Below are 57,671 nucleotides of genomic sequence, written 5' to 3' on the forward strand. Positions count from 1 at the left end.
ACCGCATGTGTTGTCGTTGTCGTTAGCGGTACAGCGCAAATGCAGAGCGGCTGGCGACTTAGTGATTGAAGGTACCGAAAGTGACGTTCATAGCACTGAAGAAAGCGATGATTTTGTTAAGCAGTTTCATGATGACTTCCTGGATAAAGAATGTGTTCTGGTAAATTAGTTTTGTGATACACATCACAAAAACAAGTCTACGCTTCATTTTTTAACCGATCAACAGAAATGAGACGTCAATCACAAAAAATTAAAATACCATTTTATTTTTGATGAGTTTGAAACGAAAGCATAAAAAAAGCCAGCCTGGAAACCAGACTGGCTTTTTAACTTTCAAGCCGGTGTTACATCGCTTTTTTGGTCAACTCGATAACGCGCAGTTTGGCGATCGCTTTGGCCAGTTCCGCGGACGCCTGAGCGTAATCCACGTCGCCGTGAGAGCTGTTAATGTGCTCTTCCGCTTTACGCTTCGATTCCAGGGCTCGCGCTTCGTCGAGATCCTGGCCACGAATAGCCGTATCAGCCAGAACGGTCACGCTACCAGGCTGCACTTCTAGAATGCCGCCGGACAGATAGATAAACTCTTCATGACCGTGCTGTTTAACGATGCGAATCATACCAGGCTTAATGGCGGTGAGCAGCGGTGCGTGACCCGGGTAAATCCCCAGTTCACCTTCACTACCCGTTACCTGGATTTTCTCGACCAGACCGGAGAACATTTGCTGCTCCGCGCTGACGACATCCAGGTGGTAAGTCATTGCCATATCACCCTCCGATTAAGGCGTTAAAGTTTTTTGGCTTTTTCCACGGCTTCGTCGATAGAACCGACCATGTAGAACGCCTGCTCTGGCAGGTGATCGTATTCGCCTTCCATGATGCCTTTAAAGCCACGGATGGTGTCTTTCAGGGAGACGTACTTGCCCGGAGAACCGGTAAATACTTCTGCCACGAAGAACGGCTGGGACAGGAAGCGCTGAATCTTACGCGCTCGAGCTACCACCAGTTTGTCTTCTTCAGACAGTTCATCCATACCGAGGATGGCGATGATGTCTTTCAGTTCCTGATAACGTTGCAGCAGGGACTGTACGCCACGCGCGGTGTCATAGTGTTCCTGACCAACAACCAGCGGATCCAGCTGACGGCTGGTGGAGTCCAGCGGGTCAACGGCCGGGTAGATACCCAGAGACGCGATCTGACGGCTCAGTACCACGGTTGCATCTAAGTGCGCAAAGGTGGTGGCTGGTGACGGGTCAGTCAAGTCATCCGCAGGGACGTATACGGCCTGTACGGAAGTGATAGAACCGGTTTTGGTGGAGGTGATACGTTCCTGCAGAACACCCATCTCTTCCGCCAGGGTCGGCTGATAACCTACCGCTGAAGGCATACGACCCAGCAGTGCGGATACTTCAGTACCGGCCAGGGTATAACGATAGATGTTATCGACGAACAGCAGAACGTCACGACCTTCGTCACGGAATTTCTCAGCCATGGTCAGGCCGGTCAGCGCAACGCGCAGACGGTTTCCCGGCGGCTCGTTCATCTGACCATAAACCAGGGATACTTTATCCAGAACGTTGGAGTCGGTCATTTCGTGGTAGAAGTCGTTACCCTCACGAGTACGTTCACCTACGCCCGCAAACACGGAGTAACCGGAGTGCTCGATCGCGATGTTACGGATAAGCTCCATCATGTTTACGGTTTTACCTACGCCCGCACCACCGAACAGACCCACTTTACCGCCCTTAGCGAACGGACACATCAGGTCGATAACTTTGATGCCGGTTTCCAGCAGTTCCTGAGAGCTGGACAGCTCTTCATAGGACGGAGCTGCACGGTGAATAGCCCAACGCTCTTCTTCGCCGATGTCGCCTTTCATATCGATCGGCTGACCCAGCACGTTCATGATACGGCCCAGCGTTGCTTTACCAACCGGGACTTCGATCGGGTGCTCAAGGTCTTTAACTTCCAGACCACGACGCAGACCGTCAGAAGAACCCATGGCGATAGCACGTACGATACCACCGCCGAGCTGCTGCTGAACTTCCAGCACCAGGCTCTCATTACCATTCTGTACCTCAAGAGCATCGTACACGCGCGGTACGGCATCCTGAGGGAATTCGACGTCAACCACGGCGCCGATTACCTGGACAATTTTTCCAGTAGCCATCTTGAATCCTCTACGAATTAACCTGGTTATACCGCGGATGCACCACCGACGATCTCGGTGAGTTCCTGAGTAATGCTGGCCTGACGAGCTTTGTTGTATACCAACTGCAGCTCTTTAATCAGGCTGCCGCCATTATCGGTTGCGGCTTTCATCGCCACCATACGTGCGGCCTGCTCGCTGGCCAGGTTTTCTACCACGCCCTGATAAACCTGGGACTCGACATAACGGCGCAGGAGGGTATCCAGCAGCGCTTTCGGGTCTGGCTCATACAGATAATCCCAGGATTTACGCTTCAGCTCAGCATCTTCTGATGCCGGTAACGGCAGCAGCTGAGTGATGGTCGGAGTCTGGGACATGGTATTAATAAATTTGTTGCTGACAACGTACAGCTTGTCCAGACGGCCTTCATCATAGGCCTGCAACATCACTTTTACCGGGCCGATCAGTTCGGACAGCGATGGGTTATCCCCCATGCCAGTCACCTGGGCGACAATATTGCCGCCGACGGAACTAAAGAAAGATACGCCTTTAGAGCCGATCATTGCGATGTCGCACTGAACGCCTTTATCGGACCATACTTTCATATCTGCCAGCACTTTCTTGAACAGGTTAATGTTCAAGCCGCCGCACAGACCACGGTCGGTCGACACCACCAGGTAGCCCACGCGTTTAACGTCGCGTTCTTCCAGGTACGGGTGCTTATATTCCAGATTACCGTTTGCAAGGTGACCAATCACTTTGCGCATGGTATCTGCATAAGGACGGCTGGCCGCCATGCGCTCCTGCGATTTACGCATTTTGGAAGCGGCGACCATTTCCATCGCTTTAGTGATCTTTTGCGTGTTCTGGACGCTTGCGATCTTACTACGTATCTCTTTTGCGCCGGCCATGAACTTCTCCTCAATGCCTTGCGGCCTGCCCTAAGGCAAGCCGCCAGACTTTACCAGGACTGGGTTGCTTTAAAGGAGTCGAGGATGCTTTTCAGCTTGCCTTCGATCTCGTCGTTATAGCCACCGGTCTGGTTAATCTCTTGCATCAGCGGAGCGTGGTCACGGTCAACGTAAGCGAGCAGAGCGGCTTCGAAGCTACCGATTTTCGCCAGTTCCACATCTTCGAGGTAACCGCGTTCAGCAGCAAACAGGACCAGACCCTGCTGTGCTACAGACATCGGCGCATACTGTTTCTGTTTCAGCAGCTCGGTTACTTTCTGACCATGGCTCAGCTGTTTACGGGTTGCTTCATCCAGATCGGATGCGAACTGAGAGAACGCAGCCAGTTCACGATACTGCGCCAGCGCGGTACGGATACCACCGGACAGTTTCTTGATGATCTTGGTCTGAGCAGCACCACCCACACGGGATACGGAGATACCCGGGTTAACCGCAGGACGAATACCAGAGTTAAACAGGTTGGTTTCCAGGAAGATCTGACCATCGGTAATGGAAATTACGTTGGTCGGAACGAACGCAGAAACGTCACCCGCCTGGGTTTCGATAATCGGCAGCGCGGTCAGGGAGCCGGTTTTACCTTTGACTTCACCGTTGGTGAACTTCTCTACGTATTCCGCGTTAACGCGGGATGCGCGCTCCAGCAGACGGGAGTGGAGGTAGAACACGTCGCCCGGGAATGCTTCACGTCCTGGCGGACGACGGAGCAGCAGGGAAACCTGACGGTAAGCAACAGCCTGTTTAGACAGGTCATCGTAAACGATCAGCGCATCTTCACCGCGGTCGCGGAAGTATTCGCCCATTGCGCAACCGGCATACGGTGCCAGGTATTGCAGTGCAGCAGATTCAGAAGCGGTCGCCACGACAACGATAGTGTTGGACAGCGCGCCGTGTTCTTCCAGTTTACGCACCACGTTAGAAATGGTGGACGCTTTCTGGCCGATAGCCACGTAGACGCACTTGATACCGGAATCACGTTGGTTGATGATCGCATCGATTGCCATCGCGGTTTTACCGGTCTGACGGTCACCGATGATCAGCTCACGCTGGCCACGGCCGATTGGAATCATGGCATCGACGGATTTGTAACCGGTCTGTACCGGCTGATCGACGGACTGACGTTCGATAACGCCCGGAGCGATAACTTCGATTGGCGAGAAGCCATCGTGCTCAACCGGACCTTTACCGTCGATAGGCGCACCCAGGGTGTTCACCACGCGGCCCAGCAGGCCGCGGCCAACCGGAACTTCAAGGATACGGCCAGTACATTTAACCTTCATGCCTTCGGCGAGGTCGGCGTACGGACCCATCACCACCGCACCTACGGAGTCGCGCTCCAGGTTCAGTGCGATAGCGTAACGGTTACCCGGCAGGGAAATCATCTCACCCTGCATACAATCGGCCAGGCCGTGGATGCGGATAACACCGTCACTGACGGAAACAATAGTACCTTCGTTGTGAGCTTCGCTCACCACATTGAACTGAGCAATGCGCTGCTTGATCAGTTCGCTGATTTCGGTGGAATTCAGTTGCATGCTCCAGTCCCCTTAAGACTGCAAGACGTCTGCAAGGCGATCAAGACGGCCGCGTACGCTACCATCAATGACCATATCACCCGCACGGATGATAACACCTGCCATAACAGACTTATCGATTTTGCAATTCAGCTTAACTTTGCGTGACAGACGTTTTTCCATCGCGCCGACGATCTTCTCAAGCTGTGCTTCACTCAACCGGGAGGCAGAAATAACATCTACCTCTGCGGTTGCCTCACTGGCAGCGCGCAGGTGAATGAACTGCTCAAGAACATCCGGGAGCACTTGCAGACGACCATTTTCAGCCATAACCCGAATCAGGTTCTGGCCATTTTCGTCCAGTTGCTCACCGCATACCGCAATGAACGCGTCAGAGAGCGTTTCCGGCGCCAGAGCACCGGACAGAAGCTCTGCCATTTGTTCGTTTTTCGTCACTTCAGCAGCAAACGCCAGCATATCCTGCCAGCGTTCGACACTTTTGTGTTCGACGGCAAAGTCAAAAGCTGCTTTGGCGTAGGGGCGAGCTACCGTTACAAATTCAGACATCAGCCCCTCCCTCCTTACAGTTCAGCGACAAGTTTGTCCACGATGTCGCTGTTAGCAGCTTCATCCACGGAACGTTCGATGATCTTCTCGGCGCCAGCAACAGCCAGGATTGCGACCTGCTTACGCAGCTCCTCGCGAGCACGTTTACGTTCGGCATCAATTTCAGCCTGCGCCTGTGCGACGATTTTGGTGCGTTCCTGTTCTGCTTCAGCTTTAGCTTCGTCCAGCATCTGAGCGCGACGCTTGTTCGCCTGCTCGATGATGACCTGGGCTTCCGCTTTCGCTTTTTTCAGCTGGTCGGTCGCGTTGGCCTGTGCAAGGTCCAAATCTTTCTTAGCGCGTTCTGCAGAAGCCAAACCGTCGGAAATCTCTTTCTGACGCTTTTCGATGGCAGCCATTAAAGGCGGCCATACGTACTTCATGCAGAACCATACGAAAAGAACAAACGCGATGGCCTGGCCGAGGATTGTTGCGTTCATGTTCACAGCACAATACCTCTTAAATTAACTCTGTGGCTTAGGTTTCTTTCGAACAACTTACTACGCGACAGCAAACATCACGTACAGACCCAGACCTACAGCGATCATCGGGATAGCATCCACCAGACCCATAACGATAAAGAACTGAGTACGCAGCAGAGGAATCAGATCCGGTTGACGCGCTGCGCCTTCCAGGAATTTGCCCCCGAGGATGCCGATACCGATCGCAGCACCGATCGCCGCCAGACCCATCATCACAGCGGCAGCCATGTACAGCAGATCCATATTCAGGTTTTCCATGACAGTCTCCAGTTTGTTTCAGTAAAAACGTAGTATGTTGGTAAAAATCAATGCTCTTCAGATGCCATCGACAGATAGACGATCGTCAGAACCATGAAGATGAAGGCTTGCAGCGTAATAATCAGGATGTGGAAAATGGCCCATGGCACATTCAGAACCCACTGTGACCACCACGGCAGCAGACCAGCAATCAGAATGAAAATCAGCTCACCGGCATACATGTTGCCGAACAGTCGCAGACCCAGTGAAACCGGTTTGGACAGCAGGCTTACCCCTTCAAGGATTAAGTTGACAGGAATGAACGCCCAGTGATTGAACGGCTGCAGCGTCAGTTCTTTAACGAACCCACCCACGCCTTTCATTTTGATGCTGTAGAAAAGAATCAGGATAAACACGCCAAGCGCCATCGACAGGGTGATGTTCACGTCAGCAGACGGAACCACGCGCAGTGCAGGCAGGCCGAAAATGTGTTCACCGATATAAGGAATCAGGTCGATTGGCAGCAGGTCCATCAGGTTCATCAGGAATACCCAGACAAACACGGTGAGGGCCAGCGGAGCAATCAGCTTGCTCTTGCCATGATACATGTCTTTGACGCTGCCATGGACGAAGCCGATGGTCATCTCGATAGCCGTCTGGAGTTTACCAGGAACACCGCTGGTCGCTTTTTTGGCAACGCTACGGAAAATGGTAAGGAACAACAGACCGAGCACCACTGAGAAGAACATGGAGTCAATGTTGAGCGTCCAGAAGGTGGCCGGGGGGTTGTGCGGATCCACCAGCGAGAATGTACGCAGATCAATCTGAAGGTTCTTCAGATGGTGACCTATGTAATCCTGCGGCGTCATATTTTCTGCAGCCATGATGCCTTTTACCCTTTGTTGTTAATTACAGCTGGTGCCAGAATTTGTACCACCAGCACCAAAACCCACGTCACTATCAGCGGCATGAATACCACTTTGAATACGGCCAGCGCCACCGCGAGGAGGGCAAAGGTCAGCAACACCTTAAAAGCTTCGCCGAAGGCGAAGGTCCAGGCCACACGGCCTTTAGATGGTGTATGCGCCTGATGACGCCAGGCAAAAATCATAAACAACATGTTTGGCAAAACAACCGCCAAACCTCCGCATACTGCGGAGATGCCCCAGAAGGGGTCTTTTAGGCTGCACAGCAGTCCACTTGCTATTACTGCCAGTAACTGAATAAACAGAAGCTTACGAGCAACGTTTCGACTCAAGAGCGACACAGACATCACGTTTTTACTCCTGCTCCCTTCGAGGTATGTCGCGTGTCGTATAAAACGTCCTTTAAGACGAAGAGTCAAGCATCAAAAAGCGGACAAATTATACGGTGACGCCCCGTGATTTCAAACAATAAGTAGCAAAATAGTGAATAAATGTTTAATTATTTTCCAGCAGGCAACTTTTCCTGCATTTTGCCAATCTGTGAGCCGTCATACGAAACTGCAAATACTGAGAAAACACAGAGATTAAAGCGTGCACCAGATCACACATTAAACATTTTAGAGTAAAGCGAATTAATTCCACTCATAAATTGTCTGTTTTCATCTTTTTGATATTAAAGATAAAAAATGAGCAGTTTTTATAAAACAACCGCGCATACAATGAAAACCTTTTATTGACATTTATAATAAATATTTAACATCCGTATGCCTTGCCAGTCGTTCGATTTTTAGCGTCCTGATATTTTCAATGTTGACTATTTTACCAGTAAACCAACCGTCAAAGTTAACCCTGGGATAACCCATGGTAAAAACATGGTTAAAAGGCGCCGCGAATCGCGCGCAGTGACATTTATTTTTGTAACATGCGGCGGTCTGATTTTTTTCACATTTTTTGATAAAAACTAAATCATTTTTGGCTTAATAACCACCAGGTGACGCTCCCCTTCCAGCGCAGGAACATGCAACCTGATAATCTCGCTGACGGTGTATCCTTCGGGAAGATTTGCCATTTCATCTTCCTGAGCCACTCCTTTCAACGCATAGAAACAGCCGGTTTCTGACGGCAGATGATGGCACCAGCTGACCATGTCGTTCAGCGAGGCAAATGCGCGGCTGATGACGCCATCGAACGGCGGTTCTGCGGGGAAATCTTCCACGCGGCTCTGTACCGGGGCGATATTCTCCAGTTTTAACTCATGCTGGACCTGGCGAAGAAAACGCACGCGCTTGCCGAGGCTGTCCAGCAGCGTGAAATGTGCTTGCGGGAGCACTATCGCCAGCGGGATTCCCGGCAGCCCTGGTCCTGTTCCAACGTCGATAAAACGCGTTCCCTGCAGGTACGGCGCAACAACAATGCTATCGAGGATATGGCGAATCAGCATCTCATTCGGATCGCGAACGGAAGTCAGATTGTAGGCTTTGTTCCACTTATCCAGCATGCCAACATAGGCCACCAGCTGGTTTTTCTGGTGATCGGTGAGCGAAATACCGGCCTCAGCCAGCAGACGAGAAAGTTTGTTGAGCACGTTCAGTACCTGTCCAGAAATAATGAGCCCGGAGGCGATGACGCTTACCGGGCCGGTGAATCAAAAAGGGCGGAGAAGCAGCCTGCTATCCGCCAAATTCCGCCTGTCGGGGCAATCAGGCGCTGCGGCGCAGCATCCCCTGCTTTTTCAACCAGACCAGCAAAATAGAAATCGCCGCTGGCGTGATGCCGGAAATACGCGAAGCCTGGCCGATTGAAGACGGTTTGTGATCGTTAAGCTTGGCAATCACTTCATTCGACAACCCGATCACCTGACGATAATCAAGCGTTGCCGGCAGGATCGTATTCTCATTACGCTGCTGTCTTTCGATCTCTTCCTGCTGACGAGCGATATATCCTTCGTACTTCACCTGGATCTCAACCTGCTCAGCAGCCTGCGCATCTTCCAGGCCCGGCGAGAACGGCGACAGCTGAACCAGCTGCTCATAGGTCATTTCCGGACGACGGAGCAAATCTTCCCCGCTCGCTTCGCGAGACAGTGGCGCAGACAGATGCGCATTGACTTGTTCCACGCTGTCTGCCGCCGGGTAAACCCAGGTGGATTTCAGACGTTGACGCTCAAGCTCAATGCTTTCCAGCTTCTCGTTGAATCGCGCCCAGCGTTCATCATCGACCAGACCCAGTTCGCGCCCCTGTTCCGTCAGACGCAGATCGGCATTATCTTCGCGCAGCATCAGACGATATTCGGCGCGTGAAGTAAACATCCGGTACGGTTCTTTGGTTCCCAGCGTACACAGATCGTCGACCAGCACACCGAGGTAGGCTTCTGAACGCGCCGGCGCCCAGCCCTCTTTTTCCGCTGAGAAACGACCGGCGTTCAGGCCGGCAAGCAGTCCCTGAGCAGCGGCTTCTTCGTAACCGGTGGTACCGTTAATCTGTCCGGCAAAGAACAGACCGTGGATATATTTGCTTTCCAGCGTCGGCTTCAGGTCACGCGGGTCGAAGAAATCGTACTCAATAGCGTAGCCTGGACGAACGATTCTGGCGTTCTCCATACCCTGCATTGAGCGAACAATCTGCATTTGTACGTCAAACGGCAGGCTGGTGGAGATACCGTTCGGATAAATTTCGTTAGAGGTCAGCCCTTCCGGCTCGAGGAAGATCTGGTGCTGGTTGCGATCGGCAAAGCGCATCACTTTATCTTCGATCGACGGGCAGTAGCGCGGACCGATCCCTTCAATCACCCCGGCATACATCGGGCTGCGATCGAGATTATTGCGGATCACATCGTGGGTTTTCTCGTTGGTATGGGTGATATAGCACGGTACCTGCTGCGGATGCTGAGCCGCATTGCCCATGAACGAGAAGACCGGCATGGGGTTATCACCATGCTGCTGCGCCAGAACGCTGAAATCGATGGTACGGGCGTCAATACGCGGCGGCGTCCCGGTTTTCAGGCGACTGACCCGCAGCGGCAGCTCACGTAAACGGCGAGAAAGCGGGATCGATGGCGGATCGCCTGCGCGGCCACCGCTGTAGTTATCCAGCCCGATATGGATCTTGCCGTCAAGGAAGGTGCCGACGGTCAGGACCACCGCTTTAGCGCGGAATTTCAGTCCCATCTGGGTAACGGCGCCGACAACCCGATCGTTTTCGACAATCAGATCCTCCACCGCCTGCTGGAAGATCATCAGATTTGGCTGGTTTTCCAGCGCCGTGCGCACCGCCTGACGATAGAGCACGCGGTCTGCCTGAGCTCGTGTCGCCCGTACCGCCGGGCCTTTGCTGGCGTTTAGTATCCTAAACTGAATGCCTGCCTGGTCGATCGCTTTCGCCATCAGTCCGCCAAGCGCATCCACTTCTTTTACCAGGTGTCCTTTCCCAATGCCGCCAATCGCCGGGTTGCAGCTCATCTGCCCCAGGGTGTCGATATTGTGTGTCAAAAGCAGGGTCTGCTGACCCATCCGCGCTGCGGCCATCGCGGCCTCAGTGCCTGCATGACCCCCGCCAATGATGATGACGTCAAAAGGATCCTGATAAAACATGGTGGTATGCCTCGCATAAAGCGGTTTGAAAATAGATTGAAGCCCGGGGCGTGGATTCTACTCAACTTTAGCCTTTCGAGAAAGCTCCGGGATCTTGAGTATTAAAAAGAAGATCTTTTATTTAGAGATCTGTTTTACTGTGATCTCTTATTAGGATCGAACCTTTCTGTGGATAAGCCCGATCTGCGGTTTAAGATCAAATATTTAAGAAGGATCACTATCTGTGAATGATCGGTGATCCTGTTCCGTATAAGCTGGGATCAAAATGAAGGGTTATACACAGGTCAAAAAGCAGCCACGGCTTATACTTTGGATAACTACCGGTTGATCAGAGCTTTTAAGTGTAGTTATCCACAGAATATCGAACGATCTTTACAAAACTTAGAGCAAATCTTTCCAGGATCCGACCCAAATCTCAGCCGGATCTTCTGGAATTTCATGTTCCAGGACATTTATCTTCAGCGTTTCGCCGAGCTGTTGTGCACCACATGCCTTCAATGCGCTGTCGATTTTGTCGATGGCGCCGCAGAAGGTGTCGTATTCGCGGCTGCCGATGCCGATGGCGCCAAAACGAACGGTGGACAGGTCTGCCTGCTTTTCCTGAAGCGCTTCATAGAACGGCAGCAGATTATCAGGGATATCCCCCGCGCCATGCGTAGAGGAGATAACTAACCAGATCCCCTCGGCCTGCAGATCCTCGATCAACGGACCGTGCTGGATTTCGGTGCTGTAGCCCGCCTCTTCCAGCTTTTCAGCCAGATGCTCCGCTACATATTCCGCACTGCCCAGGGTACTGCCGCTGATAAGCGTAATGTCTGCCATGATCGCCTGCTCAATTATTCAGAGTGGCACATTGTACGCTGTGTGAGAGCTGGGATCTACCTGTGGAAAATGTGGGATTAAAAAAGCCCGATCACGGGCGGATAGTCCGCATGATCGGGTTCTGCAGGGAGATCAGGGTCTCGGTGGACTGAATTTCATCGATTGTTTGGATCTTGTTGATAAGTACCTGCTGGAGAGCATCGATCGAGCGGCACATCACCTTAATAAAGATGCTGTAGTGCCCGGTGGTGTAATACGCCTCGGTCACCTCATCCAGCGCGTTCAACTTTTCCAGGGCGGAAGGGTAGTCTTTGGCGCTTTTAAGGATAATGCCGATAAAGCAGCAGACGTCGTAGCCGAGTTGTTTAGGGTTTACGTCAATGCGCGCGCCGGTGATGATACCCGCCTGTTTCATCTTCTCCACGCGAACATGAATCGTCCCCGGGCTGACGCCAAACTGTTTGGCCAGTTCAGCATAGGCGGTACGGGCATTGGTCATTAACGCTTCCAGAATGCCGCGGTCCAGATTGTCGATCTGATAATTTTCCATAGGTTTTTCTTATGATGTTTGAGGATTCTTTCTATATTAGCCATGTATTTTAATGAATTAAAAGTGAACATGGCTTTTTGTTGTTTGATTATTGAATTGGTAGCCATTTTTGTTGCTTAATCAATATCAACAGGACGCAGGAGCCATAAAAAATGAAAACCGCATACATCGCAAAACAACGCCAGATTAGTTTCGTTAAGTCTCACTTTTCCCGCCAGCTGGAAGAGAAACTTGGTCTGATTGAAGTCCAGGCGCCTATCTTAAGCCGCGTAGGAGACGGGACTCAGGACAACCTGTCTGGTTGCGAGAAAGCGGTTCAGGTGAAAGTGAAAACACTGCCAGACGCCCGGTTCGAAGTGGTTCATTCACTGGCGAAGTGGAAACGTCAAACCCTGGGACAACACGACTTCAGCGCGGGCGAAGGGCTGTACACGCACATGAAGGCCCTTCGCCCCGATGAAGACCGCCTGACCGCTATTCACTCTGTCTACGTTGACCAGTGGGACTGGGAGCGCGTGATGGGGGATGGCGAGCGCCATCTCGGTACGCTGAAATCCACCGTTGAGGCTATCTACGCCGGGATCAAAGCGACCGAAGCCGCAGTGAGCAAAGAGTTTGGTCTGGCACCGTTCCTGCCGGAATCGATCCACTTTGTCCACAGCCAGGAATTGCTGAGCCGTTTCCCGGATCTGGATGCCAAAGGCCGTGAGCGGGCGATCGCCAAACAGCTGGGTGCGGTATTTCTGATTGGGATTGGCGGCAAGTTATCCGACGGTAAGCGCCATGACGTTCGTGCCCCGGATTATGATGACTGGAGCAGCACGGGGGAGGGTGAATTTGCCGGTCTGAACGGCGATATCCTGGTGTGGAACCCGGTGCTGGAAGATGCGTTTGAGCTCTCTTCTATGGGGATCCGCGTGGATGCCGACGCACTCAAGCGTCAGCTGGCGGTCACCGGTGATGAAGATCGTCTCAAGCTGGAGTGGCACCAGGCGTTGCTGCGCGGTGAAATGCCGCAGACTATTGGCGGCGGCATTGGTCAATCCCGGCTTACCATGCTGCTGTTGCAGCTGGATCATATCGGCCAGGTACAGTGCGGCGTATGGCCGACGCAGGTACGTGAAAGCGTTGCCGCTCTGCTGTAACCATTAACGCCTCCAGCGTCGCAGCAGGCGGCTACGTAACCCGGTATCAAAGCGCCAGATATGATCGAAGATGCGCATTATGCCGGGTTTGCCATGTACAGACATCGCCACCGCATGAAAGCGATGATGATGCTTGCGCTGTAGCTCCCCCACCTTATTGATTACCTCGTCCGGCAGCCGCTGGGCAATAAAATCGGAAATCACCACCGCATCGGCATCGACCCACTGCGGATTTTGCATTCGCTCAATGATCGAACGGAAACAGCTGGCTAAATCCGTACCGCCGCGAAAACGCTGGCTCAGGAAGCGGATCGCCTGCTCCAGACCCTGCGGGCCCGTCAGCTCGTAATGCACGACTTCACTGGAGAAAAGCATAATAAAGCAGCGGCGATTGTCCGCCAGCGCCACCCGCATTAATGCCAGGCAAAATGCCTTGGCGCACTGTTCGTTGAAACCGCCCATCGAGCCGGAAGTATCGACGCAGACGATAAACGGTCCGCGCGGCTGCTCGTCAACATCTTGTCGGGTCACCGGCCTCTCGGTGATTTTTTCCCGCGAGGCGTCGCCATGTAAGCGATAGGTCAGCAGCTGCTTTTCTACCAGCTTACGATAGAACTCGAATTCCAGTTCAGTTATCCCCAGCGTCGCCAGCTCCGGCGGGAGCAGGCGCAGGATATCATCGCTCTGTTGCAGGCCATCAACCTGTTCCGGTACCGTTGCCGGCTCACGAACCAGGCTGCGAAAAGCTTCCATCGGCGCATCTTTTTTCGGCACCGATTTGGCTTCCCGCGAGCGGCCTAACTGTTCAGCCAGCTGCATCAGTTCCGGCTGCTGGCTGAGAAAGTCGCCGTAGCGAATGATCAGCTGATAGTCGCCGCGCTTCAGCTCGCCGGCGCTCATATCCCACAGCCGACCCGCGGCGTTATCGTTCTCCACCAGCACCGGCTCCAGCTGCCCGCTGAGGGTCATCCTCTCCTGGACTTCGCTCAGCAGCTGATCGCGTTCTTCATCCAGTAGCTGCTGGTTGAGTGTGGTTGCCTGCACCACCAGGCTCAGACGCCAGCGCTGTAAAAACAGGGTATGGAGCGCGGGCGTGAAGGTGGCATTGTTATCCACCAGCTGCTGCGCCTGGGCGGCAAACGGCGAGTGCAGTTGATGCAGCTGGCCAAGGATCTGTGGAAGCTGCACGATAAACTGCGAGGTGGAGAGCAGTTGCGAGCGCTGATAGTGCTGTACTTCAATATCCAGCTCAGGCGGGATTGACGTCTCTTTGAGTCGGGCTCTGACGGCCTCTCGCCAGCGCGGAATATCGGCGGCGATAATATTCTTCAGGCGCGGAAATTTTTCGAAGAACACGGCAAGCTGAGGAGAGGCCAGCAGCGCCAGCAGCATCTCTTCGATCATCCCCTCTTCGCTGACTGCCAGCATGACATTCAGCATATCCAGCGTCATGGCTGCCGCGCCTGTTTAATCTGCGCGCCGACGTCCTGCAGGCTGGCTTCAATACGTCCTAGCCAGTCGCCGGGAATAAACAGACATTTTTGCTGTTCGCTAAAGCGGTTATGTTGCTGGTGCCACTCGTCATCCAGCGCTTCCAGCTGCTGGCGGATTTCCACCGGCATGTTTTCTTGCGATTCGCTGCCGGGCAACGAAAGGCGGGAGCCTTGCAGGCTGACGTCGCGAACGACCAGATGCTGGCTGGCATCGACATCGATATTCAGCGGCTGGGCGAAACCAATGCCGTTAAGCTTGCCGCGGATTTCACCGCCTTTTTCCAGCCAGTGCGAGAGTTCTTCGCGGACGAAGGTAATATGAATCACTTCCATATCGTGCAGCTTAAGCGGCTGCTGGAGCAGCAGGGTCAGCGTGGTATCCTTGAGTTCAGACGGTAATTCATAATGCGGCTTACGGCTGAACATCCCGCCGAGGCGCGTGACCTTCAGCGCGGTTTTGTCACTGTGCTGCTGTTGGATTTGGATGCGTCTTTGGGTGATAGCGCCCAGTTTGCTCAGCATGGCCTGCTGCTGCCAGGCATGGCTGGTCATCAAGATTTCCAGCTGCTGCGCCATCAGGTTCATGCTTTCGATATCGTGCCACAGGCAATCTTTCAGCAAAATCAGGTCGATAGGGGCAATCGTATCCCGGCCGCTAAAGAAAGCGCTGGCCTGCAGCAGCCGAATGGCCTTTTTCCAGCGCCGATCCGAGACATACGGCGAACCGGGTAATGTATCCAGCTGCTGGCGGAGCTGAAAGATAAGTTCAAACACGCTATCCGTGAGCTTCACGGCGCTGATATCCTGCTGCCACTGCCGGAACTCTTCATCGCTGACCTGCAGGCTGGCGGGAACCGGGTTGCTGTTTTCATCCTGCTGGCTTACCAGCATCGAGCGGAAGTTCGTTTTGTCCTGGACCTTATCCAGCCATAAACGGATGAGCATGCGATCGTACAGCGCTTCAAGGCTGCTGTCCGTTTCCGGTAATTCGTTTGAAGCCGCCACCAGCAGGCGCATGGGGATTTTTTCTTCTTTCGCCCCGTTGCGAAAATGCCGTTCGTTGATTGCGGTCAGTAAGGTGTTGAGGATGGCCGGGCCGGCTTTCCAGATTTCGTCGAGGAAGACGATTTCGGCTTCCGGAAGATAGCCTGTCGTCAGGCGCTCGTAGCGCCCTTCATCCTTCAGCGCCTGGATGGAGAGTGGGCCAAAAACTTCTTCTGGAGTGGAAAAGCGGGTCATCAGATATTCAAAGGCGCGGGCTTGCTGAAAGGCGAATTTGAGGCGGCGGGCGATCAGGCTTTTAGCGATGCCCGGCGGACCGAGTAAAAAAACGCTTTCGCCGCTGAGGGCGGCAAGCAGGCAGAGTCGTATCGCGTGACTGCGTTCGAACAAGCCTTTTTCGAGGGAGGCGCTGAGCCGGGAAATTCTTTCTGCCAGTAAATGTGATTGAGCCATAATTGAGTTGCGTGCTTTTTCATGTGTCGTTATTGATTCGAGTATAGATGTTTGATTAGGGATGGTAATAGCCTGAAGAATCGATTTATTTTCTTTGAGTCAGGTTAATATGATGTTAGTTAGGGGTACGATTCAGCAAATAATCGTGCATACTGTGCGCTTTTTGTGGGCCAAGGGACTAGGCACACATTTGTTTTATAAACGAAAAGACTAGTCTATGAGCACTGATAATAAGCAATCGCTGCCAGCAATAACGCTGGCGGCTATCGGCGTGGTATACGGAGATATCGGTACCAGTCCGCTGTATACACTTCGGGAATGTCTGTCTGGTCAGTTTGGCTTTGGCGTTGAACGTGATGCTGTTTTTGGCTTTCTGTCGCTAATATTCTGGCTGTTGATCTTTACCGTATCACTCAAATATATCACCTTTGTCATGCGCGCAGATAACGCCGGTGAAGGGGGGATCCTGACGCTGATGTCGCTGGCGGGCCGCAATACGTCCGCGCGAATGACGTCGGTTCTGGTGATTCTTGGCCTGATCGGCGGCAGCTTCTTCTATGGCGAAGTGGTGATTACGCCGGCGATTTCGGTCATGTCGGCGATTGAAGGGCTGGAAATTATCGCCCCTGATCTGGATACCTGGATTGTCCCCATCTCCATTATCGTGTTGACGCTGCTGTTTGCTATCCAGAAGCACGGTACCGGTATGGTCGGCAAGCTGTTTGCGCCGATTATGCTGATTTGGTTCCTGCTGCTGGCGGTGCTGGGCGCGCGCAGCATTATCGCCAACCCGGAAGTGCTGCAGGCGCTAAACCCTTACTGGGCGGTTCATTTCTTCCTTGAATATAAAACCGTCTCTTTTGTTGCGCTGGGCGCGGTAGTGCTGTCCATTACCGGTGTCGAAGCGCTGTATGCGGATATGGGGCACTTTGGCAAACTACCGATTCGCCTGGCCTGGTTTTCAGTGGTACTGCCCTCGCTGGTGCTGAACTACTTTGGTCAGGGGGCGCTGCTGTTACAGCACCCGGAAGCGATCAAAAACCCCTTCTTCCTGCTGGCCCCTGAATGGGCGCTGATTCCGATGCTGATTATTGCCGCGCTGGCGACGGTTATCGCCTCGCAGGCGGTCATTTCCGGGGTCTTCTCGCTGACTCGCCAGGCGGTCCGTCTGGGATATCTGTCGCCGATGCGGATTATTCATACCTCGGAAATGGAGTCCGGACAGATTTATATTCCGTTCATCAACTGGCTGCTGTATGTCTCGGTGGTCATCGTGATTATCAACTTCGAACACTCTTCGAACCTGGCTGCGGCGTACGGGATCGCGGTAACGGGAACCATGGTGCTGACCACGATTCTCTTCACTACGGTTGCGCGTAAAAACTGGCACTGGAATAAGTTCTTTGTGGCGTTGTTCTTTATTGCCTTTATGAGCATTGATTTTCCGCTGTTCTCGGCCAACCTCGATAAGATTGTTTCCGGCGGCTGGCTGCCGTTAACGCTGGGTCTGGTGATGTTCACCGTGATGACGACCTGGAAAAGCGAACGTTTCCGTCTGCTGCGTCGGATGCATGAACACGGTAACTCTCTGGAAGCGATGATCTCTTCCCTGGAGAAATCACCGCCGGTTCGCGTACCGGGAACCGCCGTGTATATGTCCCGTGCGTTGAACGTGATTCCTTTTGCGCTGCTGCATAACCTCAAGCACAACAAGGTGCTGCACGAACGCGTGATTCTGCTGACGCTGCGTACTGAAGACGCGCCTTATGTGCATAACGTTCGTCGCGTGCAGATTGAGCAGATTTCACCGTCTTTCTGGCGCGTGGTCGCCAGCTACGGCTGGCGCGAAACGCCAAACGTGGAAGAGGTGTTCCATCGCTGCGGGCTGGAAGGTCTGAGCTGCCGGATGATGGAGACCTCGTTCTTTATGTCGCATGAGTCGTTGATTATCGGCAAACGGCCTTGGTATTTGCGTCTGCGCGGAAAACTGTACCTCCTGCTGCAGCGTAACGCCCTGAGGGCGCCGGATCAGTTTGAAATCCCGCCAAACCGGGTAATTGAACTCGGTACCCAGGTCGAAATCTGATGCTCTGAAGCCCTTCCTCGTGAAGGGCTTTTTTTGCTTTTTTACCCCGCTTCACTTTTCCTTCCCGGCGTTTGCGAAACGTTTCGATGGCGATCACATTTCTCTCTTCTGGTGATGGTTTTTCGTGCGCGTATTGACAATACTTATGACAGCGAAACGTTTCGCTAGTGGAGCAAAAGAGAAAAATGAAAAAAGGCACCGTACTTAACGCTGATATTTCTTCGGTTATCTCCCGCCTGGGTCATACCGATACGCTGGTGGTCTGCGATGCCGGTTTACCGGTTCCCCGCAGCAGCGCGCGCATCGATATGGCATTAACCCATGGCGTTCCCTCCTTTATGCAGGTTCTGGAGGTGGTAACGGCGGAAATGCAGGTTGAGGCGGCGATCCTCGCGGAAGAGATAAAGACTCACAATCCGCAGCTCCATGCGACGTTGCTCACTCACCTTGAGCTGCTGCAGCAATACCAGGGAAATACCATTGACATTCGTTACACCAGTCATGAGCAGTTTAAAAAACAAACCGCAGACAGTCAGGCGGTGATTCGCAGCGGGGAGTGTTCCCCGTATGCGAACGTTATTCTCTGTGCCGGCGTCACGTTCTGAGGTCGCCGATATGGAAGCCTTATTGCAATTAAAAGGGATCGATAAAGCGTTCCCTGGCGTGAAGGCGCTCTCCGGCGCCTCGCTCAATGTCTATGCTGGCCGCGTAATGGCGCTGGTCGGCGAAAACGGCGCCGGCAAATCCACGATGATGAAGGTGCTGACCGGGATCTATACCCGCGATGCCGGCTCACTGCTGTGGCTCGGCAAAGAGATCACCTTCAACGGACCGAAATCCTCCCAGGAAGCCGGTATCGGCATTATTCATCAGGAACTCAACCTGATCCCACAGCTGACGATCGCGGAAAACATTTTCCTCGGTCGTGAGTTCGTCAACCGGTTTGGCAAAATCGACTGGAAAACGATGTATGCCGAAGCCGACAAACTGCTGGCGAAGCTGAACTTACGCTTTAACAGCCAGAAACTGGTGGGCGATCTGTCGATTGGCGATCAGCAGATGGTTGAAATCGCCAAGGTGCTGAGCTTTGAGTCGAAGGTCATCATTATGGATGAACCCACGGACGCATTGACCGATACCGAAACGGAATCTCTGTTCCGCGTCATCCGCGAGCTGAAAGCGCAGGGGCGCGGGATTGTCTATATCTCTCACCGTATGAAAGAGATCTTCGAGATTTGTGATGATGTGACGGTTTTTCGCGACGGGCAGTTTATCGCCGAGCGCGAGGTGGCCAGTCTGAATGAAGATCTGCTGATCGAAATGATGGTTGGCCGCAAGCTGGAGGATCAGTACCCGCATCTCGATAAAGCGCCGGGGGCGGTTCGCCTGAAAGTAGACAATCTGTGCGGGCCGGGCGTTGAAAATGTGACCTTTTCCCTTCGTCAGGGTGAAATTCTCGGCGTCGCCGGGCTGATGGGGGCTGGCCGCACGGAGTTGATGAAGGTGCTGTACGGCGCATTGCCGCGCACCAGCGGTTCCGTCACGCTCGATGGCCATGAAGTGGTGACCCGTTCCCCTCAGGATGGGCTGGCAAACGGGATTGTCTATATCTCTGAAGACCGCAAGCGCGATGGCTTAGTGCTCGGTATGTCGGTGAAAGAAAACATGTCATTAACGGCGCTGCGCTATTTCAGCCATGCCGGTGGCCGCCTGAAGCACAAAGATGAGCAGCAGGCGGTAGGCGATTTTATTCGCCTGTTCAATGTGAAAACGCCGTCAATGGAACAGGCGATAGGCCTGCTCTCCGGCGGTAACCAGCAAAAAGTGGCCATCGCCCGCGGGCTGATGACGCGGCCGAAGGTGTTGATCCTTGATGAACCGACTCGCGGCGTGGACGTGGGGGCGAAGAAAGAAATCTATCAGCTGATCAACCAGTTTAAAGCCGATGGTCTGAGCATCATTCTGGTCTCTTCGGAGATGCCGGAAGTGCTGGGCATGAGCGATCGCATCATGGTGATGCATGAAGGGCATCTCGGCGGTGAGTTCACACGCGAGCAGGCCACCCAGGAAGTATTGATGGCTGCCGCTGTGGGCAAGCTTAACCGTGTGAATCAGGAGTAAAAAAGATGACAACCCAGGCTGTTACTGGTCGCCGCTATTTCACCAAAGCATGGCTGATGGAGCAAAAGTCGTTGATTGCCCTGCTGGTGCTGATAGCGATTGTTTCGACCATGAGCCCCAACTTTTTTACCGTTAATAACCTCTTCAATATCCTGCAACAAACGTCGGTCAACGCCATTATGGCCGTCGGAATGACGCTGGTCATTCTGACTTCAGGGATCGACCTGTCCGTCGGGTCCCTGTTGGCGCTGACCGGCGCGGTTGCGGCATCGATTGTGGGGCTGGAGGTGAATGCGCTGGTGGCGATTGCCGCAGCGCTTGCCTTAGGCGCGGCAATTGGCGCGGTGACCGGCGTGATTGTGGCGAAAGGGCGTGTGCAGGCCTTTATCGCCACCCTGGTAATGATGCTGCTCCTGCGCGGGGTGACGATGGTTTACACCAACGGTAGTCCGGTGAATACCGGGTTTACTGATAACGCCGACCTGTTTGGCTGGTTTGGTATCGGTCGCCCGTTAGGGGTGCCGACGCCGGTGTGGATTATGGCAATCGTCTTTCTGGCGGCCTGGTACATGCTGCACCATACGCGGCTGGGTCGTTATATCTACGCGTTGGGTGGTAACGAGGCGGCGACCCGTTTATCCGGTATCAGCGTCAATAAAGTAAAAATCATTGTCTATTCGTTATGCGGCCTGCTGGCTTCGCTGGCGGGGATTATCGAAGTGGCACGCCTCTCTTCCGCGCAGCCGACGGCGGGTACCGGCTATGAACTGGATGCTATCGCGGCGGTCGTGCTCGGCGGCACCAGTCTGGCGGGGGGGAAGGGGCGTATTGTCGGTACTTTAATTGGTGCGTTGATCCTTGGCTTCCTGAACAACGGTTTGAATCTATTAGGCGTTTCTTCCTATTACCAGATGATCGTGAAAGCGGTGGTAATTTTGCTGGCGGTGCTGGTAGACAACAAAAAGCAGTAACTAAGAACTCTACAGGACATCTTAACTATGAATATGAAAAAACTGGCGACCCTGGTCTCTGCTGTGGCTCTCAGTGCAACCGTCAGCGCCAACGCGATGGCGAAAGATACCATCGCTCTGGTTATCTCTACCCTGAATAACCCGTTCTTTGTTTCTCTGAAAGAGGGGGCGCAGAAAGAAGCTGACAAACTGGGCTACAACCTGGTGGTACTGGATTCGCAGAACAACCCGGCGAAAGAGCTGGCGAACGTGCAGGATTTAACGGTACGTGGCGCGAAGCTGCTGCTGATTAACCCTACCGACTCTGATGCGGTAGGTAACGCGGTGAAGATGGCTAACCAGGCCAAAATCCCGGTCATTACCCTCGACCGTCAGGCTTCGAAAGGCGACGTGGTCAGCCATATCGCGTCTGATAACGTGCTGGGCGGTAAGATGGCCGGCGACTATATTGCGAAGAAAGTCGGTGAAGGCGCGAAAGTGATTGAACTGCAGGGTATTGCCGGGACCTCTGCGGCTCGTGAACGTGGTGAGGGCTTTAAGCAGGCCGTTGCCGCGCACAAATTCAACGTTCTGGCCAGCCAGCCGGCGGACTTCGACCGTACCAAAGGTCTGAACGTCATGCAGAACCTGCTGACCGCTCATCCTGATGTGAAAGCGGTGTTTGCGCAGAACGATGAAATGGCGCTGGGTGCGCTGCGCGCATTACAAACGGCGGGCAAATCCGATGTGATGGTGGTTGGATTTGACGGTACTCCGGATGGCGAAAAAGCGGTAAATAGTGGCAAACTGGCAGCGACCATCGCTCAGTTGCCAGAGCAGATCGGCGTGAAAGGCGTGGAGACTGCTGATAAAGTGCTGAAGGGTGAGAAAGTGGACGCCAGCTATCCGGTTGAGCTGAAACTGGTCATTAAGCAGTAATATGCGATTCGGACCGGAAACGGTCCGAGGGACAACATAAAAAGAAAAGCAGGGCATGCGCCACCGGAGTCCGGTGGCGCGCTTTCCCGGGAACAGAAATAATGAAAACCTCAGGCAAACTTGTCGTCCTTGGCAGCATCAATGCCGATCACATTCTTAACCTTGAATCTTTCCCGACGCCGGGCGAAACCGTCACCGGCCAGCATTATCAGGTGGCTTTCGGCGGTAAAGGGGCGAACCAGGCCGTCGCCGCCGGGCGAAGCGGCGCGGATATTGCGTTTATTGCCTGTACCGGCGATGACGATATCGGCGAACGCGTTCGCCGCCAGCTGGAGCGCGATCGGATCGATGTTGCGCCGGTGCGTGCGGTAAAAGAGCAATCGACCGGCGTGGCGCTGATTTTTGTTAACGCCGAAGGTGAGAATGTCATCGGTATTCATGCCGGCGCTAACGCCGCGCTCTCTGTCGGGCAGGTTGCGGCGGAAGAAGCGCGTATAGCGGGCGCCCAGGCGCTGCTGATGCAGCTGGAGTCACCGCTGGAAAGCGTGCTGGCGGCGGCAAAAATCGCCCATCAGCATCAAACCACCGTTGTGCTCAACCCGGCGCCGGCGCGCGCCCTGTCCGATGAGCTGCTTTCGCTGATAGATATTATTACGCCTAACGAAACCGAAGCTGAAAAGCTGACCGGCATCCGCGTTGAGAACGATGACGATGCGGCTAAGGCGGCCCGTGCGCTGCATGAAAAAGGCATTGGTATCGTGATGATTACGCTTGGCAGCCGGGGCGTATGGGTCAGTCGCGAAGGTCAGGGCCGGCGGATTCCCGGTTTTAAAGTGCAGGCCATCGATACCATTGCCGCGGGTGATACCTTTAATGGCGCCTTTGTGACGGCCTTACTGGAAGGAACTGCGCTGGACGAAGCGATTCGTTTTGCCCATGCCGCGGCGGCGATTGCCGTTACCCGCAAAGGCGCACAGCCTTCCGTACCATGGCGAGAAGAAATCGACGAGTTTTTACGTCAACAGGGGTAACGTTTGGCTACCATGAAGGATGTAGCCCGCGAAGCGGGCGTTTCCACTTCAACAGTTTCTCACGTCATTAATAAAGATCGCTTCGTCAGTGAAGCGATTACGGCCAAAGTTGATGCGGCGATTAAAAACCTTAACTATGCGCCGTCTGCGCTGGCGCGCAGCCTCAAATTAAACCAGACCCGGACCATCGGCATGCTGATCACCGCCAGTTCCAATCCGTTTTATTCGGAACTGGTGCGCGGCGTGGAGCGCAGCTGTTTTGAGCGCGGCTATAGTCTGGTGCTGTGTAACACTGAAGGCGATGAGCAGCGCATGAACCGCAATCTTGAGACGCTGATGCAAAAACGCGTCGACGGTTTGCTGCTGCTGTGTACCGAAACGCATCAGCCTTCACCGGAAATTATGCAGCGCTACCCGTCAGTCCCTACGGTGATGATGGACTGGGCGCCGTTCGACGGCGATAGCGATCTGATTCAGGACAACTCGCTGCTGGGCGGCGATATGGCAACCCAATATCTGATTGATAAAGGATATACCCGCGTCGCCTGTATTGCCGGACCGCTGGATAAAACGCCGTCGCGCCTGCGTCTGGAGGGGTATCACGCGGCGATGGCGCGCGCCGGACTGCCGGTGGCGGAAGGTTATGTCATTACCAGTGATTTCGAGTTCGGCGGCGGATTTAGCGCCATGCAAAAGCTGCTCGCCTTACCCGAGCGGCCGCAGGCGGTCTTTGTCGGTAACGATGCGATGGCCGTTGGGGCCTATCAATCGTTGTATCAGGCCGGGTTACGGATTCCGCAGGATATGGCGCTGGTGGGATATGACGATATTGAACTGGCGCGCTATATGACGCCGCCGCTGACGACTATCCATCAGCCAAAAGATGAACTGGGCGAACTGGCCATCGACGTACTGATTCATCGCATGGCCGACCCGGGTCAGAAACAGCAGCGCGTTCAGCTCACCCCGGAGCTGGTTGTTCGCGGCTCCGTTTAACCCTTATGCCGCTCTTTAATCAGATTGCGGCCGTCTTTCGCTCTTAACAGTATAAATGTCAGCGCCGAAACCACGGTAATCACCCCCATCGTAATAAAGGTGTAGTGAAACTGCTCGACGGTACTGGCATTGCCGAACCCTTCATAAAAACGTAGCACTGCCGCACTAATGGCGACCCCGAGGCTAATGGATAGCTGTTGCGTCACGGCCAGCAGGCTATTGCCGCTACTGGCGTTATCATCGGTTAAATCGGCCAGCGTGATGGTATTCATCGATGTGAACTGGGTAGACATGGCCATCCCCAGTACAAACAGCGGCAGTAAAAGCATCCAGATGGGCATTTCCGGGGACTGGAATGCGAACTGGGCAATCATCAGTCCGATAAAAATGGTGACGCTGACCAGGGTTTTCCGATAGCCGAGCCAGCGTAAAATCTGCGTCACGGTCGATTTCGCGATAATCGACCCGATTGCGGTGGGGGCTATCATGCAGCCTGCGACGATCGCCGGATAGCCAAAACCGACCTGCAACATCAAGGGCATCAGAAACGGCACACAGCCGGTACCCAGACGCGTCGCCAGATTACCGGCAATACCGACCGAAAAGGTGCGCGTCTTAAATAAAGAAAGCGAGATCAGCGGCGCCGGGTGGCGACGCGCGTGGCGGATATAGGCCAGCAGTAGCATGACGCTGAGGGCAATGACCGAAAGGGCTATCCAGGTTGCGACGATTTTCTCGCCAAACAGTTCGATGCCGCTGGAAAACAGTACCAGACTCAACCCAAACAACAGAAAACCGGTGATATCGAAACGCCGGCGCGGCGTGGTGAAATTCGGCATACATTTACGCGCGTAAAGTATCCCGATAATGCCGATAGGAATATTAATGAGGAAAATCCAGTGCCAGCTGGCCCAGGTGACCAGCACTCCGCCGAGTACCGGCCCAAGAATAGGGCCAACCAGTCCGGGCATGGTGACGAAGTTCAGTACCGGGAGCAGTTCGCTGCGCGGGTAGGCTCTTAATAATGCCAGGCGCGCCACCGGCATCATCATGGCGCCGCCTGTCCCTTGAATCACGCGAAAGATAACCAGCTCCATTAATGAACTGGAGAGGGCGCAGGCCAGCGAACCGAGCGTAAACAGGCCAACGGCAATGATAAACACCTTACGGGTGCCGAAGCGGTCTGCTAACCAGCCGCTGACCGGGATAAGCATGGCGACGGTTAATGTGTAGCTGATAATGGCGGACTGCATGGCCAACGGAGAACGGTTAAGGCTATGCGCAATGGCGGGAAGGGCGGTGTTGAGAATGGTGGCGTCCAGCGCCTGCATAAAAAAAGCCATGGCGGCAATCCACGGCAGTCCGGCCATACTGCGTCCTTTCTTTTCGCTCATGCGGAACCCTTGTTACTTGCCTGAATGGTTTGGTGCGTTCAATAACGTCTGGCAGGCGCTAAGCGCGCGCGGGCCATCGCTATCCTGGATAGCGTCGACAATGGCCTGGTGGAGATCCAGCTTTACCACTTCGTTCTGAGTAATAGAGGTGAAGTAGGTGTGGTAGACCGAATGAAACAGAGAAGCGAAAGCGATCAGGAACGGATTTCCGCTCATTTCATAAATGTGCTCATGCCAGGCCATATCGACTTCTATCCAGCGTTCGCGCAGAAAGCGTTTTTTTAACTGCCCCATCTCTTCCATTAAGGTATTGAGCTGCGCCTTTTGTTCTGCGTTACCAAAGGTAGCCGCCAGAAAACAGGCCTGAGGCTCCAGGCTGCTACGCATAACCAGGAAATGGTTCACCACCTCTTCAAAGTTATCTTCCGTTAACCACCATGAAAGCAGTTCCTTATCGAGGAAGTTCCAGCTACTGCGTGGCATGACCCGGGTACCGATACGCGGGCGCGGCAACAGCATCCCTTTGGCGGTAAGTGTTTTAACCGCTTCACGTACCGCGGTGCGACTCACGCCAAACTGTTCGCCCAATTCCATTTCGCCTGGAAGAATACTTTCCGGCGGGTATTCGCCGGTCAGGATTTTTTGAGCCAGCTTCTCTGCTAATACCCAGGAGATGTTCTTTTGTGCCGCCAGTTGCTGTGCGCTTAAAGACATAGATGCCGTTCCTTTCTCTTTTTATCTGTATCAGTATGCCATCTGGTGGACTGTTTCGTTGGTTAAAACAGCAAAACGCTGGTTTTTTGCCACGTTATGCGCTGTTTTGGTGAAAAAAGAGACGGTTGAAAAGTTTTTTTTAAACAGGGCTTGTCAACGTCTCAGAACTCCCTATAATGCGCCTCCACTGACACGGAACAACGGCTTACAGGCCGCCGGGTTAGCGGGGTTCAGCGATGAGCACCGACAGAGAAAAGCAAAAATAAATGCTTGACTTTGAAAGAGGAAAGCGTAATATACGCCACCTCGCGACAGAGCGCTAAAGCGCGTCGCAACTGCTCTTTAACAATTTATCAGACAATCTGTGTGGGCACTCAAAGTGACATGGATTCTTAACGTCCTCGGACGAAAAATGAATACCAAGTCTCAGTGAGTGAACATACGTAATTCATTACGAAGTTTAATTCATGAGCATCAAACTTAAATTGAAGAGTTTGATCATGGCTCAGATTGAACGCTGGCGGCAGGCCTAACACATGCAAGTCGAACGGTAGCACAGAGAGCTTGCTCTCGGGTGACGAGTGGCGGACGGGTGAGTAATGTCTGGGAAACTGCCTGATGGAGGGGGATAACTACTGGAAACGGTAGCTAATACCGCATAACGTCGCAAGACCAAAGTGGGGGACCTTCGGGCCTCATGCCATCAGATGTGCCCAGATGGGATTAGCTAGTAGGTGGGGTAACGGCTCACCTAGGCGACGATCCCTAGCTGGTCTGAGAGGATGACCAGCCACACTGGAACTGAGACACGGTCCAGACTCCTACGGGAGGCAGCAGTGGGGAATATTGCACAATGGGCGCAAGCCTGATGCAGCCATGCCGCGTGTATGAAGAAGGCCTTCGGGTTGTAAAGTACTTTCAGCGAGGAGGAAGGCGGTGAGGTTAATAACCTCATCGATTGACGTTACTCGCAGAAGAAGCACCGGCTAACTCCGTGCCAGCAGCCGCGGTAATACGGAGGGTGCAAGCGTTAATCGGAATTACTGGGCGTAAAGCGCACGCAGGCGGTCTGTTAAGTCAGATGTGAAATCCCCGGGCTCAACCTGGGAACTGCATTTGAAACTGGCAGGCTTGAGTCTTGTAGAGGGGGGTAGAATTCCAGGTGTAGCGGTGAAATGCGTAGAGATCTGGAGGAATACCGGTGGCGAAGGCGGCCCCCTGGACAAAGACTGACGCTCAGGTGCGAAAGCGTGGGGAGCAAACAGGATTAGATACCCTGGTAGTCCACGCTGTAAACGATGTCGACTTGGAGGTTGTTCCCTTGAGGAGTGGCTTCCGGAGCTAACGCGTTAAGTCGACCGCCTGGGGAGTACGGCCGCAAGGTTAAAACTCAAATGAATTGACGGGGGCCCGCACAAGCGGTGGAGCATGTGGTTTAATTCGATGCAACGCGAAGAACCTTACCTACTCTTGACATCCAGAGAACTTAGCAGAGATGCTTTGGTGCCTTCGGGAACTCTGAGACAGGTGCTGCATGGCTGTCGTCAGCTCGTGTTGTGAAATGTTGGGTTAAGTCCCGCAACGAGCGCAACCCTTATCCTTTGTTGCCAGCGATTTGGTCGGGAACTCAAAGGAGACTGCCAGTGATAAACTGGAGGAAGGTGGGGATGACGTCAAGTCATCATGGCCCTTACGAGTAGGGCTACACACGTGCTACAATGGCATATACAAAGAGAAGCGACCTCGCGAGAGCAAGCGGACCTCATAAAGTATGTCGTAGTCCGGATTGGAGTCTGCAACTCGACTCCATGAAGTCGGAATCGCTAGTAATCGTAGATCAGAATGCTACGGTGAATACGTTCCCGGGCCTTGTACACACCGCCCGTCACACCATGGGAGTGGGTTGCAAAAGAAGTAGGTAGCTTAACCTTCGGGAGGGCGCTTACCACTTTGTGATTCATGACTGGGGTGAAGTCGTAACAAGGTAACCGTAGGGGAACCTGCGGTTGGATCACCTCCTTACCTGAAAGAACCTGCCTTTGTAGTGCTCACACAGATTGTCTGATGAAAAGTAAAAAGCAAGGCGTCTTGCGATTGAGACTTCAGTGTCCCCTTCGTCTAGAGGCCCAGGACACCGCCCTTTCACGGCGGTAACAGGGGTTCGAATCCCCTAGGGGACGCCACTTGCTGGTTTGTGTGAGTGAAAGTCGCCGACCTCAGTATCTCAAAACTCATCTTCGGGTGACGTTTGAGATATTTGCTCTTTAAAAATCTGGATCAAGCTGAAAATTGAAACGACACACATGTTATGTGTGTTCGAGTCTCTCAAATTTTCGCAACACGAGCCGTTTTACGAAACAGTTTCGGGTTGTGAGGTTAAGCGACTAAGCGTACACGGTGGATGCCCTGGCAGTCAGAGGCGATGAAGGACGTGCTAATCTGCGATAAGCGTCGGTAAGGTGATATGAACCGTTATAACCGGCGATTTCCGAATGGGGAAACCCAGTGTGTTTCGACACACTATCGTTAAGTGAATACATAGCTTAACGAAGCGAACCGGGGGAACTGAAACATCTAAGTACCCCGAGGAAAAGAAATCAACCGAGATTCCCCCAGTAGCGGCGAGCGAACGGGGAGCAGCCCAGAACCTGAATCAGTTTGTGTGTTAGTGGAAGCGTCTGGAAAGTCGCAGGGTACAGGGTGATACTCCCGTACACTAAAATGCACAGGCTGTGAGTTCGAAGAGTAGGGCGGGACACGTGGTATCCTGTCTGAATATGGGGGGACCATCCTCCAAGGCTAAATACTCCTGACTGACCGATAGTGAACCAGTACCGTGAGGGAAAGGCGAAAAGAACCCCGGCGAGGGGAGTGAAAAAGAACCTGAAACCGTGTACGTACAAGCAGTGGGAGCCTACTTGTTAGGTGACTGCGTACCTTTTGTATAATGGGTCAGCGACTTATATTCTGTAGCAAGGTTAACCGAATAGGGGAGCCGCAGGGAAACCGAGTCTTAACTGGGCGTTAAGTTGCAGGGTATAGACCCGAAACCCGGTGATCTAGCCATGGGCAGGTTGAAGGTTGGGTAACACTAACTGGAGGACCGAACCGACTAATGTTGAAAAATTAGCGGATGACTTGTGGCTGGGGGTGAAAGGCCAATCAAACCGGGAGATAGCTGGTTCTCCCCGAAAGCTATTTAGGTAGCGCCTCGTGAACTCATCTTCGGGGGTAGAGCACTGTTTCGGCTAGGGGGTCATCCCGACTTACCAACCCGATGCAAACTACGAATACCGAAGAATGTTATCACGGGAGACACACGGCGGGTGCTAACGTCCGTCGTGAAGAGGGAAACAACCCAGACCGCCAGCTAAGGTCCCAAAGTCATGGTTAAGTGGGAAACGATGTGGGAAGGCACAGACAGCCAGGATGTTGGCTTAGAAGCAGCCATCATTTAAAGAAAGCGTAATAGCTCACTGGTCGAGTCGGCCTGCGCGGAAGATGTAACGGGGCTAAACCATGCACCGAAGCTGCGGCAGCGACACGATGTGTTGTTGGGTAGGGGAGCGTTCTGTAAGCCGTTGAAGGTGGCCTGTGAGGGTTGCTGGAGGTATCAGAAGTGCGAATGCTGACATAAGTAACGATAAAGCGGGTGAAAAGCCCGCTCGCCGGAAGACCAAGGGTTCCTGTCCAACGTTAATCGGGGCAGGGTGAGTCGACCCCTAAGGCGAGGCCGAAAGGCGTAGTCGATGGGAAACAGGTTAATATTCCTGTACTCGGTGTTACTGCGAAGGGGGGACGGAGAAGGCTATGTTGGCCGGGCGACGGTTGTCCCGGTTTAAGCATGTAGGCGGAGGTTCCAGGTAAATCCGGTACCTTATTAACGCTGAGGTGTGATGACGAGGCACTACGGTGCTGAAGTGACAAATGCCCTGCTTCCAGGAAAAGCCTCTAAGCATCAGGTAACATCAAATCGTACCCCAAACCGACACAGGTGGTCAGGTAGAGAATACCAAGGCGCTTGAGAGAACTCGGGTGAAGGAACTAGGCAAAATGGTGCCGTAACTTCGGGAGAAGGCACGCTGATGGTAGGTGAAGCGACTTGCTCGTGGAGCTGAACTCAGTCGAAGATACCAGCTGGCTGCAACTGTTTATTAAAAACACAGCACTGTGCAAACACGAAAGTGGACGTATACGGTGTGACGCCTGCCCGGTGCCGGAAGGTTAATTGATGGGGTTATCCGTAAGGAGAAGCTCTTGATCGAAGCCCCGGTAAACGGCGGCCGTAACTATAACGGTCCTAAGGTAGCGAAATTCCTTGTCGGGTAAGTTCCGACCTGCACGAATGGCGTAATGATGGCCAGGCTGTCTCCACCCGAGACTCAGTGAAATTGAACTCGCTGTGAAGATGCAGTGTACCCGCGGCAAGACGGAAAGACCCCGTGAACCTTTACTATAGCTTGACACTGAACACTGGTCCTTGATGTGTAGGATAGGTGGGAGGCTTTGAAGCGTGGACGCCAGTCTGCGTGGAGCCAACCTTGAAATACCACCCTTTAATGGCTGGTGTTCTAACGTAGACCCGTCATCCGGGTTGCGGACAGTGTCTGGTGGGTAGTTTGACTGGGGCGGTCTCCTCCCAAAGAGTAACGGAGGAGCACGAAGGTTAGCTAATCCTGGTCGGACATCAGGAGGTTAGTGCAATGGCATAAGCTAGCTTGACTGCGAGCGTGACGGCGCGAGCAGGTGCGAAAGCAGGTCATAGTGATCCGGTGGTTCTGAATGGAAGGGCCATCGCTCAACGGATAAAAGGTACTCCGGGGATAACAGGCTGATACCGCCCAAGAGTTCATATCGACGGCGGTGTTTGGCACCTCGATGTCGGCTCATCACATCCTGGGGCTGAAGTAGGTCCCAAGGGTATGGCTGTTCGCCATTTAAAGTGGTACGCGAGCTGGGTTTAGAACGTCGTGAGACAGTTCGGTCCCTATCTGCCGTGGGCGCTGGAGAATTGAGGGGGGCTGCTCCTAGTACGAGAGGACCGGAGTGGACGCATCACTGGTGTTCGGGTTGTCATGCCAATGGCATTGCCCGGTAGCTAAATGCGGAAGAGATAAGTGCTGAAAGCATCTAAGCACGAAACTTGCCCCGAGATGAGTTCTCCCTGACTCTTTGAGAGTCCTGAAGGAACGTTGAAGACGACGACGTTGATAGGTCGGGTGTGTAAGCGTAGCGATACGTTGAGCTAACCGATACTAATGAACCGTGAGGCTTAACCTTACAACGCCGAAGCTGTTTTGGCGGATTTGAGAGAAGATTTTCAGCTTAGATTCAGGGTTGAGTACGCAATAATTTGCGCAGCAGCAAGGCGACAAGCGAAGTAAAGGAAGGAGCATACTGAAGTATGTGACTGACTTTACGAGCGCAGGCAACGCGGCTGATGCGATAAAGAATTGCGTACTGAGCACAAAGAATTTGCCTGGCGGCACTAGCGCGGTGGTCCCACCTGACCCCATGCCGAACTCAGAAGTGAAACGCCGTAGCGCCGATGGTAGTGTGGGGTCTCCCCATGTGAGAGTAGGGAACTGCCAGGCATCAAATAAAGCAGAAGGCCCGGTCGAAAGACCGGGCCTTTTGTTTTGTCTGGTGTTTATGGCAAAAGCAGCCCGTCCTCACGGACGGGCTTTTTGCGTTTTTATCGTTATTTATCCGCAGCGCTTAATCTTGCTGGAATAGCGAGAACGGGCGTAATAAACGCCCATTGGATTTGCCCCTATATATCCAGACGCGTTTTCTCTCTTAAGCTTCCGCCAACCAACGTAGAATAAACGCCACGATCTGCGGAATATTGTTTAAATCTAGCTGTGGGAGAGATGTCTCTATTGGCGTATCGCTGGCCACCGCAATCACATAATCATCTACGACAAGCTCCTCAACACGATGCCCGCTCTGTTGTCGAAAAAGCAGGATCTTCGCTACCGGCTCATGCTTAAACCCTTCAACCAGAACTAAATCCAGTTTTGATGCATCCATCCTGCTAACCAGCCAGGCCAAATCTACCTCTTCTGCATCCGGCGTTTCAGTCATTAGCGCCCAGCGTTGTGAACTGGCGACAATCGTTTGAGCCGCACCGGCTTTACGCAATTCATAGCTGTCCTTACCCGGTTTATCGACATCCATATTGTGATGGGTATGTTTGATCAAACCTGGACGCAGGCCAGCAGCACACAATGCGGGGATTAATTTCTTCAACAGCGTTGTCTTACCGCTACCACTCCAGGCGGAAATGGCGAGAACGGGGATCATGATTGCTCCTGTATGCTCTGCAAGTCATCAAGGGTATTGACGTTAATAAATGCCGGGCGGGCATCGCTGAAATCAACGCGATGCCCGCCGCTGTTGCGCATAAAAGCCATCACGCGTCGTTCGCCTGCGGCAAGATATGCCGCCAGATCGGGCATTACACATCGATTCATCAGGGCAATGGCGGGATGATCGCGTTCTCCGTCGTAGGCCCAGACTACGGGCGCGGTCTTTTTCTGCTGTAAAAAGCGCTCAGCCAGGAATGAGGGGATAAAGGGGGTATCGCAGGGACAGAAGAGAAACCATTCGCTCTCTGTCTGCTGCATCACGGATAGCATACCGGCTAATGGCCCCGGGAAGTCAGAGAGAGTGTCGGAATACACCGGATACCCGCTTTCATACCAGCGTTCCAGATTACGGTTGGCACTGATAGCCAGGTTGGTCACCTGAGGAGACAGCGCCTCTGCAACATGGCGCCATAATGGCTTACCGTCGAGTAGCTGCAATCCCTTATCCGCTCCCCCCATCCGCGTGGCCCTTCCGCCTGCTAATACAACGCCGGTTATGACCTCGCCTTGCATATCAATATCGCCTCTTTCATTGTGGGATTGACCCTGTTAACTTGTCGCTATCAAGAGTAAGGAGCATGACCATGAAATGTAAACGTCTGAATGAAGTAATTGAACTCCTCCAGCCAGCCTGGCAGAAAGAGCCGGAGCTGAACCTGATGCAATTTTTGCAGAAACTCGCAAAAGAGGCCGGTTACGCCGGCGAACTTGCCGATCTTTCCGACGATATCCTGATTTATCATCTGAAAATGCGTGATTCGGCAAAAGAAGCCGTTATTCCTGGTATTCAGAAGGATTACGAAGAGGATTTCAAAACGGCCTTATTGCGCGCGCGCGGCGTCATCAAAGAGTAAAAGGTTGTAAGTGCTGCCGCGGAACGAGTTATGAGATGATATCCTGAACTACTCCTAAGATTATCGGATGTCAGGATGCACGATAAGGCTTTTAATTTTCAGACGCTAAACCCGGATACCATCATTGATGGGCTATTCGATCTGGGGATGAGGGTGGACTCCGGGCTCACGCCGCTCAACAGCTATGAAAACCGCGTTTACCAGTTTCAGGACGAAGACCGCCATCGCTATGTGGTGAAGTTCTATCGTCCTGAACGTTGGTCTGCCGAACAGATCCTCGAAGAACACCAGTTTACCCTTCAGCTCAAGCAGGATGACGTTCCTGTTGCCGCACCATTGTTTTTCAATGACAGAACCCTTCATCAGCACCAGGGCTTCTATTTTGCCGTGTTTCCCAGCTTAGGTGGGCGCCAGTTTGAATCTGATAACCTCGATCAAATGGAGTCTGTCGGCCGTTATCTGGGGCGTTTGCACCAGACCGGGCGTAAATCGCGTTTTGTCGCACGCCCTGAGATTGGGGTGAATGAGTATTTGCTGGCACCGCGGGACGTTTTTGAACACTCAACGCTGATCCCCTCAGGTCTGAAGAAGGATTTCCTCCGCGCCGCAGATAAGCTGATCGCTGCCGTTATTGCACAATGGCACGGCGACGCGGACGTTCTGCGTCTGCACGGTGATTGCCATGCCGGTAATATTCTCTGGCGCGATGGTCCGCTTTTTGTCGATTTAGATGATGCCCGCAACGGTCCGGCCATCCAGGATCTGTGGATGCTGCTGAACGGTAATAAAGCTGAGCAGCGCATGCAGCTGGAGATGATCGTTGAAGCTTATGAAGAATTCAGTCCGTTTAATTCAGACGAAATCGCCCTTATCGAACCTTTACGCGCCATGCGGTTAGTTTATTATCTGGCATGGTTGCTCAGGCGCTGGGACGATCCTGCCTTCCCTGTTAATTTCCCCTGGCTTACCGGGGAAGATTACTGGCGGGGGCAGACAGCAACTTTTCTTGAGCAGGTGAAGGTTCTGCAAGAACCCCCTCTTCAGTTAACGCCAATGTATTAATTAGATATTTCCAGGAGAGACGTAAACATGAAAAAAATTTGGCTGGCGCTGGCTGGTATGATTCTGGCTTTTAGTGCTTCTGCTGCCCAGATAGCCGACGGTAAGCAGTACATCACCCTCGATAAGCCCGTCGCCGGCGCGCCTCAGGTTCTTGAGTTCTTCTCGTTCTACTGCCCGCACTGCTATCAGTTTGAAGAAGTGCTGCACGTTTCTGATAACGTGAAGAAAAAGCTGCCGGAAGGCGTCAAAATGACCAAGTACCACGTTGAATTCCTCGGGCCTTTGGGTAAAGACTTAACTCAGGCATGGGCCGTTGCGATGGCGCTGGGCGTTGAAGATAAGATCACTGTGCCGATGTTTGAAGCGGTGCAGAAAACCCAGACCGTGCAGACAGTGGCTGATATTCGTAAAGTCTTCGTTGACGCTGGCGTAAAAGGCGAAGACTACGATGCGGCATGGAACAGCTTTGTGGTGAAATCTCTGGTTGCTCAGCAGGAAAAAGCGGCCGCTGACTTCCAGTTGCAGGGCGTACCGGCCATGTATGTCGACGGTAAATATCAGCTGAACCCGCAGGGGATGGATACCAGCAATATGGACGCCTTTGTCGCCCAGTATGCGGATAGCGTTAAGCAGTTGGTTGAGAAGAAGTAAAAAAAAGCCGGTCACTGACCGGCTTTTTAATATCCCTCTTAAATAACCTGTGAAGGTGGCATACTTCTCAGGTTCAACGCTCTTCGCGTCCTTTTGTCCGCATAATTTCCGTCAGCTGACTGTCTTTCTCTTCCCACAGTTCATTCAACCAACGCTGGAAACGGCGCTTAAAGTTTTTGTCATTCACGTAGTCGCCGTGCAGATCTTCCGCCACGGGAACGAGATTAACGTGAACAACAATGCGCGTCAGTCGGCCGCTTAACATATCGTAAAATGGCCGCCTGTTGTTCTCCGGATAGCAAAGCGTGACGTTCAACAGCTTATCGAACTGCGCACCAAGCACGTTCAACGCCATCGCGATACCTGCGGCCTTCGGTGGCAATAAATTGCGATAAGGTGAACGGGTTTGCCGCTGCTTGTCTTCGGTAAAACGCGAACCTTCGACAAAATTGACGATGGTGGTCGGATGCGCGCGAAATTTCTCGCAGGAGCGGCGAGTCGTTTCAACATCTTTACCGCGACGCTCAGGATGGCGAATTAAATAGCCTCGTGAATAGCGACGCATAAAGGGCATATCCAGCGCCCAGCAGGCAAGCCCGATAAAAGGTACCCACGCCAGCTGTTGCTTAAGGAAGTATTTATTCATCGGAATATGCTTGCGGAACAACACGCAGAGCACCACGATATCCGCCCAGCTATGATGATTGCTGATGAGCAGATACCAGTTTTTCTTGTTCAGTCCCTCAAGACCTTGCACGTCCCACGTCAGCCTGGGATTCAGGTAGAGCAGCAGTGCCAACCCTTCGCACCAGCAATACATCATGAAATTGCAGAAACGGGAAATCGCACGCCATACCGCAGGGATGGGCACAAGAAGTTTAATCAGCCCGGCGATGATTATCGGTACGGAACAGATAATGGTGACTAAGATGGTAAGGGCGATACTCAGCGGAAGTGTTATCGCAGCGAGTAATCTCGACATAGTTAGTTTATTCAGAAAGTTAGGCTGATAAAGAGCGCAGTTAAACCGTGCAAGAGGCTGATTTTACCAGAAAACGCAGCAAATGACGGGTCTTACCAGAACAGAAAAAACAGCGGATCTTATATCCACATGGAACATTGAGTCATTAGAAGGGTATTAAAAGCCAGGATCGATAATTAACTTCATGATAAATAAAATTAAATTATGTTTTTTGCTATTTTATTTCAGACCAGACAGCTATCCTTATAAAACTATGCACAAAGTTATCCACAGATATTATTGCCGCACGATCGACCGGATCAACGAATCTTTTTGGTGAAATGCGGGAAAAATTCAGGTTTTCAGGTCTGTCTGTGGCATCCTTTAGCCATAATCTGATAAACAGGCACGGAAATTATGGTTCAGATCCCAGAAAACCCACTTATCCTCGTTGACGGCTCCTCTTACCTCTACCGGGCGTATCACGCTTTCCCGCCGCTGACTAACAGCGCCGGCGAACCGACAGGCGCTATGTATGGCGTGCTGAATATGCTGCGCAGCCTGATCCTCCAGTATCAACCCACTCATGCCGTTGTGGTTTTTGATGCCAAAGGGAAAACTTTCCGTGACGAACTGTTTGAGCATTACAAATCCCATCGTCCGCCGATGCCGGACGATCTGCGGGCGCAGATCGAACCGTTGCATACCATGGTGAAGGCGATGGGGCTGCCGCTGATGGCTGTGCCTGGCGTCGAAGCGGACGATGTGATCGGAACTCTGGCGCGCGAAGCAGAAAAAGCGGGCCGTCCGGTGCTTATCAGTACCGGTGATAAAGACATGGCGCAGCTGGTCACGCCGGGTATTACCCTGATTAATACCATGACCAATACCATTCTTGGCCCGGATGAAGTGGTGACGAAGTACGGCGTTCCGCCGGAGCTGATTATTGACTTCCTGGCGCTGATGGGCGACTCCTCCGATAACATTCCAGGCGTACCCGGCGTGGGCGAGAAAACAGCCCAGGCGCTGCTGCAGGGACTGGGGGGGCTGGATGCGCTGTACGCGGAGCCAGAAAAAATTGCCGGTTTGACCTTCCGCGGCGCCAAAACGATGGCGGCGAAACTGGAACAGAATAAAGAGGTAGCCTACCTCTCGTATCAGCTGGCTACGATTAAAACCGACGTCGAGCTGGATCTGAGCTGTGAAGAGCTGCACGTGCTGCCGCCGGCAGCGGACGATCTGTTGGCGCTGTTCAAAAAATATGAATTTAAACGCTGGATCACCGATGTTGAATCTGGCAAATGGATGCAGTCTAAAGGCGTTAAGCCAGCCGCAAAACCGGCAGAAGCATCGGCTGTAGCGGAAGAAGAGGTCGAGGTGGCCGCGACGCTGTCCGCGGAAAACTACGTCACTATTCTTGATGAACAGACGCTGATCGAATGGATCGAGAAGCTGAAAAAAGCGCCGCTGGTGGCGTTTGATACGGAAACGGACAGCCTGGATAACATCTCCGCCAATATGGTCGGCCTGTCGTTTGCCATTGAGCCCGGCGTCGCAGCCTATGTACCGGTCGCCCATGATTATCTCGATGCACCGGATCAGATTCCCCGTGAACGCGTACTGACGTTGCTGAAGCCCCTGCTGGAAGACGAGAAACTGCTGAAAGTTGGGCAAAACCTGAAATATGACCGCGGAATTCTGGCGAACTATGACATTGAGCTACGCGGCATCGCTTTTGACACCATGCTGGAGTCCTACATTCTTGATAGCGTGGCGGGCCGCCATGATATGGACAGCCTTGCTGACCGCTGGCTGAAGCATAAAACGATTACTTTTGAAGAGATCGCCGGGAAAGGTAAAAATCAGCTCACCTTTAACCAGATAGCGCTGGAAGAAGCCGGGCGCTACGCGGCGGAAGATGCGGATGTCACCCTGCAGCTGCACCTGAAGATGTGGCCGAAGTTGCAGCAGCATGAAGGTCCGCGGAACATCTTTACGCATATAGAGATGCCGCTGGTACCGGTGCTTTCTCGCGTGGAACGCAACGGCGTTAAAATCGATCCGGCGGTGCTGCATGCCCATTCGCAGGAGATAGCCAAACGCCTGCTTGAACTGGAACAGAAAGCCTACGAGATCGCGGGTGAAGAGTTCAATCTCTCTTCCCCCAAGCAGCTGCAGACTATCTTGTTTGAAAAACAAGGTATTAAGCCGCTGAAGAAAACGCCGGGCGGCGCGCCTTCTACTTCCGAGGAAGTGCTCGAAGAACTGGCGCTGGATTATCCGCTGCCAAAAGTTATTCTGGAATATCGCGGGCTGGCGAAGCTGAAGTCGACATATACCGACAAGCTGCCGCTGATGATTAACCCTAAAACCGGCCGGGTGCACACCTCTTATCACCAGGCGGTAACGGCGACGGGGCGTCTCTCCTCCACCGATCCTAACCTGCAGAACATTCCGGTGCGTAACGAAGAAGGGCGTCGTATTCGTCAGGCATTTATCGCGCCGCCGGATTACCTCATCGTCTCTGCCGACTACTCGCAAATTGAGTTGCGCATTATGGCGCATCTGTCGCGTGATAAAGGCCTGCTGACCGCGTTTGCGGAAGGTAAAGATATCCACCGCGCGACGGCGGCAGAGGTCTTTGGCCTGCCGCTGGAAAGCGTTAGCGGCGAGCAGCGTCGAAGTGCCAAGGCGATTAACTTTGGTTTGATCTATGGCATGAGCGCATTCGGTCTCGCACGGCAGCTCAACATTCCGCGCAAAGAGGCACAGAAATATATGGACCTCTATTTTGAGCGCTATCCAGGCGTTCTTGATTACATGGAGCGTACCCGGGCACAGGCAAAAGAGCAGGGTTATGTCGAAACGCTGGATGGCCGTCGCCTCTACCTTCCGGACATCAAATCCAGCAACGGCGCCCGGCGCGCTGGCGCCGAACGTGCGGCGATCAATGCCCCGATGCAGGGTACGGCGGCAGACATTATCAAGCGCGCGATGATCGCCGTTGATGAATGGCTGCTGGCCGAGAAGCCGCGGGTGCGGATGATCATGCAGGTGCACGATGAACTGGTCTTTGAAGTGCACAAAGAAGATCTTGATGCCGTGGCGAAGAAGGTGCACGAACTGATGGAAAACAGCACGACGCTGGCGGTACCGCTGCTGGTGGAAGTGGGAAGCGGAGAAAACTGGGATCAAGCGCACTAAGTATTCAGTGGATAAGGTGATTTTCTGTAAGTAAGCAACATAACTTATAGAGTTTTGTGATGATCATTTGAATTTGCTATGTAAAGAGTGAAAAAAAACTACAAAAAGTGCTTTCTCCGTAACCAAAAGAAGAGTAGAGTTAACGACGTAGGGTACAGAGGTAAGATGTTCTATCTTTCAGACCTTTTACTTCACGTAATCGGATTTGGCTGAATATTTTAGCCGCCCCGGTCATTTATGACCGGGGCGTTTTTTATTGCGCGAAAGAAAATTTTTTGCCAGCCGCGATGGGCTGATGATGCGGCCCGGATAAGGCGTCAGGCGCCGCTATCCGGGAAAACAACGGCGATTACTCTCCGTCGGCGATCTCTTCCTGAGGAGGGATCTCATTAAACCAGCTGTCGAGCTTCTGACGCAGCTTATCCACGCCTGATTTTTTCAGCGAAGAGAAGGGTTCAACCTGCACATCGCCGTTAAAGGCAAGAACCGCTTCACGCACCATATTCACCTGCGCTTTACGTGCGCCGCTGGCCAGCTTATCGGCTTTGGTGAGCAGAACCAGAACCTGGATATCGCTTTCTACGGCCCATTCGATCATTTGCTGATCGAGGTCTTTCAGCGGATGACGGATATCCATCAGCACCACCAGTCCTTTCAGGCACAGGCGTTTCTCCAGGTATTCACCCAGCGCGCGCTGCCATTTGATCTTCATCTCCTCCGGCACCTGAGCGTAGCCGTAACCTGGCAGGTCGACCAGGCGTTTGCCTTCAGCGACTTCGAACAGGTTGATTAGCTGGGTGCGGCCAGGAGTCTTAGAAGTACGCGCCAGGCTTTTCTGGTTGGTGAGCGTATTCAGGGCGCTGGATTTCCCCGCATTTGAGCGACCAGCAAAAGCAACTTCGATCCCGGTATCGGATGGAAGATGGCGGATATCGGGTGCGCTGGTGACAAAATGCGTCTGTTGATAGTTCCAGTTAGTCAAGACTGTCGTCTCCGTTAAATAAGGCTATGGCGGGGATTATACCTGAACAGCAGAAAAAGGCTGTTCTTACCGCATCCTCCGGCGTAAGTAAAAGCCCTTCACTTTGTGAGATATTGTCCATTCAATGGTGAGGCAATCGATGAGAAATGAAGGGCACTGGCAGTGTTAACACATTAAAAATCATACAATTAAATTTAGAGAACAATCCTGAATAACCATTTTTATTCTGTGGTTAGTTGTAGGATTTGATGAAAACGGTAGAGTAATGGGCAAGGCGAGGAAGCCAACAGGACAGTGACTCAGGATGAGTTGTCAGGAGCGCCAGGAGGCGAAGACCCGGGAGTGATGTCAGGATGACAAACGTCTGGAGACGTTTTGACAAGGAAAGGGATGTAACAGGGACCGTTATTTGCTAAAGGAAAGACAGGGTACGTCGTAAGCTAACAGGGAAAGTAGAACCCGCTAAGGGTTGTCAGTGAGGAAAAAGGCGGCAGAGTAATCTGTCGCCTTTTTTCTTTGCTTGCTTTCTGCTAGATTCCGCCTCAATTCTATACTGAAGAAAACGAATCTGAAGATTACTTATATGAAAAAACCGACATCCGTACCCCGTGGCAAAACGCATCGCAAGACACGTGAAGAAATGAACCAGGAATCCCGCGATCGCAAACGCCAGAAGAAACATCGTGGTCACGCGGCAGGAAGTCGCGCAAACGGCGGTGATGCCGCATCATCCGGCAAAAAACAGAGCCAACAGCAAGATCCGCGTATTGGGAGTAAAAAACCGATTCCGCTGGGCGTGACTGAAAGCACCCCGGCTACTAAGCAGCACAAACCGAAGAGCGAGAAACCTATGCTTTCACCACAGGCTGAGCTGGATTTGCTGGAAAATGATGAGCGCCTGGACGCGCTGCTGGAACGTCTGGAAGAGGGGGGCACCCTGAATGCTGAAGAGCAGTCATGGGTCGATGCCAAACTCGATCGTATTGATGAGCTGATGCAGCAGCTTGGCCTGTCCTACGATGATGACGAGGACGAGGAAGAAGAGCGCCAGGAAGATATGATGCGTCTGCTGAAGGGTGGAAACTAACGTTTGCACTCAATCGGATTCCCGGTCCTGCTTATAACCCTTTTGGTTGTATGTTATCTGCTGTGGTTATTCGTTAAACTACGACGGTTGTCGCGGCGTCAGAAATGGCTGCGCAACCGGCTCATTACCCGAGGTGCGGTTGGGCCGGGGCGGCGTACCCGCCGACGGCACCATCGGAAGGAGTGAGCATGTCTGTGCAGTTAATCGACTGGGATCTGGCCCTGATCCAGAAATATAACTATTCGGGGCCACGTTATACCTCATACCCCACCGCACTGGAGTTTTCTCCTGAGTTCGGTGCGGCAGAATTTGACGAGGCGGTAGCTCGCTACCCGCAGCGTCCGCTATCGCTGTATGTGCATATTCCGTTTTGTCACAAGCTCTGTTATTTCTGTGGCTGCAACAAAATTGTGACTCGCCAGCAGCATAAAGCCGACCAGTATCTGGATGTTCTGCAGCAGGAAATTATTCATCGCGCGCCGCTCTTTGCCGGGCGTCAGGTGAACCAGCTGCACTGGGGCGGCGGTACCCCCACTTACCTGAATAAAGCGCAAATCAGCCGCTTAATGCATTTGCTGCGCAGCCATTTCAATTTTAACGCCGATGCAGAGATCTCGATTGAAGTCGATCCGCGTGAAATTGAGCTGGATGTCCTGGATCATCTCCGATCGGAAGGCTTCAACCGGCTGAGTATGGGGGTGCAGGATTTCAATAAAGAGGTTCAGCGGCTGGTTAACCGCGAGCAGGATGAGGCGTTCATCTTTGCCCTGCTCAACCATGCTCGTGAGATTGGTTTTACCTCGACGAATATCGATTTGATTTACGGTCTGCCGAAACAAACGCCGGAGAGTTTTGCGTTTACGCTGCAAAAAGTAGCCGAGCTCAACCCCGATCGCCTGAGCGTATTTAACTATGCGCATCTGCCGACGCTCTTCGCCGCTCAGCGTAAAATCAAAGATGCCGACCTGCCTTCGGCAGAACAGAAGCTGGATATTCTGCAAGAGACCATTGCCTCACTCACCAACGCCGGCTATCAGTTTATCGGTATGGATCATTTTGCCCGCCCGGATGATGAGCTGGCCATTGCTCAGCGCGACGGCGTCCTGCACCGCAATTTCCAGGGATACACCACCCAGGGCGATACCGATCTGCTGGGGATGGGGGTGTCGGCGATTAGCATGATTGGCGACTGCTACGCGCAGAACCAGAAAGAGCTGAAGCTTTACTATCAACAGGTTGATCAAACCGGAGATGCGCTGTGGCGCGGCATCGCGCTGACCCGCGATGACTGTATTCGCCGTGACGTTATTAAGGCGCTGATTTGCCAGTTCCATCTCGATTTTTCTGCGGTAGAAACGCGGTGGCAACTGGATTTCCAGCGTTATTTTGCCGACGATCTGGCGCTGCTGGCACCGCTGGCAAAAGATGGGCTGGTGGATGTGGATGATAAGGGCATTCAGGTGACGGCAAAAGGCCGTCTGCTGATTCGCAACATCTGCATGTGTTTTGATGCCTATCTGCGTCAGAAAGCGCGGATGCAGCAGTTCTCCCGGGTGATTTAACTCTGTTATGCCGGGCGGCACTTCGTTTGCCCGGCCGACGGATTCTGCAGGCCCGGTAAGCATAGCGCCACCGGGCATGACGTTTACTCCATTCCTAACTCTTTCAGCTTGCGCGTTAGCGTATTACGTCCCCACCCCAGCAGACGTGCGGCCTCCTGCTTATGCCCTTGCGTATGACGCAGGGCGGTAGTGAGCAGCGTCCGTTCCATCTCCGGCTGCGCTTCCGAAAGCAGGTTTTGATGACCGGAACGCAGGGCGCGATCGGCCCACTGTCCCAGTAACGTTGCCCAGCTGTCCGGCTGCATATGCGTCGGGCTATCGGGAATCGCGGTTTCAAACAGTTCGCTGGGAAGATCCTGCGTCAGAACCTCCTGGCCTGCTGCCATCACCGTCAGCCAGCGGCAGGTGTTCTCCAGCTGGCGGACGTTACCGGGCCAGGCTAAACGGGTTAGCGCGGTTTCCGTCTCCGGATGGAGCTGCTTGGCTTCGACCCCCAGTTCGCGGGCGGCAATTTGCAGGAAATGCCGCGCCAGGCGGGGAATATCCTCGCGGCGCTCGCGCAGCGGCGGCAGATGAACGCGAATCACGTTCAGGCGATGGAACAGGTCCTCACGGAACTTCCCTTCCTGTACGCGCTGCTCAAGGTTTTGGTGGGTGGCGGCAATAATGCGCACGTCTACCTTCACCGGCGCATAGCCGCCAACGCGATAGAACTGGCCATCGGCCAGAACGCGCAGCAGGCGCGTCTGCACATCGAGCGGCATATCACCGATCTCATCGAGGAACAGAGTCCCGCCGTCAGCCTGCTCAAAACGTCCCTGACGCACGGTATTGGCGCCGGTAAACGCCCCTTTTTCGTGACCGAAAAGTTCAGATTCGATCAGGTCTTTTGGGATAGCAGCCATATTCAGTGCGATAAACGGCGCTTTTGCCCGCGGGCTATGGCGATGCAAGGCGTGCGCGACCAGCTCTTTACCGGTACCGGATTCGCCGTTGATCAATACGCTGATCGATGAACGCGACAGGCGGCCGATGATGCGAAAGACGTCCTGCATCGCCGGCGCTTCGCCGATGATATCGGCCGTCGGGCTGGTTATCGTGATATTGCGCGGCTGCTGCTGTTCCTGATAGTGGCTGATCGCGCGATCGACCAGGGCGACCGCTTCATCAATATCAAAAGGTTTGGGCAGATAGTCAAAGGCGCCTTGCTGATAGGCGCTGACCGCCGCGTCCAGATCCGAATGCGCGGTCATTATGATGACCGGAAGCATGGGGTGACGCTGTTTAATTTGTTTCAGTAACGCCAACCCATCCATTCCCGGCATCCGGATATCAGATAACAGTACATCCGGGGTTTTGGTGGTGAGTGCATCAAGCACCTCGTTGCCGTTTTCAAACGTTGTACAACTTAAGCCTGCTCCGGTGAGCGCGCGTTCAAGCACCCAACGGATGGAGCTATCGTCATCAACGATCCAGGCTATCCCTCGTTGCATAAACACCTCTACTTCCGAATAGGCAGGTATACCGAGAATTCGGTATGCCCTGGCCAACTGGTAAATTCAATTTTGCCGGAGTGCTGATCGATAAGACTGCGGGCAATGGAGAGCCCCAGACCGGTACCGCCTTCGCGACCGCTAACCATGGGATAGAACAGCGTATCCTGTAAATGAGACGGAATTCCCGGGCCGTTGTCCTCGACGTCAATACGCGCGGTGAGGCGGTAACGAACGCCGTGCAGCGTCAACTGAAAGGCGGTACGGGTGCGCAGGATGATCTCGCCGCCTTCTGGCCCCAGCGCCTGTAGCGCGTTGCGAACGACATTCAGCAGAACCTGCTCGATCTGGTCCGGGTCATGAGGGAGCTCCGGCAGGCTCGGGTCGTAATCGCGGACCAGTCTGACGTTATCCGGCAGTTCCATCGAGACCAGCTTCACAACCCGTTCGGCAACCTTATGGATGCTTTCGGTCACGTGCATCCCTGGATGCTGCGGCCCCAGCAGGCGATCGACCAGATTTCTTAAGCGATCGGCCTGTTCAATAATCACGTTGGTGTATTCCATCAACGCCGGGTCAGGCAGCGCTTTACTCAGCAATTGCGCAGCGCCTCTCAGACCGCCTAACGGATTTTTGATCTCATGGGCCAACCCGCGAACCAAATCCCGCGCCGCAATTTGCTGGGCGTGCTGCAGCTGCTCCTGGCTCAGGCGCCGCTGGTTATCCATCGGGGCCATCTCCAGCAGGATATAGCCTTCAGGCAGGCGCTGTGCCGTCAGAGACAGGATATGCGAGCGGCCATCGATAACCAGCGTCACTTCGTTGTCGGTAAAACCCTGGCCCGCCAGCAGGCTTTCCTGCATCAGGTCAATATTCAGGGAAAAATAACTCAACAGTTCCGGGAGCGGCGTGCCAAAGAGCTTACGTGAACTTTGCGCCAGCAGCTGCTGCGCGGCCGGGTTCGCGTAATGCACCGCCAGGTCGTCATCGACCAGTAAAATACTGTTGATTAAAGAGTTAAGGATCTGCCCAGCATCGGGCTGAGTGCCTGTTGCCATCCGACAGTCTCCTGAAAAGAGTGCACTATTTTAGTGCAGTATAGCTTTTTATAGATAAAAAGCGTATGAGATCAGAGTGTTGGTGGAGAAAAAAGCCCATCCTGAGATGGGCTGAAAGTTTCCACGGCAACAAAATATCCACGGTACCCCACGCCACAACACGGAATACCGGGGATTTACAGCAAAATCAGACGCTGTAGTACAGTTCGAATTCAACCGGGTGCGGAGTCATACGTACGCGGTCGTTTTCTTCAATACGCAGGGCGATGTAGGCATCGATAGCGTCGTTGGTGAACACGCCGCCAGCCGTCAGGAACTCACGGTCAGCATCCAGCGCGTTCAGTGCTTCTTCCAGAGAACCCGCAACCTGTGGGATCTCTTTCGCTTCTTCCGGCGGCAGGTCGTACAGGTTTTTGTCCATCGCTTCGCCCGGATGGATTTTGTTCTTAATACCGTCAAGGCCAGCCATCAGCAGTGCTGCGAAGCACAGGTACGGGTTAGCCGCCGGGTCCGGGAAGCGCACTTCAATACGGCGTGCTTTCGGCGAGGTGACTACCGGAATACGGATGGAAGCGGAACGGTTACGGGCGGAGTAAGCCAGCATGACCGGTGCTTCATAACCCGGGACCAGACGCTTGTAGGAGTTGGTGGTCGGGTTTGCCAGGGCGTTGATCGCTTTAGCGTGCTTGATAACGCCGCCGATGTAGTACAGCGCTTGTTCAGACAGACCTGCATACTTGTCGCCAGAGAACAGGTTAACGCCGTTCTTGGACAGAGACATGTGGCAGTGCATACCGGAACCGTTGTCACCGAACATTGGTTTCGGCATGAAGGTCGCGGTTTTACCGAAACGGTGTGCAACGTTGTGCACAACGTATTTGTAGATCTGAATTTCGTCCGCTTTTTTGGTCATGGTGTTGAAACGGGTCGCGATTTCGTTCTGACCCGCGGTAGCCACTTCGTGGTGGTGAGCTTCAACAACCAGGCCCATTTCTTCCAGGATCATACACATGGTAGAACGGATGTCCTGAGAGGAGTCAACCGGCGGAACCGGGAAGTAACCCCCTTTCACGCCTGGGCGGTGACCTTTGTTACCACCTTCGTATTTGGTGGAGGAGTTCCATGCGCCTTCGATGTCGTCGATAGCCACGTGGGAGCCAGAGATAGAGGCGCCGAAACGGATATCGTCGAACAGGAAGAATTCTGGTTCTGGCCCAAACAGAACGGTGTCTGCGATGCCAGTAGAGCGCAGGTATTCTTCAGCGCGTTTTGCGATGGAGCGCGGGTCACGGTCGTAGCCCTGCAGCGTGCCTGGTTCCAGGATATCGCAGCGGATGATCAGAGTCGGTTCTTCATAGAACGGGTCGATCAGCGCAGTGGTCGCATCCGGCATCAGAACCATGTCAGATTCGTTAATACCTTTCCAGCCACCAATCGAGGAGCCATCAAACATTTTGCCTTCTTCGAAGAATTCGGCATTTACCTGATGAGAAGGAATTGTGACGTGCTGTTCTTTACCTTTGGTATCGGTGAAGCGCAGATCGACAAACTTCACTTCGTGCTCGTTCAGCATCGTCAAAACGTGTTCAGCGGACATACTTAAACTCTCCCGGATTGGTCATTGTCGTCGTGGAAACGAAAACTTTCTAACTACGAAAAGTGGCGTTGTTGCCTTAAAAAATATAAAGCGAAATCTGTGCCAACTTTTAAATTGCCCCCAAAAGGCGTTATCATGCACTCCATCGTGCAAAAGGGCTGCACCATTATGAATGCATTGCACCAATATAGTGCAATTGCGTGAACATTGGGCACTAATTTGGTGCAATTGACCTTGAATAACCCTTTTAACGCTCCGTGAAAGCGATCACAAAGAAACTCTGCAATACTTGTTTGCGGAGGATGTTTGTGATCCTGTTTTGTACTGCGATTAATCCGTGTACAATAACGCGCTATTTCTAATGCCTGAGGCAAAGTTGTGATCGAAAATTTGCGTAATATCGCCATCATCGCGCACGTTGACCATGGTAAAACTACCCTGGTTGATAAGCTGCTGCAGCAATCCGGTACGTTCGATGCGCGTGCCGAAACTCAAGAACGAGTGATGGACTCCAACGATTTGGAGAAAGAGCGTGGGATTACTATCCTCGCGAAAAACACCGCCATCAAATGGAATGACTACCGTATCAACATCGTTGATACCCCTGGGCACGCCGACTTCGGAGGTGAGGTTGAGCGTGTCATGTCCATGGTTGACTCTGTGCTGCTGGTGGTTGACGCATTTGACGGCCCGATGCCGCAGACGCGCTTCGTGACCAAAAAAGCCTTTGCTCATGGCCTGAAGCCGATTGTCGTTATCAACAAAGTTGACCGTCCTGGCGCGCGCCCTGACTGGGTTGTCGATCAGGTATTCGACCTGTTCGTTAACCTCGACGCTACCGACGAACAGCTGGACTTCCCGATCGTTTACGCTTCTGCGCTGAACGGTATTGCGGGTCTGGATCACGAAGATATGGCTGAAGATATGACTCCGCTGTATCAGACTATCGTCGATCGTGTTCCGGCGCCGAACGTTGACCTTGATGGCCCGCTGCAGATGCAGATCTCCCAGCTGGACTACAACAACTACGTTGGCGTCATTGGCATCGGCCGCATCAAACGCGGTAAAGTGAAGCCAAACCAGCAGGTCACTATCATTGATAGCGAAGGCAAAACCCGTAACGGTAAAGTGGGTAAAGTTCTAACCCACCTGGGCCTTGAGCGTATCGACAGCGATATTGCTGAAGCGGGCGATATCATCGCGATCACCGGTCTGGGCGAACTGAACATCTCTGACACCATCTGCGATCCGCAGAATGTTGAAGCGCTGCCGGCGCTGTCAGTCGATGAGCCAACCGTATCCATGTTCTTCTGCGTTAACACCTCTCCGTTCTGCGGTAAAGAAGGTAAGTACGTTACCTCTCGTCAGATTCTTGACCGTCTGAATAAAGAGCTGGTGCATAACGTGGCGCTGCGCGTCGAAGAGACTCCGGATGCGGATGCATTCCGCGTTTCCGGTCGTGGTGAGCTGCACCTGTCTGTGCTGATCGAAAATATGCGTCGTGAAGGTTTCGAAATGGCGGTTTCCCGTCCGAAAGTTATCTTCCGCGAAATCGACGGCCGTAAACAAGAGCCGTTCGAAAACGTCACGCTGGACGTTGAAGAGCAGCATCAGGGTTCTGTCATGCAGGCTCTGGGTGAGCGTAAAGGCGACCTGAAAAACATGAATCCAGATGGCAAAGGCCGCGTACGTCTCGACTACGTGATCCCAAGCCGTGGCCTGATCGGCTTCCGTTCTGAGTTCATGACCATGACCTCCGGTACTGGTCTGCTGTACTCCACTTTCAGCCACTACGACGACGTTCGTGCGGGCGATGTGGGCCAGCGTCAGAACGGCGTACTGATCTCCAACGGTCAGGGTAAAGCGGTTGCGTTTGCACTGTTCAGCCTGCAGGACCGCGGTAAGCTGTTCCTCGGCCACGGTGCTGAAGTTTACGAAGGCCAGATCATCGGTATTCACAGTCGTTCTAACGACCTGACCGTAAACTGCCTGACCGGTAAGAAACTGACCAACATGCGTGCTTCCGGTACTGACGAAGCAACGGTCCTGGTTCCGCCGGTTAAGATGACCCTGGAGCAAGCTCTGGAGTTCATCGATGACGACGAACTGGTAGAAGTGACCCCAACTTCCGTTCGTATCCGTAAACGTCACCTGACTGAGAACGACCGTAAACGCGCAATGCGCGGTGCGAAAGAAGATTAATTCTCGCTTCTTGTCGATACCGAACCCCGCCTTTATGGCGGGGTTTTTTTGTCTGTAGAGCCCCCCAGCCGGTGAACCGCGACCAAAAAGTCAGACGGGGCTGTTCACCGGTTGGGGGCTCCGTAACGCTTTGCGCTCAGGGTCAGTGATGAGTGTGGCGGGATATCTGAAGGGAAAAGTGAGCAGCGTGGCTCTCCAGGGACGAGCCGTTATCGGGCAGCCTAAATCGTTCTGAACGCCGGTTTAAAAACCATACATAGTCAAATACCGCCTTTCCCGCTACAGTTAATCTTTCATGGCGCGCAAGGAGACAAAAATGCTCTATATCTTTGATTTAGGTAATGTGATTGTCGACATCGACTTCAACCGGGTTCTCGGGACATGGAGCGATTTGAGCCGTATCCCGCTCGCGACGCTCAAGCAGCATTTCACCATGGGCGAGGCGTTCCATCAGCACGAGCGCGGTGAAATTAGCGATGAGGACTTTGCGCACGCGATGTGCCATGAAATGAATATGCCGCTGAGCTATGAGCAGTTTTCCCACGGCTGGCAGGCCGTTTTTGTCTCTCTGCGCCCGGAAGTCATCGCTATTATGCAAAAGCTGCGCGAGCAGGGGCACCGCGTGGTTGTTCTGTCGAATACCAACCGTCTGCATACCACTTTCTGGCCGGATGAATATCCGCAGGTGCGGGCCGCCGCCGATCGTATCTATCTTTCCCAGGAGATGGGGATGCGTAAACCCGAGGCGCGAATCTATCAAAGCGTCCTGCAGTCGGAAGGTTTTTCTGCCGAGGAGACGGTCTTTTTTGACGATAACGCCGATAATATAGCAGGGGCTAAGCTGTTGGGGATAACCAGTATTCTGGTAACCGGAAAGGAGACCATCCCCGCCTACTTTGCGAAATAACTATGCTCAAAACCGTTCATCAAAAAGCAAAGCGCCGCGTCCGGCCCCTGATTGCCTGGATAAAACTGCTCTGGCGGCGTATTGATGAAGACCATATGACGACACTGGCGGGGAATCTCGCCTACGTGTCGTTACTCTCCCTGGTGCCGCTGATCGCCGTCGTCTTTGCGCTGTTCTCGGCATTTCCGATGTTTGCCGAGGTTAGCGGTCAGCTTCGCCACTTTATCTTCGCTAACTTCATCCCGGCGACGGGGGACGTTATTCAGGGATACATCGAACAGTTTGTCGCGAACTCCAGCCGGATGACCGCCGTCGGCGCCTTTGGGCTGATCGTGACCTCGCTGCTGCTGATGTATTCGATTGATAGCGCGCTGAACACCATCTGGCGCAGCACGCGTACCCGGCCCAAAATTTACTCATTTGCCGTTTACTGGATGATTCTGACGCTGGGGCCGCTGCTGGCGGGGGCGAGTCTGGCCATCAGCTCTTATCTGCTGTCGTTGCGCTGGGCGAGCGAACTGAACAGCGTGATTGATGATGTGCTGCGTCTCTTCCCGCTGATGTTATCGTGGACGGCATTTTGGCTGCTCTACAGCATTGTACCGACGACCCAGGTACGCAATCGCGATGCAATTATCGGATCGCTGGTGGCGGCGCTGTTGTTTGAGGCGGGCAAAAAAGCGTTTGCTTTATATATCACGACCTTCCCGTCGTACCAGCTGATTTACGGCGTGATAGCCGTGGTGCCTATTTTGTTTGTCTGGGTGTACTGGACGTGGTGTATCGTCTTGCTTGGGGCAGAAATTACTGTCACTCTCGAGGAATACCGCAAACTTAAAAAAGAAGAACCAGAATAACTATGATTGCATTAATTCAGCGCGTATCCCGTGCAAGCGTAACCGTGGAGGGCGAAGTGACGGGGGAAATCGGCCCGGGGCTTCTGGTGTTGTTGGGCGTTGAGAAAGATGATGATGAGCAAAAAGCGAATCGCCTGTGCGAGCGCGTACTTGGCTATCGTATTTTCAGCGATAGCGAAGGAAAAATGAACCTCAATGTGCGGCAGTCCGGCGGCAGCGTCCTGGTGGTCTCACAGTTCACGCTGGCGGCGGATACCGAACGGGGCATGCGGCCGGGTTTTTCCAGAGGGGCCGCCCCTGACAGAGCGGAAGCGCTGTATGACTATTTTGTCGGTCGCTGTCGCCAGCAGGAGATGAACACCCAAACCGGGAGATTCGCTGCGGATATGCAAGTCTCACTGGTGAATGATGGTCCTGTGACCTTTTGGTTGCAGGTATGAGCCAGCTTCCGGGCCGGCTGCGGGTAACAAAAGAGAGTACGGCTATGTATCACCTTCGTGTACCGCAAACAGAAGACGAACTCGAGAGCTACTATCAGTTCCGTTGGGAGATGTTGCGCAAGCCGCTCCATCAGCCCAAAGGATCGGAGCGTGACGCCTGGGATGCGATGGCGCATCACCAGATGGTCGTGGATGAAGAAGGCAACCTGGTTGCCGTCGGGCGGCTGTATATAAACGCGGAGAACGAAGCCTCTATTCGCTTTATGGCCGTACATCCCTCGGTGCAGGATAAAGGCTTGGGGACGCTGATGGCGATGACGCTGGAGTCCGTCGCCCGTCAGGAGGGCGTTAAGCGCGTAACCTGTAGCGCTCGCGAAGACGCGATGGAGTTCTTTGCCAAGCTCGGTTTTGTTAACCAGGGCGAGATTACCACGCCGACCACCACGCCGATCCGCCACTTCCTGATGATTAAACCAATCGCCTCGCTGGACGATATTCTGCATCGCGGCGACTGGTGCGGGCAGCTGCAGCAGGCCTGGTATCAGCATATTCCGCTCAGCGAAAAAATGGGTGTGCGTATTCAGCAGTACACCGGCAAAAACTTCATCACCACCATGCCTGAAGCCGGTAACCAGAATCCGCACCATACGCTGTTTGCCGGAAGTCTGTTTTCCCTGGCGACGCTGACCGGCTGGGGCCTTATCTGGCTGATGCTGCGCGAGCAGCATCTGGGCGGCACGATTATTCTCGCCGATGCCCATATCCGTTACAGCCAGCCGATTAGCGGTCGCCCGAGCGCGGTGGCCGATCTGGGCTCGCTCAGCGGCGATCTCGACCGCCTGGCACGCGGGCGCAAAGCCCGCGTACAGCTGCAGGTTGAGTTGTTTGGCGGCGAGAGTCTGGGCGCCATTTTTGAAGGCATTTACATCGTTCTGCCCGCGAAGCCGTTTGGTTCGTATGAAGAGGGCGGGAACGAAGAAGAGTAATTCCCGGCGCGCTGATTATATCGACCGACCTGGTGAACGGATTCGCCAGGCGATATCGCCCATGGCATGGCGCGCCGCCAGACTGATGCCACCCAGCTGAAAGAAACCGTGAATCACGCCAGCATAGCGCTGGCAGGTACAGACCACGCTTTGCTCGATCATTCGCTGATACAGCGCTTCACCCTCATCACGCAGCGGGTCATATTCGGCGGTGAGGATATGCACCGGCGGCAGGCCGCTGAAGTCGTCTCGCCACAGCGGGCTGGCCTCCGGGTGTGCCGATTCCGTTGCGGGCAGGTACATTTCGTAGCCGCTCAGCAGCGTATCCCGGGTGATGATGTAATCCTCTCCGTTGCTGACGTAGCTTGCCGAAGCCGCGGTGGCGTCCAGCATGGGGTAAATCAGAATCAGCTGTGCGGGCTGCCAGCCACCCGCGGCTTTCAGCCGGAGCGCGGTGACGAGAGCCAGATGCCCCCCCGCGCTATCGCCCGCAAGGGTGATTTGCGAGGCATCGACCCCGAGCGGCTCCGCGTGGCGGCGGATAATCTGCGCTCCCTGTTCCGCGTCATCGTGCGCGGCAGGAAACGTCTGCTCGGGCGCCAGCCGGTATTGCACGGCAATGACCCGGCAGCCGCTTTCATACGCCAGCTGGCGCAATTGTTTATCGTGGGTGGCGAAACCGCCGCTGATAAAACAGCCGCCGTGATAGTAGATAACGGTGGGCAGCGGACCGGCCGCATTCTGCGGCGATACCACGCGAAAATGCATCCCCTCCAGCATGACATCATCCACCTGCACTCGCGTTTCGCTTTCTCCTGCCAGTACCGCACTGGCAACATAACCAGCCCTCCGGTCATCAATATTTCGCTCTCGCGAAGAGGGGCGCCCTGCGGCGATAAACTCCTCAACCAGCCGGGCAATACCGTGTTCCAGTGCCATCATTATATTCCTTTTATCTGTATGGATATACAGTGTTATAGCCTGAGTTGCCGTCGATAGAAAAGGTTTTTTTGTAGAAAATTAGCATCGGGGACGGGAGAAGGGCATGCTAAAGCGAAGGCCTTCCTCTGCTGAGGTGCGCGCGTATCAGGTTTTGGCGAGTGCCGGGCAACGTGGATTACCCGGCAATATGGGGGGATTTACTCCCCTTCACCCGGGAACATAAACGGGTTAATCGAACTTCTGGCGAAACCTTCCTGCTCCATGCGGGCATCCAGCACCAGCGAGGCGAGATCGTCGGCCACGGCTTCCACTTGCGGATCTTTTTCCTGGTACAGAATCTTCAGGTAAGTCCCGCAGTCACCGCAGCTTTCGGCCTTAATGGCCGCCTGCTCGTTGTCCAGAGACCAGTAATGTAAATCCCGGCTCTGCTCGCAGTTGCTGCACTTCACGCGCACGACGTGCCATTCGGTTTCGCACAGGTTGCAGTGCAGGTAGCGCAAACCCTGCGTGGTGCCAATTTGCACCATGCTGGATACCGGCATTGAACCGCAGACCGGGCAATACTGACGCTGTTCGCCATACTCGGCGCGCGCCTTGCCAGGGATCAGGCTGGCCATCTGCGCCCAGTAGAGCGACAGCGCAGCCCAGATAAACGGCGCTTTGTCGCTACTGACCGAGGCAAAGTCGGAAGCGAACAGGGCGCTTGCCATCAGCTCCAGCTCCTGCTCAGAGGCTTTTTCGAGGTTTTCGATGACCGCCAGCGCCGGGCCACTCATCTCTGGCTTGAGCTCGGCAATCAGCGAATGCAGGAGCTTGTGCCAGTGCTTGTCGCGCGGCAGCACGTGAATATCCAGCGGCGGTTTGCCCTGCTCGTTCGCTTCTTTGAGGCGGGCGGTCAGATCCATCTGTAGCGGATGGTCGTAGAGCACCACTTCCTGGGCGTGTGCAATGAGCGCAGCAAAGCGCAGGTAGTCGCCCAGCGGGTTGTTCTGTGCCAGTTCGCGCAGACGATCGGCCCGACGGTTATAAAGATTTTTCAGCCTGGGAAACAGTAACGGCGGAATGTACTCCGCCGTACGTTTCTCGCTCGAACCCAGCTCATCTTGCGGGATTATGCGAATACTCATTCAGTCTTCTTTTCCTGTTTCTGGCGAACTTCCCGGTACCAGCGGGGATGATGTTTCTTCGCCCATGTTTTGGTCACCCAGCCCTCCACCATCGCGGTAATGGTGCCTTTCACCCACAGGGCGGCGTAAATATGCACCATAATAACCACAATCAGGGCAACGGCGGCAAATGAATGCAGCATCAGCGCGAAGCGGATCACCGGGATTGAGAACGCCGGCGCAAAATACGGACGCCAGATGATCACGCCGCTCGCCAGCAGCAGCACCAGCAAGATAATCGCCGCCCAGAATACGCACTTCTGGCCGAAGTTATAGCGCCCGGTATCACCCACTTCCTCGTTGACGACGATCTTACGAATATTCTTCGCCCAGAAGATATCATCCCGGTTGATGAGGTTATGGTGCCAGTAGCGGAAAAACATGATGATGAACGACGCGAACATGATAACGCCGACAAACGGGTGCAGTATACGCGCCAGCTGCGGTGTCCCCATGATCTGCATCAGCCAGTTGAAGGACGGGAAGAAAAAGCCCAGTCCGCTCACCGCCGCCAGCACGAAGCAGAAGGCGGTGACCCAGTGGTTGATGCGTTCCGGCGCCGTGTAGCGCACAATGGTGTCACGTCTTTTCATTTGCGCACCTCGTCATTCTCTTCATGCAGGTTGTCCTCTTCCTCTTCCGCACGGTTCGGACCGACCCCGACATAGTGGAAGACGCTGGCGGCGAAAGTCGCGGCAAATCCTACCGCCGCGAGCGGTTTCCAGATACCTTTCCAGAACTTCACGGTGGCGCTGATTTCCGGGTTCTCCGGCAGGCCGTGATACAGATTCGGTTTGTCGGCGTGGTGCAGCACGTACATCACGTGCGTGCCGCCGACGCCGGCCGGATCGTACAGGCCCGCGTTGTCGTAACCACGGGTTTTCAGTTCAGCGACGCGCTCGCCTGCCAGCGTTTTCATATCCTCTTTGGAGCCAAAGTGGATAGCGCCGGTCGGGCAGGTCTTCACACAGGCAGGCTCCTGACCCACGGTGACGCGGTCGACGCACAGCGTACATTTGTAGACGCGGTTGTCTTCCGGGTTCAGGCGCGGCACGTCAAACGGGCAGCCGGCGATACAGTAGCCGCAGCCGATGCACTGCTCGGACTGAAAATCCACGATACCGTTGGCATACTGAATGATAGCCCCTTCCGACGGGCAGGCCTTCAGGCAGCCGGGGTCGGCACAGTGCATGCAGCCATCCTTACGGATAAGCCACTCCAGTTTGTCGTTCTGCTCCACTTCGGAGAAGCGCATCACCGTCCAGGATTTGGCGGTCAGATCCGCGGGGTTGTCGTACACCCCGACGTTGTGACCGACTTCATCGCGGATATCGTTCCATTCTGAACAGGCGACCTGACAGGCTTTACAGCCAATACAGGTGGTGACGTCGATAAGCTTCGCGACTTCCTGCTGGTGGTCCCGCGCCTGAGGCGCGGGAGTGAAACCGTTAGTCGCGGAACGACGAATGATGTCTTGCGATTGATAAGCCATAAGTCGTCTCCGTTACACCTTTTCCACGTTCACGAGGAAGGCTTTAAACTCCGGCGTTTGCGTGTTCGCATCGCCGACGAACGGCGTCAGCGTGTTGGCGATAAAGCCTTTCTTCGCCACCCCTTCATAGCCCCAGTGGATAGGAATACCGATGGTATCAATATCCTTACCGTCCACTTTCAGCGTGCGAATACGCTTGGTCACCACCGCCTTGGCCTTGATATAGCCGCGGTTGGAGGAGACGCGAACGGTATCGCCATGCGCGATGCCGAGCTTGTTCGCCAGCTTCTCGCCGATTTCCACAAATTGTTCCGGCTGGGCGATGGCGTTGAGCAGCGCATGCTTGGTCCAGTAGTGGAAGTGCTCGGTGAGACGGTAGGTGGTGCCGACGTACGGGAACTTATCCGCTTTACCCATCTGTTCCAGGTCGCCGCTAAAGACGCGGGCGGCCGGGTTAGAGACCACATTCGGGTGCAGCGGGTTGGTGCCCAGCGGCGTTTCAAACGGCTCGTAGTGTTCCGGGAACGGACCTTCCGCCATCTTATCAAGAGCAAACAGGCGGCCCATGCCTTCGGGCTGCATGATGAACGGCCCGACATCGCTGCCTGGTGCGGCGGCACTGTAGTCCGGAATGTCCACGCCGCCCCATTTTGCGCCGTCCCATTTCAGGATTTGGCGTTTGGGATCCCACGGGTTGCCCTGCGGGTCAGCGGAAGCACGGTTGTACAGAATGCGACGGTTGAGCGGCCATGCCCAGGCCCAGCCCAGCGTATTGCCGAGGCCGGATGGATCGGCGTTATCGCGACGCGCCATCTGGTTGCCTTCCGGCGTCCAGCTGCCGGCGAAGATCCAGCAACCGCTGGCGGTGGTGCCATCATCGCGCAGCTGCGCGAAGGAGCTGAGCTGCTGGCCTTTCTTCACAATCACCGCGCCGGTGGCCGGATCGGTAATATCTGCCAGCGCCTTGCCGTTGCTCTCCATCGCCACCTCTTCCGAAGCGGGTTCGTGCGGCGTGGAGTAGTCCCAGGTCATGTTCAGCACCGGCTCAGGCGCCGGACCGCCGGTTTCCGCGTACATTTTCCGCAGACGTAAGAAGATGCCGGCGAGGATTTCGCCATCGGTGGTCGCAATCCCTGGGGCATCCGCGCCTTTCCAGTGCCACTGCAGCCAGCGTCCGGAGTTAACGATGGAACCATTCTCCTCGGCAAAGCAGGTAGAGGGCAGGCGGAACACTTCGGTCTGTATTTTCGCCGGATCGACATCGTTCGACTCACCGTGGTTTTGCCAGAAGGTAGACGTTTCGGTGTTGAGCGGGTCGATGGTCACCAGGAACTTCAGTTTCGACAGCGAGGCGACCACTTTGTTTTTGTTCGGGAACGAGGCCACCGGGTTAAAGCCCTGGCAAATATAGCCATTGACCTTGCCCTGATACATCATCTCGAAGTACTGCAGGACGTCGTAGCCCTTATCCCACTTCGGCAGCCAGTCAAAGCCCCAGCTGTTTTCCGCCGTGGCTTTATCGCCAAAGAAGGCCTTCATCATTGAGACGAAGAATTTCGGGTAGTTGCCCCAGTAGTTCACCTGATCTTTCAACAGCGGCTTCGGCGTGTTGGCGGACAGGTAGGTTTGCAG

At 53.8% G+C, this 57,671-nt stretch carries 48 protein-coding genes, 1 tRNA gene and 3 rRNA genes (1 of these 52 cut by a window edge); 23 read left to right on the forward strand and 29 right to left on the reverse strand.

The features are described from left to right. Positions 1-344: 344 nt before the first annotated feature. The 13 genes from FNY10_RS24600 to asnC form a co-directional block, all read right to left on the reverse strand. On the reverse strand, positions 345-764 hold the full coding sequence (locus FNY10_RS24600) for a F0F1 ATP synthase subunit epsilon (protein ID WP_004869216.1): 420 nt from the start codon (positions 762-764) through the stop codon (positions 345-347). A gap of 20 nt (positions 765-784) precedes the next feature. Next, positions 785-2,167 (reverse strand): F0F1 ATP synthase subunit beta, encoded by a 1,383-nt coding sequence (gene atpD, locus FNY10_RS24605; RefSeq protein WP_004869217.1) that lies wholly within the window; start codon positions 2,165-2,167, stop codon positions 785-787. Between the two features lie 26 nt (positions 2,168-2,193). Beyond that, on the reverse strand, positions 2,194-3,057 hold the full coding sequence (gene atpG, locus FNY10_RS24610; protein WP_004869218.1) for a F0F1 ATP synthase subunit gamma: 864 nt from the start codon (positions 3,055-3,057) through the stop codon (positions 2,194-2,196). Between the two features lie 50 nt (positions 3,058-3,107). Further along, positions 3,108-4,649: a F0F1 ATP synthase subunit alpha gene (atpA, locus tag FNY10_RS24615; RefSeq protein ID WP_100684575.1), complete on the reverse strand. Its 1,542-nt coding sequence runs from the start codon at positions 4,647-4,649 to the stop codon at positions 3,108-3,110. Positions 4,650-4,661: 12 nt separating this feature from the next. After that, the gene (atpH, locus tag FNY10_RS24620) at positions 4,662-5,195 is read right to left on the reverse strand and encodes a F0F1 ATP synthase subunit delta (RefSeq protein ID WP_100684574.1); all 534 of its coding nucleotides are present in this window, start codon (positions 5,193-5,195) and stop codon (positions 4,662-4,664) included. Between the two features lie 14 nt (positions 5,196-5,209). After that, on the reverse strand, positions 5,210-5,680 hold the full coding sequence (atpF, locus tag FNY10_RS24625; protein ID WP_100684573.1) for a F0F1 ATP synthase subunit B: 471 nt from the start codon (positions 5,678-5,680) through the stop codon (positions 5,210-5,212). Positions 5,681-5,734: 54 nt separating this feature from the next. Next, positions 5,735-5,974, reverse strand: coding sequence for a F0F1 ATP synthase subunit C (gene atpE, locus FNY10_RS24630; RefSeq protein ID WP_000429386.1), 240 nt, complete (start codon positions 5,972-5,974; stop codon positions 5,735-5,737). Between the two features lie 47 nt (positions 5,975-6,021). After that, positions 6,022-6,837, reverse strand: coding sequence for a F0F1 ATP synthase subunit A (gene atpB / locus FNY10_RS24635; RefSeq protein WP_131050138.1), 816 nt, complete (start codon positions 6,835-6,837; stop codon positions 6,022-6,024). Between the two features lie 8 nt (positions 6,838-6,845). Beyond that, positions 6,846-7,226, reverse strand: a complete 381-nt coding sequence (gene atpI / locus FNY10_RS24640; RefSeq protein WP_160704136.1) for a F0F1 ATP synthase subunit I — start codon at positions 7,224-7,226, stop codon at positions 6,846-6,848. Between the two features lie 614 nt (positions 7,227-7,840). Beyond that, the gene (rsmG, locus tag FNY10_RS24645; RefSeq protein WP_131050136.1) at positions 7,841-8,464 is read right to left on the reverse strand and encodes a 16S rRNA (guanine(527)-N(7))-methyltransferase RsmG; all 624 of its coding nucleotides are present in this window, start codon (positions 8,462-8,464) and stop codon (positions 7,841-7,843) included. Between the two features lie 115 nt (positions 8,465-8,579). Then, complete coding sequence (mnmG, locus tag FNY10_RS24650) at positions 8,580-10,469, reverse strand: tRNA uridine-5-carboxymethylaminomethyl(34) synthesis enzyme MnmG (RefSeq protein WP_100684569.1); 1,890 nt, start codon at positions 10,467-10,469, stop codon at positions 8,580-8,582. A 381-nt stretch (positions 10,470-10,850) separates the two neighbouring features. Next, the gene (gene mioC, locus FNY10_RS24655; protein WP_131050135.1) at positions 10,851-11,291 is read right to left on the reverse strand and encodes an FMN-binding protein MioC; all 441 of its coding nucleotides are present in this window, start codon (positions 11,289-11,291) and stop codon (positions 10,851-10,853) included. Between the two features lie 91 nt (positions 11,292-11,382). Further along, a complete protein-coding gene (gene asnC, locus FNY10_RS24660; protein ID WP_100684567.1) occupies positions 11,383-11,841 on the reverse strand; it encodes a transcriptional regulator AsnC in 459 nt (152 codons plus the stop codon). 152 nt (positions 11,842-11,993) lie between these two features. On the opposite strand from asnC, the gene asnA reads away from it, so the two are divergent. Beyond that, on the forward strand, positions 11,994-12,986 hold the full coding sequence (gene asnA / locus FNY10_RS24665) for an aspartate--ammonia ligase (protein ID WP_142255817.1): 993 nt from the start codon (positions 11,994-11,996) through the stop codon (positions 12,984-12,986). A 3-nt stretch (positions 12,987-12,989) separates the two neighbouring features. On the opposite strand, the gene viaA is transcribed toward asnA, so the two are convergent. Continuing rightward, positions 12,990-14,438, reverse strand: coding sequence for an ATPase RavA stimulator ViaA (viaA, locus tag FNY10_RS24670; RefSeq protein WP_160704134.1), 1,449 nt, complete (start codon positions 14,436-14,438; stop codon positions 12,990-12,992). Beyond that, complete coding sequence (gene ravA / locus FNY10_RS24675) at positions 14,435-15,934, reverse strand: ATPase RavA (RefSeq protein ID WP_100684564.1); 1,500 nt, start codon at positions 15,932-15,934, stop codon at positions 14,435-14,437. Before ravA ends, viaA begins: the two co-directional genes overlap by 4 nt. A gap of 217 nt (positions 15,935-16,151) precedes the next feature. On the opposite strand from ravA, the gene kup reads away from it, so the two are divergent. From kup to rbsR, 7 genes are all read left to right on the forward strand, one after another. After that, complete coding sequence (gene kup, locus FNY10_RS24680) at positions 16,152-18,020, forward strand: low affinity potassium transporter Kup (protein ID WP_100684563.1); 1,869 nt, start codon at positions 16,152-16,154, stop codon at positions 18,018-18,020. 185 nt (positions 18,021-18,205) lie between these two features. Further along, positions 18,206-18,625 (forward strand): D-ribose pyranase, encoded by a 420-nt coding sequence (gene rbsD, locus FNY10_RS24685; RefSeq protein WP_131050132.1) that lies wholly within the window; start codon positions 18,206-18,208, stop codon positions 18,623-18,625. A 10-nt stretch (positions 18,626-18,635) separates the two neighbouring features. Continuing rightward, complete coding sequence (gene rbsA / locus FNY10_RS24690) at positions 18,636-20,141, forward strand: ribose ABC transporter ATP-binding protein RbsA (RefSeq protein WP_142255815.1); 1,506 nt, start codon at positions 18,636-18,638, stop codon at positions 20,139-20,141. Between the two features lie 5 nt (positions 20,142-20,146). Further along, on the forward strand, positions 20,147-21,112 hold the full coding sequence (rbsC, locus tag FNY10_RS24695; protein ID WP_004869245.1) for a ribose ABC transporter permease: 966 nt from the start codon (positions 20,147-20,149) through the stop codon (positions 21,110-21,112). Between the two features lie 27 nt (positions 21,113-21,139). After that, a complete protein-coding gene (rbsB, locus tag FNY10_RS24700; protein WP_100684560.1) occupies positions 21,140-22,030 on the forward strand; it encodes a ribose ABC transporter substrate-binding protein RbsB in 891 nt (296 codons plus the stop codon). Positions 22,031-22,128: 98 nt separating this feature from the next. Then, entirely contained in the window at positions 22,129-23,061 is a 933-nt protein-coding gene (gene rbsK, locus FNY10_RS24705; protein ID WP_160704457.1) for a ribokinase, read from the forward strand. Between the two features lie 12 nt (positions 23,062-23,073). Next, positions 23,074-24,057, forward strand: coding sequence for a ribose operon transcriptional repressor RbsR (gene rbsR / locus FNY10_RS24710; RefSeq protein ID WP_160704455.1), 984 nt, complete (start codon positions 23,074-23,076; stop codon positions 24,055-24,057). On the opposite strand, the gene mdtD is transcribed toward rbsR, so the two are convergent. Both mdtD and FNY10_RS24720 read right to left on the reverse strand, forming a co-directional pair. Then, a complete protein-coding gene (gene mdtD / locus FNY10_RS24715) occupies positions 24,054-25,451 on the reverse strand; it encodes a multidrug transporter subunit MdtD (RefSeq protein ID WP_131050128.1) in 1,398 nt (465 codons plus the stop codon). The two genes, rbsR and mdtD, sit on opposite strands and share 4 nt — an antisense overlap. A 12-nt stretch (positions 25,452-25,463) precedes the next feature. Further along, positions 25,464-26,165: a FadR/GntR family transcriptional regulator gene (locus FNY10_RS24720; RefSeq protein WP_131050127.1), complete on the reverse strand. Its 702-nt coding sequence runs from the start codon at positions 26,163-26,165 to the stop codon at positions 25,464-25,466. Between the two features lie 482 nt (positions 26,166-26,647). On the opposite strand from FNY10_RS24720, the gene FNY10_RS24725 reads away from it, so the two are divergent. The 4 genes from FNY10_RS24725 to rrf all read left to right on the forward strand — a co-directional run bounded on the left by FNY10_RS24725 (position 26,648) and on the right by rrf (position 31,759). Continuing rightward, positions 26,648-28,187: ribosomal RNA gene (locus FNY10_RS24725) — 16S ribosomal RNA — on the forward strand. Positions 28,188-28,272: 85 nt separating this feature from the next. Then, positions 28,273-28,348 (forward strand) — tRNA-Glu (locus FNY10_RS24730). Between the two features lie 191 nt (positions 28,349-28,539). After that, positions 28,540-31,445 (forward strand): 23S ribosomal RNA (locus FNY10_RS24735). A 198-nt stretch (positions 31,446-31,643) separates the two neighbouring features. Next, positions 31,644-31,759, forward strand: a 5S ribosomal RNA gene (gene rrf / locus FNY10_RS24740). Together the 16S, 23S and 5S rRNA genes with 1 tRNA gene alongside form the textbook arrangement of a ribosomal RNA operon. A 205-nt stretch (positions 31,760-31,964) precedes the next feature. On the opposite strand, the gene mobB is transcribed toward rrf, so the two are convergent. Further along, positions 31,965-32,471: a molybdopterin-guanine dinucleotide biosynthesis protein MobB gene (gene mobB / locus FNY10_RS24745; RefSeq protein WP_142255812.1), complete on the reverse strand. Its 507-nt coding sequence runs from the start codon at positions 32,469-32,471 to the stop codon at positions 31,965-31,967. Continuing rightward, positions 32,468-33,049, reverse strand: a complete 582-nt coding sequence (mobA, locus tag FNY10_RS24750) for a molybdenum cofactor guanylyltransferase MobA (protein WP_142255811.1) — start codon at positions 33,047-33,049, stop codon at positions 32,468-32,470. Before mobA ends, mobB begins: the two co-directional genes overlap by 4 nt. A 71-nt stretch (positions 33,050-33,120) precedes the next feature. Here mobA and FNY10_RS24755 point away from each other — a divergent pair, with 71 nt between their 5' ends. The 3 genes from FNY10_RS24755 (at position 33,121) to dsbA (ending at position 35,103) form a co-directional block, all read left to right on the forward strand. Next, positions 33,121-33,390, forward strand: coding sequence for a YihD family protein (locus FNY10_RS24755; RefSeq protein ID WP_100686436.1), 270 nt, complete (start codon positions 33,121-33,123; stop codon positions 33,388-33,390). Positions 33,391-33,465: 75 nt separating this feature from the next. After that, positions 33,466-34,452, forward strand: coding sequence for a serine/threonine protein kinase (locus FNY10_RS24760; RefSeq protein ID WP_142255810.1), 987 nt, complete (start codon positions 33,466-33,468; stop codon positions 34,450-34,452). Between the two features lie 27 nt (positions 34,453-34,479). Then, on the forward strand, positions 34,480-35,103 hold the full coding sequence (gene dsbA / locus FNY10_RS24765) for a thiol:disulfide interchange protein DsbA (protein WP_100686438.1): 624 nt from the start codon (positions 34,480-34,482) through the stop codon (positions 35,101-35,103). 73 nt (positions 35,104-35,176) lie between these two features. On the opposite strand, the gene FNY10_RS24770 is transcribed toward dsbA, so the two are convergent. Next, complete coding sequence (locus tag FNY10_RS24770; protein ID WP_142255809.1) at positions 35,177-36,085, reverse strand: acyltransferase; 909 nt, start codon at positions 36,083-36,085, stop codon at positions 35,177-35,179. A gap of 396 nt (positions 36,086-36,481) precedes the next feature. Between FNY10_RS24770 and polA the strand changes: the two genes are divergently transcribed. Continuing rightward, on the forward strand, positions 36,482-39,268 hold the full coding sequence (polA, locus tag FNY10_RS24775) for a DNA polymerase I (RefSeq protein ID WP_142255808.1): 2,787 nt from the start codon (positions 36,482-36,484) through the stop codon (positions 39,266-39,268). 349 nt (positions 39,269-39,617) lie between these two features. Here polA and yihA read toward each other — a convergent pair whose 3' ends face one another. Continuing rightward, positions 39,618-40,250 (reverse strand): ribosome biogenesis GTP-binding protein YihA/YsxC, encoded by a 633-nt coding sequence (gene yihA / locus FNY10_RS24780; protein WP_032690136.1) that lies wholly within the window; start codon positions 40,248-40,250, stop codon positions 39,618-39,620. Positions 40,251-40,833: 583 nt separating this feature from the next. On the opposite strand from yihA, the gene yihI reads away from it, so the two are divergent. Both yihI and hemN read left to right on the forward strand, forming a co-directional pair. Further along, a complete protein-coding gene (gene yihI, locus FNY10_RS24785; protein WP_100686441.1) occupies positions 40,834-41,337 on the forward strand; it encodes a Der GTPase-activating protein YihI in 504 nt (167 codons plus the stop codon). Positions 41,338-41,525: 188 nt separating this feature from the next. Beyond that, positions 41,526-42,899 carry an oxygen-independent coproporphyrinogen III oxidase gene (gene hemN / locus FNY10_RS24790; protein ID WP_131050732.1) on the forward strand — a complete coding sequence of 458 codons (1,374 nt, stop codon included), beginning with the start codon at positions 41,526-41,528 and terminating at the stop codon, positions 42,897-42,899. A gap of 83 nt (positions 42,900-42,982) precedes the next feature. On the opposite strand, the gene glnG is transcribed toward hemN, so the two are convergent. The 3 genes from glnG to glnA all read right to left on the reverse strand — a co-directional run bounded on the left by glnG (position 42,983) and on the right by glnA (position 47,047). Further along, positions 42,983-44,392: a nitrogen regulation protein NR(I) gene (gene glnG, locus FNY10_RS24795; RefSeq protein ID WP_100686443.1), complete on the reverse strand. Its 1,410-nt coding sequence runs from the start codon at positions 44,390-44,392 to the stop codon at positions 42,983-42,985. An 8-nt stretch (positions 44,393-44,400) separates the two neighbouring features. After that, positions 44,401-45,450, reverse strand: coding sequence for a nitrogen regulation protein NR(II) (glnL, locus tag FNY10_RS24800; RefSeq protein WP_100686444.1), 1,050 nt, complete (start codon positions 45,448-45,450; stop codon positions 44,401-44,403). Positions 45,451-45,637: 187 nt separating this feature from the next. Next, complete coding sequence (gene glnA, locus FNY10_RS24805; RefSeq protein ID WP_100686445.1) at positions 45,638-47,047, reverse strand: glutamate--ammonia ligase; 1,410 nt, start codon at positions 47,045-47,047, stop codon at positions 45,638-45,640. 378 nt (positions 47,048-47,425) lie between these two features. Between glnA and typA the strand changes: the two genes are divergently transcribed. The 5 genes from typA (at position 47,426) to fabY (ending at position 52,439) form a co-directional block, all read left to right on the forward strand. Continuing rightward, on the forward strand, positions 47,426-49,249 hold the full coding sequence (typA, locus tag FNY10_RS24810) for a ribosome-dependent GTPase TypA (RefSeq protein ID WP_100686446.1): 1,824 nt from the start codon (positions 47,426-47,428) through the stop codon (positions 49,247-49,249). A gap of 316 nt (positions 49,250-49,565) precedes the next feature. Next, positions 49,566-50,156 carry a glucose-1-phosphatase gene (gene yihX, locus FNY10_RS24815; protein WP_100686447.1) on the forward strand — a complete coding sequence of 197 codons (591 nt, stop codon included), beginning with the start codon at positions 49,566-49,568 and terminating at the stop codon, positions 50,154-50,156. A gap of 2 nt (positions 50,157-50,158) precedes the next feature. After that, positions 50,159-51,013, forward strand: coding sequence for a virulence factor BrkB family protein (locus FNY10_RS24820; RefSeq protein WP_100686448.1), 855 nt, complete (start codon positions 50,159-50,161; stop codon positions 51,011-51,013). A gap of 2 nt (positions 51,014-51,015) precedes the next feature. Further along, positions 51,016-51,453, forward strand: coding sequence for a D-aminoacyl-tRNA deacylase (gene dtd / locus FNY10_RS24825; RefSeq protein ID WP_100686449.1), 438 nt, complete (start codon positions 51,016-51,018; stop codon positions 51,451-51,453). A 44-nt stretch (positions 51,454-51,497) separates the two neighbouring features. After that, positions 51,498-52,439 (forward strand): fatty acid biosynthesis protein FabY, encoded by a 942-nt coding sequence (gene fabY / locus FNY10_RS24830; RefSeq protein WP_160704132.1) that lies wholly within the window; start codon positions 51,498-51,500, stop codon positions 52,437-52,439. Between the two features lie 15 nt (positions 52,440-52,454). Here the strand turns inward: fabY and FNY10_RS24835 are convergent, their stop codons facing one another. The 5 genes from FNY10_RS24835 to fdnG form a co-directional block, all read right to left on the reverse strand. Beyond that, on the reverse strand, positions 52,455-53,378 hold the full coding sequence (locus FNY10_RS24835) for an alpha/beta hydrolase (protein ID WP_131050737.1): 924 nt from the start codon (positions 53,376-53,378) through the stop codon (positions 52,455-52,457). A 200-nt stretch (positions 53,379-53,578) separates the two neighbouring features. Beyond that, a complete protein-coding gene (fdhE, locus tag FNY10_RS24840) occupies positions 53,579-54,508 on the reverse strand; it encodes a formate dehydrogenase accessory protein FdhE (protein WP_131050730.1) in 930 nt (309 codons plus the stop codon). Then, positions 54,505-55,140: a formate dehydrogenase cytochrome b556 subunit gene (gene fdoI, locus FNY10_RS24845; protein WP_160704130.1), complete on the reverse strand. Its 636-nt coding sequence runs from the start codon at positions 55,138-55,140 to the stop codon at positions 54,505-54,507. Before fdoI ends, fdhE begins: the two co-directional genes overlap by 4 nt. Further along, positions 55,137-56,039, reverse strand: coding sequence for a formate dehydrogenase subunit beta (fdxH, locus tag FNY10_RS24850; RefSeq protein WP_160704128.1), 903 nt, complete (start codon positions 56,037-56,039; stop codon positions 55,137-55,139). The genes fdoI and fdxH overlap by 4 nt, the downstream gene beginning before the upstream one ends. Before the next feature lie 12 nt (positions 56,040-56,051). Beyond that, positions 56,052-57,671 carry the 3' portion of a formate dehydrogenase-N subunit alpha gene (fdnG, locus tag FNY10_RS24855; RefSeq protein ID WP_131050425.1) on the reverse strand. Its footprint extends 1,431 nt past the window's final position, so the window shows 1,620 of its 3,051 coding nt (coding positions 1,432-3,051); its start codon lies off the right edge, out of view; the stop codon is at positions 56,052-56,054.

This window comes from Klebsiella sp. Lac1, from assembly GCF_009825425.1.
Classification (GTDB): Bacteria; Pseudomonadota; Gammaproteobacteria; order Enterobacterales; family Enterobacteriaceae; genus Klebsiella; species Klebsiella electrica.

Coding starts and splice junctions, on each gene's coding strand:
- FNY10_RS24600 (WP_004869216.1), bottom strand. CDS start 764: ATGGCAATGACTTACCACCTGGATGTCGTCAGCGCGGAGCAGCAAATG.
- atpD (WP_004869217.1), bottom strand. CDS start 2,167: ATGGCTACTGGAAAAATTGTCCAGGTAATCGGCGCCGTGGTTGACGTC.
- atpG (WP_004869218.1), bottom strand. CDS start 3,057: ATGGCCGGCGCAAAAGAGATACGTAGTAAGATCGCAAGCGTCCAGAAC.
- atpA (WP_100684575.1), bottom strand. CDS start 4,649: ATGCAACTGAATTCCACCGAAATCAGCGAACTGATCAAGCAGCGCATT.
- atpH (WP_100684574.1), bottom strand. CDS start 5,195: ATGTCTGAATTTGTAACGGTAGCTCGCCCCTACGCCAAAGCAGCTTTT.
- atpE (WP_000429386.1), bottom strand. CDS start 5,974: ATGGAAAACCTGAATATGGATCTGCTGTACATGGCTGCCGCTGTGATG.
- atpB (WP_131050138.1), bottom strand. CDS start 6,837: ATGGCTGCAGAAAATATGACGCCGCAGGATTACATAGGTCACCATCTG.
- atpI (WP_160704136.1), bottom strand. CDS start 7,226: ATGTCTGTGTCGCTCTTGAGTCGAAACGTTGCTCGTAAGCTTCTGTTT.
- mnmG (WP_100684569.1), bottom strand. CDS start 10,469: ATGTTTTATCAGGATCCTTTTGACGTCATCATCATTGGCGGGGGTCAT.
- mioC (WP_131050135.1), bottom strand. CDS start 11,291: ATGGCAGACATTACGCTTATCAGCGGCAGTACCCTGGGCAGTGCGGAA.
- asnC (WP_100684567.1), bottom strand. CDS start 11,841: ATGGAAAATTATCAGATCGACAATCTGGACCGCGGCATTCTGGAAGCG.
- asnA (WP_142255817.1), top strand. CDS start 11,994: ATGAAAACCGCATACATCGCAAAACAACGCCAGATTAGTTTCGTTAAG.
- viaA (WP_160704134.1), bottom strand. CDS start 14,438: ATGACGCTGGATATGCTGAATGTCATGCTGGCAGTCAGCGAAGAGGGG.
- ravA (WP_100684564.1), bottom strand. CDS start 15,934: ATGGCTCAATCACATTTACTGGCAGAAAGAATTTCCCGGCTCAGCGCC.
- kup (WP_100684563.1), top strand. CDS start 16,152: ATGAGCACTGATAATAAGCAATCGCTGCCAGCAATAACGCTGGCGGCT.
- rbsD (WP_131050132.1), top strand. CDS start 18,206: ATGAAAAAAGGCACCGTACTTAACGCTGATATTTCTTCGGTTATCTCC.
- rbsA (WP_142255815.1), top strand. CDS start 18,636: ATGGAAGCCTTATTGCAATTAAAAGGGATCGATAAAGCGTTCCCTGGC.
- rbsC (WP_004869245.1), top strand. CDS start 20,147: ATGACAACCCAGGCTGTTACTGGTCGCCGCTATTTCACCAAAGCATGG.
- rbsB (WP_100684560.1), top strand. CDS start 21,140: ATGAATATGAAAAAACTGGCGACCCTGGTCTCTGCTGTGGCTCTCAGT.
- rbsR (WP_160704455.1), top strand. CDS start 23,074: ATGAAGGATGTAGCCCGCGAAGCGGGCGTTTCCACTTCAACAGTTTCT.
- mdtD (WP_131050128.1), bottom strand. CDS start 25,451: ATGAGCGAAAAGAAAGGACGCAGTATGGCCGGACTGCCGTGGATTGCC.
- FNY10_RS24720 (WP_131050127.1), bottom strand. CDS start 26,165: ATGTCTTTAAGCGCACAGCAACTGGCGGCACAAAAGAACATCTCCTGG.
- mobB (WP_142255812.1), bottom strand. CDS start 32,471: ATGATCCCCGTTCTCGCCATTTCCGCCTGGAGTGGTAGCGGTAAGACA.
- mobA (WP_142255811.1), bottom strand. CDS start 33,049: ATGCAAGGCGAGGTCATAACCGGCGTTGTATTAGCAGGCGGAAGGGCC.
- FNY10_RS24755 (WP_100686436.1), top strand. CDS start 33,121: ATGAAATGTAAACGTCTGAATGAAGTAATTGAACTCCTCCAGCCAGCC.
- FNY10_RS24760 (WP_142255810.1), top strand. CDS start 33,466: ATGCACGATAAGGCTTTTAATTTTCAGACGCTAAACCCGGATACCATC.
- dsbA (WP_100686438.1), top strand. CDS start 34,480: ATGAAAAAAATTTGGCTGGCGCTGGCTGGTATGATTCTGGCTTTTAGT.
- FNY10_RS24770 (WP_142255809.1), bottom strand. CDS start 36,085: ATGTCGAGATTACTCGCTGCGATAACACTTCCGCTGAGTATCGCCCTT.
- polA (WP_142255808.1), top strand. CDS start 36,482: ATGGTTCAGATCCCAGAAAACCCACTTATCCTCGTTGACGGCTCCTCT.
- yihI (WP_100686441.1), top strand. CDS start 40,834: ATGAAAAAACCGACATCCGTACCCCGTGGCAAAACGCATCGCAAGACA.
- hemN (WP_131050732.1), top strand. CDS start 41,526: ATGTCTGTGCAGTTAATCGACTGGGATCTGGCCCTGATCCAGAAATAT.
- glnG (WP_100686443.1), bottom strand. CDS start 44,392: ATGCAACGAGGGATAGCCTGGATCGTTGATGACGATAGCTCCATCCGT.
- glnL (WP_100686444.1), bottom strand. CDS start 45,450: ATGGCAACAGGCACTCAGCCCGATGCTGGGCAGATCCTTAACTCTTTA.
- glnA (WP_100686445.1), bottom strand. CDS start 47,047: ATGTCCGCTGAACACGTTTTGACGATGCTGAACGAGCACGAAGTGAAG.
- yihX (WP_100686447.1), top strand. CDS start 49,566: ATGCTCTATATCTTTGATTTAGGTAATGTGATTGTCGACATCGACTTC.
- FNY10_RS24820 (WP_100686448.1), top strand. CDS start 50,159: ATGCTCAAAACCGTTCATCAAAAAGCAAAGCGCCGCGTCCGGCCCCTG.
- dtd (WP_100686449.1), top strand. CDS start 51,016: ATGATTGCATTAATTCAGCGCGTATCCCGTGCAAGCGTAACCGTGGAG.
- fabY (WP_160704132.1), top strand. CDS start 51,498: ATGTATCACCTTCGTGTACCGCAAACAGAAGACGAACTCGAGAGCTAC.
- FNY10_RS24835 (WP_131050737.1), bottom strand. CDS start 53,378: ATGGCACTGGAACACGGTATTGCCCGGCTGGTTGAGGAGTTTATCGCC.
- fdhE (WP_131050730.1), bottom strand. CDS start 54,508: ATGAGTATTCGCATAATCCCGCAAGATGAGCTGGGTTCGAGCGAGAAA.
- fdoI (WP_160704130.1), bottom strand. CDS start 55,140: ATGAAAAGACGTGACACCATTGTGCGCTACACGGCGCCGGAACGCATC.
- fdxH (WP_160704128.1), bottom strand. CDS start 56,039: ATGGCTTATCAATCGCAAGACATCATTCGTCGTTCCGCGACTAACGGT.